At 70.9% G+C, this 56,273-nt stretch carries 51 protein-coding genes and 1 pseudogene (1 of these 52 running past the window's edge); 30 read left to right on the top strand and 22 right to left on the bottom strand.

All coding sequences use genetic code 11. The features are described from left to right. The 6 genes from RISW2_RS11195 to RISW2_RS11170 form a co-directional block, all read left to right on the top strand. Positions 1-132: the end of a tyrosine-protein phosphatase gene (locus RISW2_RS11195; RefSeq protein ID WP_244437547.1), read on the top strand. 672 nt of this gene lie to the left of the window's left edge; only the last 132 of its 804 coding nucleotides appear in the window; the start codon falls outside the window, past its left edge; the stop codon is at positions 130-132. Then, positions 129-1,904: an ABC transporter ATP-binding protein gene (locus tag RISW2_RS11190; protein ID WP_051491955.1), complete on the top strand. Its 1,776-nt coding sequence runs from the start codon at positions 129-131 to the stop codon at positions 1,902-1,904. Before RISW2_RS11195 ends, RISW2_RS11190 begins: the two co-directional genes overlap by 4 nt. A gap of 93 nt (positions 1,905-1,997) precedes the next feature. Then, positions 1,998-2,753, top strand: a complete 756-nt coding sequence (ygfZ, locus tag RISW2_RS11185; protein ID WP_043770926.1) for a CAF17-like 4Fe-4S cluster assembly/insertion protein YgfZ — start codon at positions 1,998-2,000, stop codon at positions 2,751-2,753. Further along, positions 2,750-3,562 carry a fructosamine kinase family protein gene (locus RISW2_RS11180; protein WP_043770750.1) on the top strand — a complete coding sequence of 271 codons (813 nt, stop codon included), beginning with the start codon at positions 2,750-2,752 and terminating at the stop codon, positions 3,560-3,562. Before ygfZ ends, RISW2_RS11180 begins: the two co-directional genes overlap by 4 nt. A 121-nt stretch (positions 3,563-3,683) precedes the next feature. Further along, positions 3,684-5,168, top strand: a complete 1,485-nt coding sequence (locus RISW2_RS11175) for a toll/interleukin-1 receptor domain-containing protein (RefSeq protein WP_043770746.1) — start codon at positions 3,684-3,686, stop codon at positions 5,166-5,168. Further along, positions 5,165-9,214, top strand: a complete 4,050-nt coding sequence (locus RISW2_RS11170) for an AAA family ATPase (protein WP_043770743.1) — start codon at positions 5,165-5,167, stop codon at positions 9,212-9,214. Before RISW2_RS11175 ends, RISW2_RS11170 begins: the two co-directional genes overlap by 4 nt. Positions 9,215-9,223: 9 nt before the next feature. On the opposite strand, the gene efp is transcribed toward RISW2_RS11170, so the two are convergent. Then, positions 9,224-9,787 (bottom strand): elongation factor P, encoded by a 564-nt coding sequence (gene efp, locus RISW2_RS11165; protein ID WP_043770740.1) that lies wholly within the window; start codon positions 9,785-9,787, stop codon positions 9,224-9,226. Between the two features lie 217 nt (positions 9,788-10,004). On the opposite strand from efp, the gene RISW2_RS11160 reads away from it, so the two are divergent. Next, positions 10,005-10,334: a DUF6280 family protein gene (locus tag RISW2_RS11160; RefSeq protein ID WP_043770735.1), complete on the top strand. Its 330-nt coding sequence runs from the start codon at positions 10,005-10,007 to the stop codon at positions 10,332-10,334. A 130-nt stretch (positions 10,335-10,464) separates the two neighbouring features. Here the strand turns inward: RISW2_RS11160 and RISW2_RS23505 are convergent, their stop codons facing one another. The 6 genes from RISW2_RS23505 to RISW2_RS11130 all read right to left on the bottom strand — a co-directional run bounded on the left by RISW2_RS23505 (position 10,465) and on the right by RISW2_RS11130 (position 15,512). Beyond that, on the bottom strand, positions 10,465-11,349 hold the full coding sequence (locus tag RISW2_RS23505; protein WP_051491954.1) for a hypothetical protein: 885 nt from the start codon (positions 11,347-11,349) through the stop codon (positions 10,465-10,467). A gap of 84 nt (positions 11,350-11,433) precedes the next feature. Beyond that, positions 11,434-12,843: a TolC family outer membrane protein gene (locus RISW2_RS11150; RefSeq protein ID WP_043770733.1), complete on the bottom strand. Its 1,410-nt coding sequence runs from the start codon at positions 12,841-12,843 to the stop codon at positions 11,434-11,436. A 70-nt stretch (positions 12,844-12,913) separates the two neighbouring features. Then, complete coding sequence (locus RISW2_RS11145) at positions 12,914-13,567, bottom strand: protein-L-isoaspartate O-methyltransferase family protein (protein ID WP_043770729.1); 654 nt, start codon at positions 13,565-13,567, stop codon at positions 12,914-12,916. A 138-nt stretch (positions 13,568-13,705) separates the two neighbouring features. Beyond that, positions 13,706-14,776 (bottom strand): AI-2E family transporter, encoded by a 1,071-nt coding sequence (locus RISW2_RS11140; protein ID WP_084615347.1) that lies wholly within the window; start codon positions 14,774-14,776, stop codon positions 13,706-13,708. A gap of 66 nt (positions 14,777-14,842) precedes the next feature. Beyond that, complete coding sequence (locus RISW2_RS23500; protein WP_051491953.1) at positions 14,843-15,211, bottom strand: hypothetical protein; 369 nt, start codon at positions 15,209-15,211, stop codon at positions 14,843-14,845. A gap of 1 nt (position 15,212) precedes the next feature. After that, complete coding sequence (locus RISW2_RS11130) at positions 15,213-15,512, bottom strand: ElaB/YgaM/YqjD family protein (protein ID WP_043770725.1); 300 nt, start codon at positions 15,510-15,512, stop codon at positions 15,213-15,215. Between the two features lie 249 nt (positions 15,513-15,761). Between RISW2_RS11130 and glgC the strand changes: the two genes are divergently transcribed. From glgC to gghA, 6 genes are all read left to right on the top strand, one after another. Continuing rightward, entirely contained in the window at positions 15,762-17,027 is a 1,266-nt protein-coding gene (glgC, locus tag RISW2_RS11125) for a glucose-1-phosphate adenylyltransferase (protein ID WP_084615345.1), read from the top strand. After that, a complete protein-coding gene (glgA, locus tag RISW2_RS11120; protein ID WP_043770720.1) occupies positions 17,024-18,433 on the top strand; it encodes a glycogen synthase GlgA in 1,410 nt (469 codons plus the stop codon). Before glgC ends, glgA begins: the two co-directional genes overlap by 4 nt. Continuing rightward, positions 18,430-20,529 (top strand): glycogen debranching protein GlgX, encoded by a 2,100-nt coding sequence (glgX, locus tag RISW2_RS11115; protein WP_043770716.1) that lies wholly within the window; start codon positions 18,430-18,432, stop codon positions 20,527-20,529. Before glgA ends, glgX begins: the two co-directional genes overlap by 4 nt. Then, positions 20,522-22,411 (top strand): 4-alpha-glucanotransferase, encoded by a 1,890-nt coding sequence (malQ, locus tag RISW2_RS11110; protein ID WP_043770713.1) that lies wholly within the window; start codon positions 20,522-20,524, stop codon positions 22,409-22,411. Before glgX ends, malQ begins: the two co-directional genes overlap by 8 nt. 8 nt (positions 22,412-22,419) lie before the next feature. Continuing rightward, positions 22,420-24,051 (top strand): alpha-D-glucose phosphate-specific phosphoglucomutase, encoded by a 1,632-nt coding sequence (locus RISW2_RS11105; RefSeq protein ID WP_043770709.1) that lies wholly within the window; start codon positions 22,420-22,422, stop codon positions 24,049-24,051. Positions 24,052-24,167: 116 nt separating this feature from the next. After that, positions 24,168-26,543 carry a glucosylglycerol hydrolase gene (gghA, locus tag RISW2_RS11100; RefSeq protein ID WP_043770705.1) on the top strand — a complete coding sequence of 792 codons (2,376 nt, stop codon included), beginning with the start codon at positions 24,168-24,170 and terminating at the stop codon, positions 26,541-26,543. Between the two features lie 16 nt (positions 26,544-26,559). Here the strand turns inward: gghA and RISW2_RS11095 are convergent, their stop codons facing one another. The 6 genes from RISW2_RS11095 to RISW2_RS11070 all read right to left on the bottom strand — a co-directional run bounded on the left by RISW2_RS11095 (position 26,560) and on the right by RISW2_RS11070 (position 32,306). Then, a complete protein-coding gene (locus tag RISW2_RS11095; protein ID WP_043770702.1) occupies positions 26,560-27,867 on the bottom strand; it encodes a TRAP transporter large permease in 1,308 nt (435 codons plus the stop codon). Further along, positions 27,867-28,373, bottom strand: a complete 507-nt coding sequence (locus RISW2_RS11090; protein WP_043770698.1) for a TRAP transporter small permease — start codon at positions 28,371-28,373, stop codon at positions 27,867-27,869. Before RISW2_RS11090 ends, RISW2_RS11095 begins: the two co-directional genes overlap by 1 nt. Before the next feature lie 70 nt (positions 28,374-28,443). Continuing rightward, positions 28,444-29,469 (bottom strand): TRAP transporter substrate-binding protein DctP, encoded by a 1,026-nt coding sequence (gene dctP, locus RISW2_RS11085; protein ID WP_043770695.1) that lies wholly within the window; start codon positions 29,467-29,469, stop codon positions 28,444-28,446. Positions 29,470-29,527: 58 nt separating this feature from the next. Continuing rightward, a complete protein-coding gene (leuD, locus tag RISW2_RS11080) occupies positions 29,528-30,115 on the bottom strand; it encodes a 3-isopropylmalate dehydratase small subunit (RefSeq protein ID WP_043770692.1) in 588 nt (195 codons plus the stop codon). Continuing rightward, the gene (leuC, locus tag RISW2_RS11075) at positions 30,115-31,512 is read right to left on the bottom strand and encodes a 3-isopropylmalate dehydratase large subunit (protein WP_043770688.1); all 1,398 of its coding nucleotides are present in this window, start codon (positions 31,510-31,512) and stop codon (positions 30,115-30,117) included. The genes leuD and leuC overlap by 1 nt, the downstream gene beginning before the upstream one ends. Further along, the gene (locus RISW2_RS11070; RefSeq protein ID WP_043770686.1) at positions 31,509-32,306 is read right to left on the bottom strand and encodes a GntR family transcriptional regulator; all 798 of its coding nucleotides are present in this window, start codon (positions 32,304-32,306) and stop codon (positions 31,509-31,511) included. Before RISW2_RS11070 ends, leuC begins: the two co-directional genes overlap by 4 nt. 123 nt (positions 32,307-32,429) lie before the next feature. Here RISW2_RS11070 and RISW2_RS11065 point away from each other — a divergent pair, with 123 nt between their 5' ends. The 6 genes from RISW2_RS11065 to RISW2_RS11040 are packed head-to-tail and all read left to right on the top strand — an operon-like array spanning position 32,430 to position 39,604. Further along, positions 32,430-33,017 (top strand): tautomerase family protein, encoded by a 588-nt coding sequence (locus RISW2_RS11065; protein WP_341872012.1) that lies wholly within the window; start codon positions 32,430-32,432, stop codon positions 33,015-33,017. Beyond that, positions 33,014-34,708 (top strand): hydantoinase B/oxoprolinase family protein, encoded by a 1,695-nt coding sequence (locus RISW2_RS11060; protein WP_043770683.1) that lies wholly within the window; start codon positions 33,014-33,016, stop codon positions 34,706-34,708. The genes RISW2_RS11065 and RISW2_RS11060 overlap by 4 nt, the downstream gene beginning before the upstream one ends. Further along, positions 34,705-36,777, top strand: coding sequence for a hydantoinase/oxoprolinase family protein (locus tag RISW2_RS11055; RefSeq protein ID WP_043770904.1), 2,073 nt, complete (start codon positions 34,705-34,707; stop codon positions 36,775-36,777). The genes RISW2_RS11060 and RISW2_RS11055 overlap by 4 nt, the downstream gene beginning before the upstream one ends. Continuing rightward, positions 36,767-37,384: a cysteine hydrolase family protein gene (locus RISW2_RS11050; RefSeq protein WP_043770660.1), complete on the top strand. Its 618-nt coding sequence runs from the start codon at positions 36,767-36,769 to the stop codon at positions 37,382-37,384. Before RISW2_RS11055 ends, RISW2_RS11050 begins: the two co-directional genes overlap by 11 nt. Then, the gene (locus tag RISW2_RS11045) at positions 37,381-38,247 is read left to right on the top strand and encodes an isocitrate lyase/PEP mutase family protein (protein ID WP_043770658.1); all 867 of its coding nucleotides are present in this window, start codon (positions 37,381-37,383) and stop codon (positions 38,245-38,247) included. The genes RISW2_RS11050 and RISW2_RS11045 overlap by 4 nt, the downstream gene beginning before the upstream one ends. Beyond that, entirely contained in the window at positions 38,240-39,604 is a 1,365-nt protein-coding gene (locus RISW2_RS11040; protein WP_043770655.1) for an FAD-dependent oxidoreductase, read from the top strand. The genes RISW2_RS11045 and RISW2_RS11040 overlap by 8 nt, the downstream gene beginning before the upstream one ends. Before the next feature lie 4 nt (positions 39,605-39,608). On the opposite strand, the gene RISW2_RS11035 is transcribed toward RISW2_RS11040, so the two are convergent. Genes RISW2_RS11035 through yajC form a run of 5 tightly spaced genes read right to left on the bottom strand, consistent with a single transcriptional unit; the run spans position 39,609 to position 43,708 of the window. Then, positions 39,609-39,962: an Mth938-like domain-containing protein gene (locus RISW2_RS11035; protein ID WP_043770901.1), complete on the bottom strand. Its 354-nt coding sequence runs from the start codon at positions 39,960-39,962 to the stop codon at positions 39,609-39,611. 11 nt (positions 39,963-39,973) lie between these two features. Then, complete coding sequence (locus RISW2_RS11030) at positions 39,974-40,726, bottom strand: sulfite exporter TauE/SafE family protein (protein ID WP_043770652.1); 753 nt, start codon at positions 40,724-40,726, stop codon at positions 39,974-39,976. Next, positions 40,719-41,687: a protein translocase subunit SecF gene (secF, locus tag RISW2_RS11025; protein WP_043770649.1), complete on the bottom strand. Its 969-nt coding sequence runs from the start codon at positions 41,685-41,687 to the stop codon at positions 40,719-40,721. The genes RISW2_RS11030 and secF overlap by 8 nt, the downstream gene beginning before the upstream one ends. An 18-nt stretch (positions 41,688-41,705) precedes the next feature. Continuing rightward, a complete protein-coding gene (gene secD / locus RISW2_RS11020) occupies positions 41,706-43,376 on the bottom strand; it encodes a protein translocase subunit SecD (protein WP_043770646.1) in 1,671 nt (556 codons plus the stop codon). A 38-nt stretch (positions 43,377-43,414) separates the two neighbouring features. Beyond that, positions 43,415-43,708 carry a preprotein translocase subunit YajC gene (gene yajC, locus RISW2_RS11015; RefSeq protein ID WP_043770643.1) on the bottom strand — a complete coding sequence of 98 codons (294 nt, stop codon included), beginning with the start codon at positions 43,706-43,708 and terminating at the stop codon, positions 43,415-43,417. Between the two features lie 219 nt (positions 43,709-43,927). Between yajC and RISW2_RS11010 the strand changes: the two genes are divergently transcribed. The 3 genes from RISW2_RS11010 to RISW2_RS11000 all read left to right on the top strand — a co-directional run bounded on the left by RISW2_RS11010 (position 43,928) and on the right by RISW2_RS11000 (position 46,730). After that, entirely contained in the window at positions 43,928-44,593 is a 666-nt protein-coding gene (locus tag RISW2_RS11010) for a trypsin-like serine peptidase (protein ID WP_162164321.1), read from the top strand. An 84-nt stretch (positions 44,594-44,677) separates the two neighbouring features. Next, complete coding sequence (gene serS / locus RISW2_RS11005; protein WP_043770640.1) at positions 44,678-45,970, top strand: serine--tRNA ligase; 1,293 nt, start codon at positions 44,678-44,680, stop codon at positions 45,968-45,970. A 58-nt stretch (positions 45,971-46,028) separates the two neighbouring features. Further along, positions 46,029-46,730, top strand: a complete 702-nt coding sequence (locus RISW2_RS11000) for a hypothetical protein (protein ID WP_043770894.1) — start codon at positions 46,029-46,031, stop codon at positions 46,728-46,730. A gap of 10 nt (positions 46,731-46,740) precedes the next feature. On the opposite strand, the gene RISW2_RS10995 is transcribed toward RISW2_RS11000, so the two are convergent. Continuing rightward, the gene (locus tag RISW2_RS10995) at positions 46,741-47,868 is read right to left on the bottom strand and encodes an anhydro-N-acetylmuramic acid kinase (RefSeq protein WP_043770637.1); all 1,128 of its coding nucleotides are present in this window, start codon (positions 47,866-47,868) and stop codon (positions 46,741-46,743) included. 105 nt (positions 47,869-47,973) lie between these two features. On the opposite strand from RISW2_RS10995, the gene tyrS reads away from it, so the two are divergent. Beyond that, on the top strand, positions 47,974-49,227 hold the full coding sequence (tyrS, locus tag RISW2_RS10990; protein WP_043770634.1) for a tyrosine--tRNA ligase: 1,254 nt from the start codon (positions 47,974-47,976) through the stop codon (positions 49,225-49,227). A gap of 18 nt (positions 49,228-49,245) precedes the next feature. Here the strand turns inward: tyrS and RISW2_RS25380 are convergent, their stop codons facing one another. Further along, positions 49,246-49,386 (bottom strand): hypothetical protein, encoded by a 141-nt coding sequence (locus tag RISW2_RS25380; RefSeq protein ID WP_164490721.1) that lies wholly within the window; start codon positions 49,384-49,386, stop codon positions 49,246-49,248. A gap of 48 nt (positions 49,387-49,434) precedes the next feature. Here RISW2_RS25380 and RISW2_RS10985 point away from each other — a divergent pair, with 48 nt between their 5' ends. Next, positions 49,435-50,283, top strand: coding sequence for a GNAT family N-acetyltransferase (locus tag RISW2_RS10985; RefSeq protein WP_244437546.1), 849 nt, complete (start codon positions 49,435-49,437; stop codon positions 50,281-50,283). A gap of 102 nt (positions 50,284-50,385) precedes the next feature. On the opposite strand, the gene RISW2_RS10980 is transcribed toward RISW2_RS10985, so the two are convergent. Both RISW2_RS10980 and RISW2_RS10975 read right to left on the bottom strand, forming a co-directional pair. Beyond that, positions 50,386-50,931 carry a peptidylprolyl isomerase gene (locus tag RISW2_RS10980; RefSeq protein ID WP_043770628.1) on the bottom strand — a complete coding sequence of 182 codons (546 nt, stop codon included), beginning with the start codon at positions 50,929-50,931 and terminating at the stop codon, positions 50,386-50,388. Continuing rightward, positions 50,924-51,430 carry a peptidylprolyl isomerase gene (locus tag RISW2_RS10975; RefSeq protein ID WP_043770625.1) on the bottom strand — a complete coding sequence of 169 codons (507 nt, stop codon included), beginning with the start codon at positions 51,428-51,430 and terminating at the stop codon, positions 50,924-50,926. Before RISW2_RS10975 ends, RISW2_RS10980 begins: the two co-directional genes overlap by 8 nt. Positions 51,431-51,558: 128 nt before the next feature. Here RISW2_RS10975 and RISW2_RS10970 point away from each other — a divergent pair, with 128 nt between their 5' ends. From RISW2_RS10970 to RISW2_RS10945, 6 genes and pseudogenes are all read left to right on the top strand, one after another. Then, positions 51,559-52,746, top strand: coding sequence for a phosphoglycerate kinase (locus RISW2_RS10970; protein ID WP_043770621.1), 1,188 nt, complete (start codon positions 51,559-51,561; stop codon positions 52,744-52,746). Between the two features lie 140 nt (positions 52,747-52,886). Further along, positions 52,887-53,180 (top strand): septum formation initiator family protein, encoded by a 294-nt coding sequence (locus RISW2_RS10965; RefSeq protein WP_425277789.1) that lies wholly within the window; start codon positions 52,887-52,889, stop codon positions 53,178-53,180. A 79-nt stretch (positions 53,181-53,259) separates the two neighbouring features. Continuing rightward, a complete protein-coding gene (locus RISW2_RS10960; protein WP_043770614.1) occupies positions 53,260-54,141 on the top strand; it encodes a hypothetical protein in 882 nt (293 codons plus the stop codon). A gap of 23 nt (positions 54,142-54,164) precedes the next feature. Next, the gene (locus RISW2_RS10955; protein ID WP_043770611.1) at positions 54,165-54,875 is read left to right on the top strand and encodes a YkgJ family cysteine cluster protein; all 711 of its coding nucleotides are present in this window, start codon (positions 54,165-54,167) and stop codon (positions 54,873-54,875) included. 67 nt (positions 54,876-54,942) lie between these two features. Continuing rightward, positions 54,943-55,488, top strand: coding sequence for a pyridoxamine 5'-phosphate oxidase family protein (locus RISW2_RS10950; RefSeq protein ID WP_084615343.1), 546 nt, complete (start codon positions 54,943-54,945; stop codon positions 55,486-55,488). 58 nt (positions 55,489-55,546) lie between these two features. Next, a pseudogene (locus tag RISW2_RS10945) lies at positions 55,547-56,273 on the top strand (acyl-CoA dehydrogenase); the annotation flags it as partial.

Here is a 56,273-nt window from a genome sequence, read left to right as displayed (position 1 = left end):
GCGGCCAAGCGCCTGCAGGCGGCCTTCGACGCCCGCACGCCCGTCGCCGAGGCCGCGCGGTCCCTGGCCGAGGGCGCCGACCCGGTGCGCGTCCCCGTCCCTGCCGCACAGTCGGCCCAGAGCCCGGAATGACGCACGACGTCGACCGAATCGACCGTCCCGACAGCACCGCGGGCGAGCGCACCGCGCTCATCCTCTGGGTCTGGCGGAACTACCTCCGGCGGCACTGGCCGCTCATCCTCGTGGCCGTCCTGTTCATGTCGCTTGAGGGCGCCATGTTCGGCGCGCTCTCCTACATGATGAAGCCGATGTTCGACCGGGTCTTCGTCGGCGGTTCGGCCGAGCTCCTGCCGATCGTCGGGCTGGCCTTCTTCGGAATCTTCGCGATCCGGGCGGTCGCGAGCGTGGTGCAGAAGGTGGTCTTGTCCAAGGTCAGCCAGGAAAGCGTGTCCCATATCCGGCAGGACCTCGTGGCGCACCTGATGTCGCTCGACGGTGGGTTCCACCAGCTGAACCCGCCGGGCTACCTGATGCAGCGCATCGAGGGCGACGTCGAAAGCGTGAACAAGGTCTGGCGCGCGCTGATCACGGGCGCCGGGCGCGACGTGATCGCGCTCGTCTCGCTCTTCGGCGTGGCCTTCGCAATCGACTGGCGCTGGACGCTGATCGCGCTCATCGGCGCCCCCCTCCTGGTCGCGCCGGCGCTCATCGTGCAACGCTACGTGCGCGGCAACGCACGCCATGCCCGCGACCTCGCGGCGCGGCTCTCGGTGCGGCTGAACGAGATCTTTCACGGCATCGTGCCGGTCAAGCTCAACACGCTCGAGGCCTACCAGGCCAAGCGTTACCGCCGCCTGACGCGCGAGCGCATCCGGACCGAGATACGCTCCTCTGCCGGACAGGCGTCGATCCCCGGCCTCATCGACCTCATGTCCGGTCTCGGCTTCGCCGGCGTGCTGCTCTACGGCGGCGGCGAGATCCTGTCGGGCGGCAAGACGGTCGGCGACTTCATGGCCTTCTTCACCGCGATCGGGCTCGCCTTCGAGCCGCTGCGCCGTCTCGGCGCGACCTCGGGCGTCCTGCAGGTCGCGGCGGCGGGCCTCGAGCGGATCAAGGAACTGATGGACACGACCCCCGCGATCGGCGACCCGGAGAACCCGCGCCCCGCGCCCGAGGGCGTGCCCCAGGTGGTGCTCGACGACGTGTACGTGACCTACGGCGACACCGCGGTGCTGAACGGCACGAGCTTCACCGCCGAAGCCGGCCAGGTGACCGCCCTGGTCGGACCGTCGGGCGCCGGAAAGTCCACGGTGTTCAACCTCCTGACGCGCCTCGTCGAAGTCGAAAGCGGCCGGGTCGAGATCGGCGGCACCGGGGTCGCGGAGATGCGGCTGGCCGATCTGCGACGCCTCTTCTCGGTGGTGAGCCAGGATGCGCTCCTCTTCGACGAATCCCTGCGCGAGAACATCGTGCTGGGGCAGGACGTGCCCGAGGACCGGCTGCAGGCGGCGCTCGACGCGGCGCACGTGACCGATTTCCTGCCGCGCCTGCCCGACGGCCTCGACAGTCCCGTGGGGCCGCGCGGGTCGAACCTGTCGGGCGGCCAGCGGCAGCGCGTGGCGATCGCGCGCGCGGTCCTGCGCGACACACCGATCCTGCTGCTCGACGAGGCGACCTCGGCCCTCGACGCGGCGAGCGAGGCGGTTGTGCAGGCCGCGCTCAACGAGCTGTCCGAGGGGCGCACCACGCTCGTGATCGCGCACCGGCTCTCGACGGTGCGCAACGCGCACAAGATCGTCGTGATGGACGGGGGCCGCGTGGTCGACCAGGGCACCCACGACGAATTGCTGGCTCGGGGCGGCGCCTATGCGGACCTTCACCGCCTGCAATTCGCCGACGACTGAAACGCGGGCCGGCGCCCCCTGTCGTCCGGCGGACGAGATGTTATAGTCGGGGCCCGGCAGCGACGGCCGAGGACAGGGATGACCGGAGACAGCATGAGCACCGACGGTACTGCCAGCGACGCGCGCACCGTGATCCGCGTCTCGGGCGAGGACACGAGCCACTTCCTGCAGGGACTGGTCACGAACGATGTCGAGCGCGTGGCCCAAGGCCTCGTCTACGCCGCGCTCCTGACGCCCCAGGGCAAGTACCGGGCGGATTTCTTCATGGCGCCCGACGGGCACGACATCCTTCTCGACGTTGCGACACCGCTCGCCGAGGGGCTGATGAAGGCGCTGTCCCTGTACAAGCTGCGCGCCCGCGTCACGCTCGAGCCGACGGACATCCGCGTGGCCCGCGGGCTCGGACCCGCACCCGAGGGCGCGTTCGCCGATCCGCGCGACCCGGCGATGGGCTGGCGGGCCTATGACGGCCGCCCCTCCGAGCAGGGCGTCGACTGGGACGCGCTGAGGGTCGCGCAGCTCGTGCCCGAAAGCGGCATCGAGCTGACCCCGGACACCTTCATCCTCGAGGCGGGCTTCGAGCGTCTGAACGGCGTCGATTTCCGCAAGGGATGCTACGTGGGACAGGAGGTCACCGCCCGCATGAAGCACAAGACCGAACTCAAGAAGGGCCTCGCGCGGGTCGCCGTCACCGGCTCGGTGCCAGTCGGCACCCCGATCGAGGCGGACGGCAAGGCCGCGGGCACGCTCTACACGCAGGCGGGCGGCGCCGGCATCGCCTACCTGCGCTTTGACCGCGCCGCCGGCGACATGGTCGCTGGCGACGCGCGGCTGAGGCTTTCGGCATGACCGACGGCGACGCCCTGCCCCGCCCGCTGCTCGACACATTCGGCTCCGAGATCGCCGAGACCCGCGCGCTGTCGGGGGGCGATCTGTCGGAGGTCAGGTTCGTCCGCCTCGAGGACGGGCGCGAGATGGTGGTCAAGACCGGGCCGCTCGTGCACGTCGAGGCGCGCATGCTGTCGGCCATGGCGCTCCTGCACGCGCCGGTGCCGCAGGTCGTGCATGTCGAGCATCGCCTCCTCTGCCTCGAACACCTGCCGGAGGTCGCGCCCACGTCCGGCACGTGGCGGGACTTCGGCACCGCGCTGGCGCAGATGCACGGCTGGGACGGCGGCACCTATGGCTGGAACGAGGACTACGCCTTCGGGTCCGTGCCGATCCCGAACGCGGCCACCGACGACTGGCCGTCCTTCTGGGCCGAGCGGCGGCTCCTCTCCGACCCCGCCGCGCTGCCGGCGGACCTCCGCCCGCGCGTCGAGCGGCTCGCAGCGCGCGCCGCAGACCTCTTGCCCGGCGCCCCCAAGGCCTCGCTCCTGCACGGTGACCTCTGGGGCGGCAACATCCACTTCACCGACGGCCGCGCGGTGATGATCGACCCGGCAAGCTATTATGGCCATTCCGAGGTCGACCTCGCCATGCTGACGCTCTTCGGCAATCCCGACACCGCGTTCTGGCGCGGCTACGGCAAGCCCGAGCCCGGCTGGGAGGAACGCCGCCCGGTCTACCAGCTGTGGCCGGCCATGGTGCACCTGCGCCTCTTCGGCGGCGGCTACCACGCGATGATCGCGGGGCTGCTCGACGAGATCGGAATCTGACGCGGGGACGGGTTAGCCTTACCCTGCGTAACGCTGTCGTTGATCCGCGGACCTTTGTTCAGTAGCCTGCAACTCTCGGGCGAAAGTTTTTATTTCAAAGTTCTCGAAGCGGATCTGCATTATGACGGCCGGCGCGGCGCGACGTCTTTCCCTTTTCGTGAGCTATTCCCACAGGGACACCGCGCCCATCCGCGCGCTCGACACCTCGCGGCTCGCCGAACTGATGGAAAAGCTCGCCTACAAGCTCGGCGCGGACAACGATTACGGTCGCTTCCGCTTCCTCCTCGACAAGCAGGGCATGCTGCGGGTGGGCGACGTCATCGACGACCGCATCGGAGAGCACCTACGCGAGGCGGATATCGGGCTGATCTTCCTGTCGCGCGCCTATTGCGAATCCGAGAGCTGCGAGAAGGAGCTGCGCGAGCTCCTGGCGCTCGGCAAGCGGCTCTGCATCGTCGAGCTGGACCCGTTCTGGGACCGCGAGAAGACCTCGCGTTTCGAGGACCTGCGCGAGCGGGTGAAGAAGATCCTAACCTGCCGCTTCTGGGCCGAGGACAGCGGCACCGTCCGGCTGTTCGGCACGCCCGTTCCGAGCGCCGCCAAGGGAGACTCCAAGGCCGACTTCACGGACGCGCTGGAGCGACTCGCGGCGCAGATCATCGACGCGGCGGACGAGCTGCCCGCACCCGAGGCCGCCGCCCCGCCGGTCGTGGCCGGGGAGCGCGCGCCCGAGACCGAGGTCGACGTGATCCTCGCCGCCCCCACCCGCGACGCGGTGCTGCGCACCGACAGGCTCGAGAACGGCTATGTCGCGCACGGCTTCGTCGTCCGCCGGCTCGACCGGCTGCCGGGCGAGATGACGCCCGGGACGCTCGACGCGGCGCTGACCCGCGGCGCGGTCTTCGTGCAGGTCCTCGGCACCGTGGCGGGAAAGCGGCTGCCGGCCTTCGGCGACCGGCCGAGCGCCATCGCCCAGCATGACGCCGCGGTCGCCGCGGGCCTCGATACCCTGGTCTGGACGCCGCTCGAGCTCGACCCCGAGGAGGTCGACGCGGATTACGCCGCCTTCCTGTCGGGCATCGCCGCGCAGAGCGCCAGCGCCGAGGATTTCGAGCAGTACAGCATCCCCATGATCGAGACGCGGCGCGCGCCGCCGCCCCTGGCCTCCGTCGACGCCGACACGGGCTATTTCGCGCCGGTCGTGTCGATCGACGCAGACCCGGGCGACGCGGTGCTCCGCGACCGCATCGTGACGGCGCTGGCCGAACACGTGAACGTCACCTGCATCGACGACGACGTGGACCATGCCATGCTGACCGACACCATGCGCAACAAGAACGCGATCGTGCTGGTCTACGGCGACAAGCCCGCTGGCCAGAAACGCGCCAAGGCGCATTTCGAGATCTTCCAGCAATCGCGCGCGGCGATCTGGAACAGCGCCCGGCAGCGGTTCGAGATCGCGGTGGGCGACGCGTCGCCGGTGACCGCGCAGCCCTGCCCCAAGGGGCCGAACGTGCACATCATCCGCATCGGGGACGACATCGACCGCGCGTCGATGGAGGCGTTCCTCGCCAAGCTGCGGGGCGAGGCCGCGCGGGTCGCATGACCGTCGGGGATCCGTCGCGCGACGCGCCCTATCCCGGCCTGCGCTCGTTCCGGCGCTCGGAATTCGCGATCTTCTTCGGACGCACGGGCCACGTCGCCGACATGCTGGCCAAGCTCGCGCGCCACGGCTTTCTCTGCGTGACCGGCCCATCGGGCTGCGGCAAGTCCTCGCTGGCGCGCACGGGGCTCTTCAACTCGCTCGAGGCCGGGTTCCTGCCGGGACGCGGGTCGGACTGGATCTTCTGCGACATGCATCCCGAGACCGATCCGCTCGACCGGCTCTGCGATGCGCTCGCGACCGCCATCGTGCTGGGCGAAAGCGGCGCTGGCGCGCCCGATCCCGATCACGAGCAGACCGAGGATATCGGCCACCTCGCCACGCTCTTCCAGAACCACATCGCCGAGCGGTCGAGCGATCTGACCGGGGCGCTCGACAAGGTGCGGCTGATCGGCGGGCGGCCGATCATGATCCTCATCGACCAGTTCGAGGAGATCTTCCGCTACGCGCAGGACGACCCCGAGGCCGCGTCGCGTTTCGTCGACGTGCTGCTGCGCACCTCGGCGGCGCGGGGCGACGTCTACGTGGTCATCACCATCCGCACCGACGAGCTGGCCAAGTGCGCCCGCTACGCGGGGCTCGCCCGGGCGATCAACGAGAGCCAGTTCCTGACGCCCACGCTCGACCGCTTCCAGATGCAGGAGGCCATCGAGGGGCCTGCGGTGCTGCACGACGCGACGATCGACCCCAGGCTTTCGGCATGGATGCTGAACGGGCTCGAGGAGCAGCTCGACAAGCTGCCGCTGATGCAGCACGCGCTGCGCATCCTCTACCGCAAGGCACGCGACCGGCAGCCCACGGGACACGTCACCATCGCGCTCGAGGACTTCTTCGAGGCCTTCGACATCCCTCAGGGGACGTCCATTGCCGGCGCCGGCAGCCACGATGCTCTGCGCATGTCGCTGTCGCACCGGCTCGACACGCTCTACCGGCGCATGCCCTCGGCGGACCGGCGCATCGCGCGCGGGCTCTTCTGCGCGCTGACAACGACCGAGAGCCGCGACCGCGACATCCGCCGCCCCGTCCGGCTGGGCGAGGCGCAGGCGGTGCTCGACTGCGGTTTCGAGGACCTCGTCCGGGTGATCGAGGTGTTCCGCGAAGGGTCCGAAGGCTACCTGCGCATCGTCGGCGAACATGATGGCATCGACGCGGGCGACACGGTGGACGTGAGCCACGAATGCGTGCTGCGGCTCTGGCGCAGCCTGCAGGAGAAATGGCTGCCCGAGGAGGAGCGCGCTGCCGAGGACATCCGCTTTCTCGCAAAGCGGGCGCTCGAGCGCGAGGAGAACCTGCGCGGCGGCCCGCTGGAAAAACTTCTCGGCAGCGGGCTCCTGAGCGGGCCGACCCTCGACCGTTATTCGCGGTGGTGGAAGACGCGGCGCCCGAACGCGGCCTGGGCCGCGCGCTACCTCGACCGCGGCGCCGCGGGCGCGGCGGCGACCGGCGGCACCTTTGCCCGGATCGAACGCTTCGTCGCGGATTCGCGCCGCTTCCTGACCTACAAGCGCGTCGGCCTCGCGACTGTCGCGCTGGTCATGGTGGGGCTCGTCGCACTGACGGTGACCCTGCAGACGAACAAGCGCATCGCCAGCGCCGAGGCCGAGCGCGACCGCGCCAAGGCGCAGGCGCGGCAGGAGATCGCCGAGCGGCTGGCGTCGCTCAACCCCTCCCCGCGCGCGGCCGCCCCGGTGGCCGTGGCGCGGGACGCGACCGAGGTCCTGGCGCAGGTCCTCGCCGAGGCCGTGCCGCGGGAACCGCTCGCCCGCGCGACCACCGTGCGCGCGCTGAACTTCACCCACGAGCTGCGCCGCCTCGACCTCGGCCCCGGCGCGGCGCGGCAGGTCTACGCCGCGGACTTCCTGCCCGGCGGCACCGAGGTCGCGGTGCTGGCGCGCGACCTCACGCTCACGATCTGGGACACGCGCGCGCAGGCGGGCGCGCCCCGCACCGTGCAGTTGGCCGAGGTCCAGACCGACAGCGCGGCGCGGAACGCCCGCGCGATGGCGGTCGGACCGGACGGCACCGTCGCCGTGGGCACCGAGCGCGGCGCGCTCCTCCTCGCCGAGGGGCTGTCCGGCGGGGCCGCGCCGCGTCTCGGCGAACTCTATCCCGGCCGCGCGCGTTTCGGTGCGCGGGACACGATCGGCAAGATCGCGTTCTCGCGCGACGGCGCGACGCTGGCCGCCTCCTCGCTCACCGGGCACGTGCATCTCTGGCAGCGCGGGCCGGACGGTGCGTGGGGCGCGCACCGCATCCTGACGACCCGCGCGCTCCTGTCGAACGACCCCGCCGACCGCGCGCGGCCCAGCGACGGGCAGGAGGTGCTGTCGGACAACGGGCTCGCGGCATGGTCCGTGGCGCTCGACGCGGACGGCGCGCGCGGGGCGGTGGGCCTCGGTGACGGTCGGGTCTGCGTCTTCGCCACGCGCACCGACGCCGCCGCCTGCCGCAGCGGCGCGCACGACGCGCCGGTCAAGGCCCTGGCCTTTTCGCCTGACGCCACCACGCTGGTCTCTGGCGGCAACGACGACACGCTGCGCATCTGGTCCCTCGCGCCGTGGCGGCCGGGGCTCGAGATGCCGCAGCCGGACTTGTCGCCCGCCGTGCTCTGGCACGAATCCGATCTCTGGGACGTGGCCTACGACGACACCGGCAAGCTTGTGGCGACCGCCACGTGGGACGGTACGGTGCAGGTCTATCGCACCGACCGCTGGCGCCCGCTCCGGACTCTGCGGGGGCACGAGCAGACCCTGCGCACCGTGGCCTTCGCGCCGGGCGGCAGCGAGATCCTGACGGGCTCGCTCGACCACACCGCGCGGCTCTGGTCGCCGTTCACATCGCGGCTGTCCGATTACGGGCTCGCCGCGCAGACCTGGCTCGGACGCGAGACGCCGGGGATCCTGTCCTCGGTCGCGCTTGGCCGGGACGCGGGCTGGGTCGCGGCGACCGACCGGCGGACCATCTGGCTGAAATCGCGCGGCGGGCCGCTCGCCGTGCTGGCGCCCGCGCCAGGGGTCAGCAAGGGAGCCCCGCCCGACGAGGGTGGCCGTCTCGTCCTGACCGGCGCGCCGGCGGAGGCCACCGCGCAGGCCGGGCCGCCGAGCGCGCTTGCCGCCCCCGAAGGCCGCGACATCCTGCTCGCGGCGATGCGCGGCCCCGAGGTCCACGCCTGGGAGCGCGGCGAGGACGGCGCCTGGCACGGGCGCGTCATCACGCTCGACGGGGCTGCGGGGAACCTCAGCCGCCGCCTGATCGCGGTGGCCGCGGACGGCGCGCGCTACGCGGTCGAGGTGCTGGCCCCCGACGTGCGCGGCTTTCTCGTCTGCGCGGTAGACGCGGCGCTCTGCGGAACGGCGCCCGGCGCCCATATCGCCTATATCGGCTTCGCCGCCGACGCGCCGGCCCCCGATGCCTGCCGCGCGCGGGCGAGCCCTACGGCGCTCGCCCTTTCCGACGACGGCAGGCTCTTGGCGGCAGGCGGCGACGACTGCACCGTCCGGCTGCACGACGTGGCGGCGCCCGACGACGCGCCGCGCCTCATGGACCGCCACGTGGGCAACATCACCGCGCTCGACATCTCGGCGGATGGCAGCATGGTCGCCGCGGCCTCCGCCGACTGGACCGGCAGCCTCTGGACGCCGGCGACCGGCGCGGTCGTGCGCCTGACAGGCTCCGCCGTGCAGCAAGGGCACCGGTCGGCGGTCGACGCGATCCATTTCGCGCCCTCGGGCCGACACGCGGTCACCGTATCGGCCGACGAGCGCATGATCGTCTGGGATGCCGCGACAGGCGAGCCCTTCCTCGAATACGCGGGGTTCGAGCAGAGCCTGAACGCGCTCGACGTGAAGCCGTCCGCCGCGGGCGTGCGGATCGCCACCGGCAACAATACCGGCGACATCATCGTGCAGCCGTTCTTCGACGACTCGCGCGCGCTGCTCGATCACGCGCGGGGGACGCTCGACGCGGTGCTGGGGGCTGCGCCCCCCTGACGCCCGCGATCAGGCGCGTTCGGAATATTCCATCGTCTCGGTGTTGACGATGATGCGCTCGTCCTGGCCGACGAAGGGCGGCACGAGGATGCGCACGCCGTTGTCCAGCACCGCGGGCTTGAACGAGTTCGCCGCGGTCTGGCCCTTCACCACCGGCTCGGTCTCGGTGATGGTGCAGGTCACCTTCTGCGGCAGCGTCGCGTTCAGCGCCTCGCTGTCGTGGAATTCCACGACGATGGTCATGCCGTCCTGCAGGAACGGGCGCCGTTCGCCGAGGATGTCCGCCGGAAGCTCGACCTGGTCGAAGGTCTCGGCGTCCATGAAGGTCAGCATCCCGTCGGTCTCGAAGAGGAACTGCATGTCGCGCTGCTCGAGCCGGACGCGCTCGACCTTGTCGGCCGACCGGAAGCGTTCGTTCAGCTTGGTGCCGGTGCGCAGGTTGCGCATCTCGACCTGGGCGAACGCGCCGCCCTTGCCGGGCTTGACGTGATCGACCTTCACCGCGGCCCAGAGGCCGCCGTCATGTTCAAGGACGTTTCCGGGACGGATCTCGTTACCGTTGATCTTGGGCATGTGGCTTCACTCTGGCGATAGGTTGACCGGAATTCGCCCGCTCCTATATCTTGGCTCTGACGACCCTGCAAGATCACCATATCTCGTGGTTACCGGAACCCGAGCCATGCACCTGGTGCAACGGAGACATGCAAGTTCGGGGTGTTCGAATCGAACCGAATACTTCATAACGCCCCTCACGCCCGGAATTACAAGACCAATAAAACAAGGACGAAAGATGCGAGATTTCGTGGATGGAACGGCGTTCAACGCCGAACAGGGCAATCGTGCCCGCAAACTGTTCGCTGCCGTTGTTCTCGCCGCTCTGGACGATGCCATTGCCGACGACAAGAAGTACGGCAACGGCCCCGAGCAGATCGCCCGCTGGGCCCGTTCGCGGGACGGCCGGGAAGTGCTGTCCTGCGCCGGGATCGACCCCAACGAGCGGGTCGTGTCCGGCCTGATGGAATTCGTGGCCAAGGGTGTCCGCACCTCCGTCGCGCTGTCGCGCGAGGAGAGCGAGCGCCGCAATGCCGCGCTGCTGGCCGAGGCCGCCGAGGCCGCCTGACGACAAGCGATCATGTCCGGCACTGCCGGAGGGAAAAGAGCGCGCCCCGAGGGGCGCGCTCTTTTCTTATGGGAGATCGCGCACTTGCGCGCCCTGCCTGCCGCGATGCACGAAGCACGAAGCGGCCCCGTCAGTCGAAGCTCTGGCCGTTCAGCGCGCGGTGGATTTCCCGCCGGACCAGTTTCCTGACATTGCGGGTGATGCGTTCGCCAAGCGCGCCCTGCAGCTCGCTCCGCACGATCTCGGCGACCATCTCGCGCAGCATGTCCTCGTCGAACATGGGGGCGTCGTCGTTCGCGGCCCGTGCCTGCGGCTGTGGCTTCGGCTCCTCGCGCGGGGCGGCGGCTGCGGGGCGCGGCGGCTCCGCGGGGCGCAGGGGTTCGGCCACCGGCGAGAGCGGTTCGGGTTCCCAGTCGCCGTCGGTCTCGGCGATCATCGCCTCGAGCTCCGCGATCTTCTGCTCGAGCCGGCGGGCGCTTCGGGGCGCCTCGGCTTCGGGCACGTCGTCTGGCGCGGATTCGTCCCTGACGCGCAGCGCCGGCCGCAGAAGGCGCAGGGGTTCGGGATCGGCCTCCTCCTCATCCTCCGGCGCGGCGGTGTCGGGCAGGTCCACGAGCGTCGGGCGGGGCAGATCGCGGGCTGGCGGCGTCGGCGCCTCGGCGCCCGCGACTCCGGGCGCTCCGCGTGTCGTGGCGGCCTCGTCGGCCTCGAGCCGCTTCAGCAGGAACTCGAACTCCTCGCGCACCATGCCGCCGAGCCCGGACACGATGGCCTCGCGCGACCCGTCGGCATCGGACCCCTCATTCGTGTCGCGGCGCGTCGCCGGCGCGTCCTCGGTCGCGTCCGGCTCGTCCTCGGGCACGCGCTGCTGCGGTGTCAGGATCAGCGCCTCTGGCGCTTCGGGCCGCGCGTCTGCGCGTGGCTCCGCGCGCGGACGGTCGAGCCCGAGACCGCCGTCTTCCGCCACAAGACGGCGGATCGACGACAGCACATCCTCGATGTCCACGTTTTTCACGTGATTTGTCATTGCCGCACCACTCTCACCTCTGGCGTCGAGTGTAGACCGCGGCGGAATTCCGCACAACAGATGGTGAGGATTCTACTGTTTTCCCAAGGCCCGCAGGACACGATCGAGATCCTCGCCCTGCGAGGACAGGGTCGGCGCGTCCTTCACGAGGTTGTAGTAGACCGAAGGGTCATAGCGCTGCACCGGCAGATCCAGCTGTTCGACCGTCAGCAGCCCCATGGACGCGATGACGGTGTAGGCGGCGATGTACTCGTCGACCTGCGCCGAGATCAGCAGGGTCCGGGCGTCGAGCAGGTCCTGCTCCGCGTCGAGCACGTCGAGCGTGGTGCGCGCGCCGAGCGTCGCCTCCTCGCGCACGCCATCGAAGGCGACCTGCGCGGCGCTGACCTGGTTGTTGCCGGACGAGATCGACGAGCGCGCGACCTGCAGCTGCACATAGGCGTTGGCGACGTTCTGGCGCACCTGGCGCGTCGTCGTCAGCAGGACCGCGCGTTCCTGGTCGCGGCGTGCCATCGACTGGCGCACGAGCGAGGACAGGGCGCCGCCCTGGTAGATCGGGCCCGAGGCCTCGATGCCGACCGAGCCCGAGCGGCTGAACACGTCGGAATCGTCGAGGTTCCGGGTGTAGCCCAGCGTGCCGCCGAGGCTCACGGTGGGTTTCATCGCCGCCTCGGCGATCTTGATGGACAGTTCTGCCACCGTCACGGCGTGCTGCTGGGCGATGATGTCGGGGTGCAGGCGCAGCGCGGTCTGCGTCGCCTGGTCGACCGTGGCGGGCACCGACGGGACGGTTCGCGGCACCACGAGGTCGCCTGGCCGGCGGCCGACCGCGCCCAGGTATTCCTCGATCGCGATGACGAGGTTGCCCTGCGCGATGGCGAGCTGGCTTCGCGTTTCGGCAAGCCGCGCCTCGGCGAGCGCCACGTCGGTGCGGGTCACCTCGCCGACCTCGAAGCGGTCGCGCGCGGCCTGCAGCTCCTGCTCGATCAGGCGCAGGTTGTTCTGGCGCAGATCGACGGTCTGCTGGGCGCGGCGCACCTCCCAGAAGGCCTGGACCGCGCGCAGCAGGACCTGCTGCTCGACCGAGACCAGCCCGTGCCGGGCCGCCAGGACGGATTCCTTGGCCACGTCGATCCCGAGCCGGGTGCGGCCGAAATCGAACAGCAGCCACTGGGCGGACAGCCCGATGGAGCCGGAATTCGTGACGCTGCCCTGCACCGTGTTCAGGGTCTGGGAGCTGCGCGAGGTCTGGAACTGGCGGGTGATGTCCGCGGTCCAGTTCAGCACCGGCCGCAGTTCGGCGATCGCCTGGGCCACGTCCTCGTCCGCAGCGCGCAGAACGGCGCGGTTCTGCTCCAGAAGACCGCTCGTGCGGTAGGCCCCCACCATCGCGTCGGCCAGCGTGTCCGCCATTGCCGGCGCGCCCAGCGCCAATGCCGCGGCGCCTGCCGCGAGCCAAGTCCTGATCCGCCGTGCTGCCATCTCGCTCACTGCCCCGTGTTGCGCCGCCCTGCCCGTCCCCGGTCCGGACCCGGACCGGCTCCGCGACCGGTCAGAGCGCGAATGATGTCTCTTTTTCGAATCCCGGGATCACTGGCGCCCCGGCGTTGAAGACGAACCGCCACGACACGTGCCCGTCGAGCTTGTACCCGATGCGCACGACGCCCAGGCGTCCTTCCTGAAAGAGGACCGCGATGCGCCCCTCGTCCTTGAGCTGGTCGATCAGCGCCGGCGGCACCGTCTCGACCGCGCCCTCGATGATGATGGCGTCGTAGGGACCGTGCTCGGCCGCGCCCTCGGCAAGAGGCCCCCGGTGCAGGATGGCGTTGTCGGCATGGTGCTCCACGAGCAGCGACTCGGCCTCCTTGGCCAGGTCCTCGTCCTCCTCGAGCGCCACGACGGCCTCGGCCAGTTCCGCAATGACCGCCGAGGAATATCCCATGCCCGCGCCCACGTCGAGGACGAGCATGTCCTGCGTGATCGCCAGGGCGTCGAGCATCTTGGCGAAGGTACGCGGCTCGAGCAGCACGCGACCCTCGGCAAGCGGCACGTTCTCGCTGATATAGGCAGCCTCGCTGCGATCCGCGGGCAGGAACGCCTCGCGCGGGATCTTCAACAGGGCGGCGATGATCGGAAACTTGGTGACGTCCGCGGGGCGAACCTGCGTGTCCACCATCATCCGGCGGCGCGTTGCTTGATCAGCCATGTGCCGTTGCTCTTCCGTTCCGGGCTCCCTCGATGGCTTGTGCCACAGTCGGGGGGGATCGACAATCCGCGGAAGGTCACATTTGCAAGGGGTCCGCCGGTGTCATGCAAAGTTGCCGCACATGACGGACCCCGCTGGTCAGGCGCGCGCCGAGCGCGGCGAGGGCGTGGGCGGCGGGACATCCGCCGCGCGGCTCGCCGGATCGTCCAGCAGCGCCATCACGATCACCATGATCGGGATCGACACGATGCCGCCGATCGGTCCCCAGAACCAGAGCCCGAAGACCAGCGCGATGAACACCGCGAGCGGGTTGATCGACACGTGCTTGCCCACGAGCGAAGGGGTCACGAACTGCGCCTCGATCATGTTGATGCAGAGATAGCCCGCCATGGGTGCGACCACCATCAGCCCCTCGAAGTTGATGATGCCGGCCAAGAGCAGTCCGGCGGCGACGCAGGCCGGGCCGACGTAGAGCACGTAGTTCATCAGCGCGGCGCCGACGCCCCAGACCACCGGCAGCGGCAGGCCGATGAGGCCCAGATAGCCCGCGAGCGCGGTGCCGAGCGCGAAGTTGATGATCGAGATGGTCGCGAAGTAGCGCGAGACGAGGTATTCCGCACGGCGGAACCGTGCCTGCAGCACCGCGCCCTCGCCCTTCTGGGCGAGCCGGCCGGCCAGCGCCGTGTAGACGCGGCTGCGGTTGACGAGGAAGAAGTAGAAGGTGCCCGCGAAGATCAGCATTTGCCCGATGATGATCGGCGCCACGAAGAGCGCGTCGGTCACGGTCGGAAGTTGCGCCCCGCCCTCGGCCTCCTCCTCGGAGGCCTCCTTGGCGGCGCCCAGCGCCTCCTTCATCTGCTCGTTCATGTCGTCGAGGCCACGGATCACGCCCTGGAACTCGTAGACGAGCGACCGCAGCTCGAGCCGGATGCTGGGCATCTGGTCGACGATGCGCCAGACCAGCGGTTCGAGTGCGAGGATCAGAGCCGCGAAGCCCAATAGCGTCGCAAGCAGGATCACCAGCGCCCCGTACGATTCCGGGATGCGGATCCGCTTGAAAAGGTCGAGCAGTGGCGCCGCGATCACCCCGATCACGATCGCAAGGGTGATGGGCGCCGCGACGTCGCGTGCGATCCAGAGCACCGCGCCGCACAGGACGGTCGCGATGATGATAAGCGGGGTGCGTAACCCCGCAGACGATGTCGCCATCGTGGAATGCCCCCGTTTCTAGAGACCCGGCCCCCGCCGGGTTGTGAAGCCCGGCAGTGCCGGATTTCAATCGCGGTCCCGGTCGGACCCGCGTCCGCGGCGCGTGCGCCGCCCGGCGTTCATCCCGAGGACGAAGCCCTCCACGATCTGCGCGATGGGCAGCGCCACGGCCGCCCCCGTCGTCACCGGCGCCACCACGACCCGTCGCCGGCCGATGATCCGGCCGATGCCGAGGAACAGGAAGCCCAGCGCGACGAAGCCCGCGCCGATCACCTGTGCCGCGAATTTCGGGTCGCGGAGTTCCGCGAGGACCATCCAGAGCGCGGCCGTCAGAAACACGGTGCCGAGCCCCAGGAACACGATCCCGGTCAGCGAAAACGCCGCGGCCTGCGCCTTGCGGCGCAGGATCGCCTCGTACTGCGCGAGAAGCGCCATGTCAGCGACGGCTTGTCAGCAGTCCCGCGAGGAAGCCGACCGCGACGGCGATGCCCATCGCCGTGCCGGGCTGGCGGCGGATCGATTCCAGCACCTGGTCCTGCGCGTCGGTGGCACGGCGCTGCGCATCGTGCAGCCGCTCGCTGCCTTCGCGGCGCAGGGCGTCCACGCGCTCCTTCGCGGCGGCGACGGTCTCGTCGCGGCGGCGCAGGCCCATCTCCGTGAGCAGGCTCGTGACCTCGGACAGGTCATTGCGGAGCGTGTCGATCTGGGCGGCCAGCGCCTCGGTATCCCGTTTCATGCGTGTCTCCGCACCCTGGACATCAGCGTCCTTCACTCGTGCCTCGGCCATGTCTTCCCCCTTGGCATCACCTTTATGGTCGATTGTAACGAACGGAGGCATCGAAAGTTCCGCGCCTTTCGCGCGCGATCCGTCGTTGCGCCGGCGCGCTGGCTGAGCGGCGCGCGCCCCCTAGTCTCAGTGACGGCGGCCTGCCACACTCGGCCGCGGAACGGGGTCTCGAGGCCCCGCGCAACGGGAGGACAAGCGATGAACCCGAACAAGAAGCGCCTCGCGCGCCGGTCCATGGCCTTCGTGCTGGCCGGCGGTCGCGGCTCGCGCCTGCGCGAACTGACCGACCGACGGGTGAAGCCGGCCGTGTATTTCGGCGGCAAGACCCGGATCATCGACTTCGCGCTGTCGAATGCCCTGAATTCGGGCATCCGCAAGATGGCGATCGCCACCCAGTACAAGGCGCACAGCCTGATCCGCCACTGCCAGCGCGGCTGGAACTTCTTCCGCGCCGAGCGCAACGAGTTCCTCGACATCCTGCCCGCGTCGCAGCGCACCGACGAGGCGATGTGGTACCGCGGGACGGCGGATGCCGTGGCGCAGAACATCGACATCATCGACAGCTACGGCGTCGACTACGTGCTCATCCTCGCCGGCGACCACATCTACAAGATGGACTACGAGAAGATGATCGAGCACCACGTCGACTCGGGTGCAGACGTGACGATCGGGTGCCTGACCGTGCCGCGCGCCGAGGCGTCGGCCTTCGGCGTCATGGCCATCGACGAGAAGGACGTGATCACCTCGTTCCTCGAAAAGCCCAAGGACCCCCCGGGCACGCCCGACAACCCGGACGTGACGCTCGCCTCGATGGGTATCTACGTGTTCCGCTGGGATTTCCTGCGCGACCTGCTGCAGCGCGATGCGGACGACCCGTCGTCGAGCCACGATTTCGGCAACGACCTGATCCCCGACATCGTCAAGAACGGAAAGGCGCAGGCGCACCGGTTCGAGAAGTCCTGCGTGCGCAGCTCCACCGAGGCGACGGCTTACTGGCGCGACGTCGGCACGGTGGACGCGTTCTGGAAGGCGAACATCGACCTCACCAACTTTGCGCCCGAGCTCGACCTCTGGGACCGCGACTGGCCGATCTGGACCTATTCGGAAAGCGTGCCGCCCGCAAAGTTCATCCACGACGAGGAAAACCGCCGCGGATCGGCCGTGTCCTCGCTGGTGTCGGGCGGCTGCATCGTCTCGGGCACAGAGATCCGGGAATCGCTGCTCTTCACGCAGGTGCACACCAACTCGTTCTCCTCGCTCGAGCGTGCGGTGGTGCTGCCCTATGTCTACGTGTCGCGGCACGCGCGGCTCAAGGACGTGGTCATCGACCGCGGCGTGCACATCCCCGAGGGGCTCGTCGTGGGCGAGGACCCGGAGGAGGACGCGAAGTGGTTCCGCGTCTCGGACGGCGGCGTGACGCTCATCACGCAGGCGATGCTCGACAAGCGGGCGGAGGCGCTTTGATGAAGGTCCTCTCGGTCGCGTCGGAATGCGTGCCCCTGGTCAAGACCGGGGGCCTCGCCGATGTCGCGGGCGCGCTGCCCGGCGCGCTGGCACGGCACGGCGTTGAGATGCGCACGCTCTTGCCCGGCTATCCCGCGGTCATGGCGGAGGCGGACGGCGGCCGCGCGCGCGACCTCGGATCGCTCTTCGGCGGGCCCGCGCGGCTCGTCGAGGGGCGGCTCGGCGACACCGTGCTCTACGCGCTCGACGCGCCGCATCTCTACGACCGCGACGGCACGATCTACGCGGGTCCCGACGGCCGCGACTGGCCGGACAACCCGCAGCGCTTCGCCGCGCTGTCGATGACCGCGGCACGCCTCGCGGCCGAAGGCACCGACGACTGGCGGCCCGACGTGCTGCACCTGCACGACTGGCAGGCGGGGCTCGCGCCGGTCTACCTGTCCGAGATGGACGCGACCGCCCGCGTCGCCACGCTCGTCACCATCCACAACGTCGCCTTCCAGGGCCTCGCGCCCGCCTCGCTCATGGATGTCCTGCGCCTGCCGCGCACGGGGTTCACTCCCGAAGGTTTCGAGTACTGGGGCCAGATCAGCGCGCTGAAGGCCGGGCTCGTCTACGCCGACGCCATCAACACCGTCAGCCCGACCTATGCCAGCGAGCTTCTGACCCAGGATTTCGGCATGGGCCTCGACGGGCTGCTGCGCAGCCGGCAGTCGAAGCTCTGCGGCATCCTGAACGGCATCGACGAGGAGGCGTGGACGCCGCCCTACCGCAACGCCCGCGGCAAGGCCAAGCACACCCGCGCGCTCCGCGACGAGTTCGGCCTGCCCGAGCGCGAGGGGCCGCTCTGCGTCGTCATCTCGCGCCTGACCGAGCAGAAGGGGCTCGACATGCTGCTCGACGCGCTGCCGGCACTGCTCGACGGCGGCGGCCAGCTGGCACTGCTGGGCTCGGGCGACACGCGGCTCGAGTCGGCCTACCGCGACCTTGCGGCCGCGCACCCGCACGTCTCCGTGCGCATCGGCTACAACGAGGCGCTGTCGCGGCGCATGCTCGCCGGCGGCGACGCGATCCTCGTGCCCTCGCGGTTCGAGCCCTGCGGCCTGACGCAGCTCTACGGGCTGCGCTACGGCACGCTGCCGCTCGTGGCGCTGACCGGAGGCCTCGCCGACACCGTCATCAACGCGAGCCCCGCGGGTCTCGCGGCCGGCGCGGCCACCGGCCTGCAGTTCTACCCGGTCAACGCCGACACGCTGACGCAGGCGCTGGTCAAGCTGACCACCCTCTGGGCGGACCGCGCGCTCTGGCAAAAGATGATGCGCAACGCTATGGCACATCCGGTGGGCTGGGACGTGTCGGCCCGCGCCTATGCCGACCTCTACGCGAGCCTCAGTAAGACCGCATGACAGACATTGCCGCTCCGGGTCCCGGGCTTGCACACCCCCTGGGGGCGACCTTCGACGGCGAGGGCACGAACTTCGCCGTCTTCAGCCAGCACGCCCAGCGGATGACGCTCTGCCTGTTCTCGGACGACGGCCTGACGGAGACCCACCGCATCGACCTGCCCGAACGGGACGGCGACGTGTGGCACGGCTACCTGCCGGGCATAAGGCCGGGCCAGCTCTACGGCTACCGCGCGGACGGCCCCTATGCGCCCGAGGAGGGGCACCGCTTCAACGCCAACAAGCTGCTGATCGACCCCTACGCGAAGCGTCTGACCGGGCATCCGGTCTGGCACGACGCGCTCTACGGCTACCGCGCCGACCACCGCGACGGCGACCTGTCCTTCGACACCCGGAACTCGGCCCCTTACATGCCGAAATCGGTGGTCGAGGATCCGTGCTTCACCTGGGGCTCCGCGCGGCGGCCGAACCGGCCGATGGAGGAGACGATCCTCTACGAGGCGCACGTCAAGGGGCTCGCCCAGCGCCACCCGGCGGCCGGCCCCAAGGGCGGCTTTCTCGCTCTCGCCTCCGAGCCGATGCTCGACTACCTGACCGGGCTCGGGATCACCGCGCTCGAACTGCTGCCGGTCCACGCCTTCCTCGACGACCGTTTCCTGGTCGACAAGGGGCTGTCGAACTACTGGGGCTACCAGACGCTCGGCTTCTTCGCGCCCGATCCGCGCTACCTGTCGCAGGGGCGGCTCTGGGAGTTCCAGCACATGGTCGCGCGGCTGCACGCGGCCGGCATCGAGGTGATCCTCGACGTGGTCTACAACCACACCGGCGAGGGCGACGAGACAGGGCCGACGCTGGCGTTCCGCGGGCTCGACAACCGCTCCTACTACCGGCTGGCGGACAATCCGCGCTACTGCATCAACGACACCGGCACCGGCAACACCATGAACTTGGACCATCCGATGGTCCTGCGCATGGTGATGGATTCGCTGCGCTACTGGGTCGAGGTGATGGGCGTCGACGGCTTCCGCTTCGACCTCGGGGTGACGCTCGGGCGGACCGCCGCGGGCTTCGATCCCGGCGCGGCCTTCTTCGACGCGGTGCGCCAGGACCCGGTTCTGGCCGGGGTCAAGCTCATCGCCGAGCCATGGGACATCGGTCCGGGCGGCTACCAGGTGGGCGCGTTTCCCCCGCCCTTCGCCGAGTGGAACGACAAGTTCCGCGACGACGTGCGCCGGTTCTGGCGGGGCGACGCGGGCACCGCCGCCGAGCTTGCCACCCGCATCTGCGGCTCGGCGGGTCAGTTCGACCATTCCGGCCGCCCCGCCACCTCGTCGGTCAACTTCATCACCGCCCATGACGGATACACGCTGACCGACGTCACCTCGTATGTGGAGCGCCACAACGAGGCCAACGGCGAGGGCAACCGCGACGGCCACGGGAACAACCATTCCGACAACTTCGGCATCGAGGGGCCGACCGACGATCCGGACATCCGCGGCGCGCGGCTCCAGCGGCGGCGCAACATGCTGGCGACGCTCCTTCTGAGCCAGGGCACGCCCATGCTGCTTGCGGGCGACGAGTTCGGCAATTCGCAGCTCGGCAACAACAACGCCTATTGCCAGGACAACGAGATCGGGTGGCTCGACTGGGACAGCGCCGACGCGGACCTGACAGCCTTCGTGCGGCGGCTCATCGCGTTCCGCAAGGCGCATCCGATCCTGCGGCAGAAACGCTTCCTGCATGCCCGCGAGCGGCTCGTGGACGGGCTCGAGGACCTGTTCTGGTGGCGCGAGGACGGCGAGGAGATGACGCCGGACGACTGGACCGACCCGGACCGGCGCGTCTGCTGCGCCGAGATGCGCATGGCCTCGGGCACGCCCCCCTATGCCCAGCGCGAGGACGCGATCTTTCTGGCGTTCAATTCCGGCCCCGCGCTGACCCTGACCCTGCCCGCCCCGCCCGCCGGGTTCGCGTGGACGCGCGACATCGACACCGCCGCCCCCGAGGCCCCGCCCGAGCGGGCCGGCGGAACAACGACGCTTTCGGCGCATTCCGTGCTCGTGTTCGTGCTGGAACCGCTGGAGGACCAAGATGGCTGATGCGCTGGCCCGCCTCGCCGACCGCGCCGGGATCCTGCCCGCCTATACCGACGTGACCGGGACCCACCGCGAGACGTCGCACGAGACCCGCGCGGCGCTCCTCGCCGCGATGGGCCTGCCGCACACCGAAGTGGCCGCCGCGGAGTACGTGGCGGCCCTGCCGGAGCGCGCGCTGCCCGAATGGATCGTGGCCGAGGCAGGCACCGCGCCGGATCTCGCGCCCGCGGGGCCCTGGCGGCTCACGGCCGAGGACGGCACCGAGACCGAGGGCACGGGCCCCCTGCCCGCGCTGCCGCTCGGGCGGCACCGGCTGCAGGCGGGGGACGAGACGTGCTGGATCCTCGCCGCCCCGGCCCGTCTGCCCCTGCCCGACCGCGGCTGGGGCCTGATCGTGCCGCTCTACGGTCTCAGGACCGCGGCCGAGGGCGGGATCGGCACCTATGACGACCTCGCGCGGCTGGCCGAGGGGCTCGGCCGGCAGGGCGCGGATTTCGTCGGGCTGAACCCGGTGCACGCGGGCTTTCCGACCGATGCCGGCGCGGTCTCGCCCTACACGCCATCGCACCGCCGCCGGCTGTCGACGCTGCACATCACGACGGGGCTCGAGACGGGCTCGGCCGGCCCTCTCATCGACTACGCGTCCGAGATCCCCGCGCACAACGCGCGTCTCGAGGCGATGCACGCGGCCTTCGAGGACGCGGGCGGCGATCCGGACCTCGATGCGTGGATCGCCCGCGAGGGCACCCCGCTCCGGCGGTTCGCGCTCTACCAGGCGCTGTCCGAACGCCACGGCACGCACTGGGATGCCTGGCCCGCGGACCTGCAGGACCCGGACAGCCCTGCGGCCCTCGCGGCCGAGGCGGATCTCGGGCCGCGCCTGCGCTTTCACATGTGGGCGCAGTGGGAGGCGGAGCGGCAGCTGCGCCGCGCACAGGACCGCGCCCGCGCCGCGGGGATGGCGCAGGGCCTCTACCTCGACCTCGCCGTCGGCACCCATCCGCACGGCGCCGAGACCTGGGAGGACCGCGCGAGCTTTGCCTTCGGGGCAAGCCTCGGCGCGCCGCCCGACGCGTTCTCGGCCGACGGGCAGAACTGGAACCTCGCGCCCTTCAACCCCGCGCGGCTGGCCGAGACCGGCTTTGCCGCGCTGGCCGAGACGCTCGCGCGCCAGCTGCAGCTCTCCGGCCTCTTGCGGATCGACCACATCCTCGGCTTCGAACGCGCGTTCTGGGTGCCGCAGGACGGCGCACCGGGTGCCTATGTCGCCATGCCGCGCGAGGCGATGCTCGCCGTCGCGCGGATCGAGGCGTCGCGCGTCGGTGCCGCGATCATCGGCGAGGATCTCGGCAACATACCCGACGGGCTGCACCACGCGCTCGACGCCGCGGGCATCCTCGGCTGCCGCGTCATGATGTTCGAGCGCCACTGGTCCGAGGGGGGCGCGTTCCGCGCCCCCGAAGCGTACAGCGAGGCGGCGATCGCGAGCTTCTCGACCCACGACCTGCCCACCTGGGCGGGCTGGCGGGCCGGGAGCGAGATCCGCGCCCGCGCCCGGCTCGACCACCTGACGCCCGAGGACGAGGCGCAGGCCCTGCAGGAGCGCGCGGCCGAGGTGGCGGCGCTTGACCGCGCGACGGCCGCCTGCTCCGATGACGAGGCCGGCAGCGCCCGGCGCATGCACGCGATGCTGGCGCGCGCAGGATCGCGGCTGGTTGCGGTGCAGGTCGAGAACGTGCTCGACATGGCCGAGCAGCCGAACCTGCCCGGCACCGTCTACGAATACCCGAACTGGCGCCGCCGGCTGACCGAGGGCGTCGATGCCCTGCCCGACGACCCCCGCCTCGCGCGGACCGCCGAGATCATGAGAGCGAACGGACGATAGGAAGCCCCATGGACATCATCACCGTCGACACCGCGCCGATCGCCGGCCAGAAACCCGGGACCTCGGGCCTGCGCAAGAAGACGCGCACGTTCATGGAACCGCATTTCCTCGAGAACTTCGTGCAGGCCATCTGGCAGGGGATCGGCGGCGTGCAGGGCAAGACGCTGGTCCTGGGCGGCGACGGGCGGTATTTCAGCGACCGCGCGGCGCAGGTCATCCTGCGCATGGCCGCGGCCTCGGGCGCATCCAGGATGATCGTCGGGCAGAACGCGCTCCTGTCGACGCCGGCCGCGTCGCACCTGATCCGCTCGCGCGGCACAGATGGCGGCATCATCCTGTCGGCCTCGCACAATCCCGGCGGACCCGACGGCGATTTCGGCGTGAAGTTCAACACCGCGAACGGCGGCCCGGCTCCCGAGAGCGTCACCTCGAAGATCTTCGAGGCGACAAAGTCGCTGACGCAGTACCGCATCATGGAAACCCAGGACGTCGACCTGTCGGCGCTCGGCACCACGTCGCTCGGCCGGATGGAGATCGAGGTGGTCGACCCGGTCGCGGACTATGCCGAGCTGATGGCGCAGATCTTCGACTTCGACAAGCTGCGCGCGCTCTTCGCCGGCGGGTTCCGCATGCGGTTCGACGCGATGCATGCGGTGACCGGCCCCTACGCGAAGGCGATCCTCGAGGACACGCTCGGCGCCGCGCCCGGCACGGTGGTGAACGGCACCCCCTCGCCCGATTTCGGCGAGGGCCATCCCGACCCGAACCCGATCTGGGCCAAGGACCTGATGGATGCGATGCATTCCGCCGACGGCCCGGATTTCGGCGCGGCCTCGGACGGCGACGGCGACCGCAACATGATCGTGGGGCGCAACTGCTACGTGACGCCGTCCGACAGCGTCGCCGTGCTGGCCGCGAACGCCACGCTGGTGCCGGGTTATGCCGACGGGCTAGCGGGCGTGGCGCGGTCGATGCCCACGTCGCGCGCGCTCGACCGCGTGGCCGAGAAGCTCGACATCGACTGCTACGAGACGCCCACGGGGTGGAAGTTCTTCGGCAACCTGCTCGACGCGGGCCGCGCGACGCTCTGCGGCGAGGAGAGCGCGGGCACCGGCTCCGACCACGTGCGCGAGAAGGACGGGCTCTGGGCGGTGCTGTTTTGGCTCAACATCCTGGCAGAACGGAAGATCCCGGTGGCCGAACTCATGGCCGATCATTGGAAGACCTACGGCCGCAACTATTATAGCCGGCATGACTACGAGGCCGTGGACACCGACGTGGCGAACGCGCTCATGGACGACCTGCGCGCGCGGCTGGCCGACCTGCCGGGCCAGGAGGTCGCCGGCCAGACCGTCGAGACCGCGGACGAATTCGCCTACGACGACCCGGTCGACGGCAGCCGCGCCGAGGCGCAGGGCCTGCGCGTCACCACCCGCGAGGGGGGGCGCATCGTGTTCCGCCTGTCCGGCACGGGCACCGAGGGCGCGACGATCCGGGTCTACCTGGAACGGGTCGAGACCGATCCCACCGCCGTCGACGACGACCCGCAGGAAGCGCTGGCCCCGGTGATCCGGGCCGCCGACGCGCTGACGGGGCTGGCCGAACGCACCGGCCGCAGCCGCCCCGACGTCATCACCTGACGCCGCACCCGCGCGCAGCGCGGCGACCCCGGAAGACCGCGCCCCGGCAGGCAGCGGCCCCGGGGACCCCATCATCCCCGGCCGTCCGGCCCGCCCCATCCCCGGAAGGAGACACGATGCCCCTTGCCGACCTGATCGCCATCGAGGAAACCGCCGCCGAAGCACGCGCCCGCGCCTGCGAGGAGGCGCTCATGACCGCGCAGACGCGGTTCGAGGCGGAGCAGTCCATCGCCCGCACGCTCGGGGGGCAGGTCGACGCGGACGGACTGGCGAGCTTCGGCTTCTGGGTGCCGGAACTGCAGGACCTGCGGGTGCCGTCGGGCGACATCTTTCTCGAGATCCTGCGGCCCTCGGAACCGCTCGACCTGACGCGCGCACATCAGGACGTGCGCTTCGACCGCGCCTTCGTCCCGGTGATCCGGACCGAGAACCACTGTTTCGCCTGCGTGCGCGGCATGCGCGCGGGCACCCGCGAGACGATCGGCGACTTCTACGCGCTCGTGTACCGCGACGCCGAGGACACCTGGCACCGAATCCTCGACCCGCTCGCCATGTCGCTCCCATTCGGCGCGATGGCGCCGGCCGAGCTTTACGACGTGGCCGCCATGCAGGCCCAGCGCGGCGACCGGTCATACTGGGAAAGCCTCAGAGGCGAGACGCCGCACAAGTTCGGCCCGGTCACCAACATCCTGCAGATCCACATCCCGACCGCGACCTCGGGCGGCACCATCGCCGCGCTGACCCGCCAGTTCGAGCGCCTGGCCGAGCGGGTCAGCCGCAACCTGCCGATGGAACCGGCCGACCAGCTCTTTCTCGGGTACGACGCGGTGCAGCCCCTGCCGGTCGAGCCGACCACCGTCTACGAGGCCGGCCCGGATTTCTGGCAGGAAACCGATGCGTCCGATACCGGCGTGACGGTGTCGCTGCTGCGCCCCGACACGACGAACTGGGGTTACGACAACGTCATCGCGGGAATGGCGACGGTGAACCCCGTCCTGCTCGAGAGCGGGCGGCCCGACGAACTCGTCGACCTCGCGAGCGTCCTGCACTCTTTTCCCGGCAAGCCGAAGAAGCTGATCTTCGACGTGGTCTACGGCCATTCCGACAACCAGGGCCTGCGGGCGCTGAACGGCCATTTCTTCGCTGGGCCGAACATGTACGGGCAGAACCTCGACTACCAGAACCCCGCCGTGCGGGCGATCCTGCTCGAGATGCAGCGGCGCAAGGTGGATTTCGGCGCGGACGGCGTGCGCGTCGATGGCGCGCAGGATTTCAAGTACTGGGATTCCGGCGCGCAGATGCTGCGCCATGACGACGATTACCTGCAATCCATGGCCGATGTCGAACAGGAGGTCGCCGGCACGCGCTACCGGCCCTGGTTCATCTTCGAGGACGGCCGCCCCTGGCCGGACGAGGACTGGGAGCTCAGCTCGACCTATCGCTGGGTGACCGAGCACCAGCGCGACGACGACGTGTTCCAGTGGGGGCCGCTGACCTTCGCGCACAACACGCCGTTCCTCTACACCTACTGGCTGTCGAAGTACTGGCGGATCCGCGAATGCCTCTCGGTCGGCGCGCACTGGATCATGGGCACCTCCAACCACGACACGCTGCGGCGCGGCACGCAGGTCAGCCCCGAGCTCAACATCAACACCCGCCTCGGCCAGACGCGGATGGAGATCCTCGACAAGGCCTACGACAATCCCGCCGCGCACACGCTGACCTACGCGGCGCTGCCGGGCGTGCCGATGGATTTCCTCAACGCCATGGCGCGCGCGTCCTGGGGCTTCATCCGCAACCAGGACGACCGCTACGGCGTCAAGGTCGTGGCCGAGGAGGCGATCTCGCTGCGCTGGCAGGTGGACGAGTATTCCTATTCGATCCCGGCGAACTTTACCCGGCTGAAATCGCTCGGGTTCGAGACGCGCGCGGACCTTGCGCGGTTCTGCACGTTCCTTCCGGCCCTTGTGGACGTGACCGAATACGATCTCGAGGACATCGCGCGGCTGCTGAACGCCACCGATCCGAAGCTGGCCGGGCCCGAGCGCTACACCGTCGCGAACCTCAAGGAGGTGGCGCGGGCGTGGATGGACGACATGCACGACTACTGCAACATCGGCCATTCGCTGGGCTCGCTCGACCCGGTACAGTCGGCCTACACCCTCGCGCTGCGCGAGTTCCGCGCGGCGCGGCCGTGGCTGCGGAACAACTACGGACCGAAAGACCATTTCGGCTACATCGAGCCACTGAACGGCCGCACGGTGTTCACCGCACTGCGGCACGGCCCGGACGGCGAACAGGTCTATTGCGTCATCCACATGGAGGGCAAGGAGACCGGCGACCTCGACCCGCTCAGGCTCAAGGTGCCGGGCATCGACGGCTTCGGCTGGGAATGCGTGCTGCGCTCTCCCGGGATCGGCGAGGACTACCTCTCGGGCCCGATCGTCCTGCGCGATTCCATGGCGCTCGTCTTTACCCGCAAGACCCGCTGACCGGGCGCGCCCGCGCTCACCGGCCCGGAAGCCAGAGCGCGAGCGCGGGAAACACGATCAGCAGAGCCACGAGCACGAGCGAGCAGAGGATGAAGGGAAAGGCCGCGGTGTAGATGTCACGCATGGTCGTCTCGGGCGGCGCCACCCCCTTCATCACGAAGAGCAGGAGCCCGAAGGGCGGCGTGGTGAAGCTGATCTCGAGGGCGAGCAGCATGATGAGCCCGAACCAGACCGGATCGAAGCCGAGATTTGTGGCGAGCGGAAAGAAGATCGGCACGGTCAGCAGCATCATCGAGATCTGCTCCATGAACATGCCGAGCACGAGCAGCACCGCGAACATCACGAGCAGCATCGCCACCGGCGCGAGTTCGAACCCCGTGGCCCAGTCGATGAGCCCGCGCGAGGCGCCCGAGAAGGCGAGAAGCTGGGAGAACGTGGCCGAGCCGAAGACGATCAGGTAGGCCATCAGCGTGACCTTGAGCGCGCCGGTGATCGACTTCCGCAACGCATCCATGGTCAACCCGCCATAGAGCACGGCGAGGATCAGCACGCCCAGCGCCCCGAAGGCCGCTGCCTCGGACGGGGTGAAGATGCCGCCGATCATGCCCGCCACCGTCAGCACCATGACCGACAGCATCGGCACCACGTCGCGCAGGATCAGCATGACCTTCTCTCCGGCGCCGAGGGGCGTCACCTCGTAGGCCGGCGCGGCCGCGGGATCGAGCCGCGTCTGCAGCCAGATGAGCCCGATGTAGAGGCCCGCAAGGATCAGCCCCGGCACGATCCCCGCGATGAGCAGCGCCCCCACGTCGATCTGCGCGAGCGTCGCCAGGAGCACTGCCAGCGCCGAGGGGGGGATGATGATGGCAAGGCCCCCGGTCCCGAGGATCGGGCCGATCGACATGTGCTTCTTGTAGCCGCGCTGGATCATCTCGGGCACCATCAGCGAGCCGAGGAGCGCGGTCGATCCCATGGACGAGCCCGACAGCGTGGAAAAGCCCGTGCCGCCGATCACCGTCACGTAGCTGAGCCGCCCGGGCAACCGGCCCAGCAGCTTGTCGATCGCGTTGAACATCCGCGCGCCGAGCCCGGTGAAGAAGAAGATCTCGCCCATCAGGAGGAAGAGCGGGATCGGCACCAGCGCGAAGCTCGTCAGCGATCCGAAGCCGTTGTTGAGAAGCTGCGTGACCCCTGCGCCGCCGCCCATGAACATCCAAGCGCCGAGGATGTTGGCGGCGAGGAAGGCCAGCGCCACCGGCATGCCGACGGCCATGAGCACCATGATCGATCCCAGAAGGACCGCGAGCGCACCGTACCATTCCATCACTCGTGCACCCCGGCCTCGCCCGAATGCAACAGCTCGGGTCCGATGACGAAGCGCGCGAATTCCACGGCCATGAGCGAGAAGCTGACCGGGAAGGCGATCGTCAGGATCCATTTCGGCGTGTAGTAGGCGCGCACGTCGTAATCCGATCTCTCGACATTGGTGAGGAAGAGCTCCGCCCCCTTCCAGGCGAGGACGAGCGAGACCGCGACGCAGAGCGCGGCCACCGTGCGGCTCACAACGCGCTGCGCGGGTTCCGGCAGCGCGGCGGTGACGAGCTCGATATGCACGTGCCCCTTTTCGCGCACGAGCCAGGGCGCGCCCAGCATCGTCATGTAGAGCAGCGCGTATTCCGACGAGGTGAAGAGCCAGGCGGGCGGCTGCATGCCGAAATTGCGCATGGTGACCGACCACACGATCGACACCATGAGCCAGACCAGCATGCTGCCGGCGACGACGGCCATGGATGTCAGCACGGCCTCGTAGGCACGGACAAGGGGGCGCATGGGCGGGCCTTCCGGTTCGACGGGCCGTGGCGGGGTGTCCGCCACGGCCGTTGCGGTCAACGGGACGCGGTCACTGCGCGTCGGCGGCGGGATCGTAGAAGCGTTCGATCAGCGCCTCGTAGTTGCCTGCGCCCATCGGGTGCTCCTCCATGAGGCCCTTCATGCGCGCCCAGGTCTTCTCGCGCGCGGCGGCGAGGTAATCGGCCCGGGCCTGCCCCTCGAGCTCGACCACCTGCATCCCCTGCTCCTCGAGCTGGGCGAAGTCCGCGTCGCGCTTTTCCTTGAGCGCCTCGACCGATGCGGCCTCGTGCTCGATCGCGACCTCCTGCAGGACGGTCCGCGCCTCTTCCGAGAGGCCGTTCCAGGCGTCGAGGTTCACGATCACCCCGAGATCGGTCGAGAAGAAGCAGGGCTCGACGCGGTAGTTCAGGAACTCGTTCCACTTGAGGTCGATGAGGCCGATCTGCGTCCAGCCGGTGGCGTCGACGACACCCCGCTCGAGCGCGGAATAGACGTCGGTGGTGGGCAGGTCGATCACCTGCGCGCCGAGATAGTCGGTGAAGAAGGCGTTGTAGACCGCGTTGCCCCGCAGCTTGAGGCCGGTCACGTCGAGATTGCCGTCGGCGTCGAGCTCGGGCGCGTTGCGGGTCCAGAGGTTGTAGCAGACCCCCGAATCGAACCAGCCGAGATACTTCACCCCCATCTTTTCCTGGTGGATGCTGTCGATCAGCTCGATCCCGCCGTTCTCGCGCGTCTCCACGGCCGTCAGGTTCGAGGCGACGAGCGCGTCCTTCTCGGGCAGAGCGCCACCGTAGAACGACCCCGGCGTGTAGACCATGTCGACCACGCCGTTGCGGACCGCGTCGGCCTGCTGGAACATGCCGATCGCCTCGGGGCCGCCGCGCACGTCGATCTGGACGACGCCCTCGCCGCGTTCGTTCACCTTGTCGACGAATTCGAGGAAGCTCTGGGTGTAGATCAGCGTCTCGGGAAAGGCGTGCACCGCCGTCAGCGTGTCCTGCGCCTGGGCGGCGGAGGCGAGCGAGAGAAATCCCGCGCAGGCGGAGCCGGCGAGAGCCCTGAACGTCATCTTCATGTGGTCACTCCTTGTCGGTCTTTTCGGTGTCGTTCTTGTTATGGTTTCGGTCCGCCGCTCAGGCGCCGCGGGGCATGGCCCAGGGCGCCCGGGCCGCGCGCGTCTCGCGGAAGGCCGCGATGTCGTCTGCATGGGCGCGGGTGAGATCGATGTCGTCCCAGCCGTTGATGAGCTTGCGCCGCCAGATGTCGGGCAGCTCGACGGGATGGTCCCGCCCGCCCACGGTGAGCGTCCCGCGCTCGAGGTCGACGCGTGCCGGCGCGGTGCCGGTGCCCAGCGCGTCGAGGATCGCCCCCGTCTCGGCCACCCGCGCGGGCAGGAGCCCGTTGTTCACGGCATTGCCCGCGAAGATGTCGGCGAAGCTTTCGGCCACGACGACACGGATGCCCGCATCGACAAGCGCGTAGACCGCCGCCTCGCGCGAGGAGCCGCAGCCGAAGTTTGGGCCCGTCACCAGCACGGAGGCGCCGGGGTGCCGGTCGAGCGGAAAGGCCGCGTCACCCTCGCGGAGGTCGGCGAACAGGAAGCCGCCATAGCCCTCGGACCTGCTCGCGGACATGAACCGCGCGGGGATGATCTGGTCGGTGTCGATGTCGCTCCGGGGCAGCGCCACCGCCCGGCCCTCGTGTTCGACCCACCCCGCCATCACGCGCGCCCCTCTAGGAGCGGACGCACGTCGGTCAGCGTGCCGGTGACGGCGGCCGCGGCGACCATGACGGGAGACATGAGATGGGTGCGCGCGCCCCGCCCCTGCCGGCCCCGGAAATTGCGGTTGGTGGAGGAGGCGCAGCGCTTTCCGGGTGCCACGGTGTCGCCGTTCATGCCGACGCACATGGAACAGCCCGAGGCCACCCAGTCGAGCCCTGCCGCGCGGAAGACGCGGTCGAGTCCCTCGGCCTCGGCCTGCGCGCGCACCAGCATCGATCCGGGACTGACCGTGCCCGGCACCTTGGCGCGGCGGCCTTCCAGCACGCGGGCCGCCGCGCGCAGGTCCTCGATCCGCGCATTGGTGCAGGACCCGAGGAACACCTGGTCGACCGGCGTGCCGTCGAGCGGGCGCCCCGGCACGAGCCCCATGTAGTCGAGCGCGGCCCGCGCCGCCTCTGCCCGTGCCCCGTCGAGGCGGGCGGGATCGGGTACGGTGCCGGTGATGGGCAGCGCCTGTTCGGGTGTCGTGCCCCACGTCACGGTCGGCGCGATGTCGGCCGCGTCGAACCGCGCGTCCCGGTCGAAGCGCGCATCGGGGTCGGACCGCAGCGCGGCCCAATCCTCGGCTGCACGGTCGAGGGCGGCGCCCTCGGGCGCGAACGGCCTGCCCGCGACATAGGCGAGCGTGGTCTCGTCGGGGGCGATCATCCCGAAACGTGCGCCGCCCTCGATCGAAAGGTTGCAGAGCGTCATCCGCCCCTCCATCGACAGCGCGCGCACGGCGCTGCCGGCATATTCGACCGCGTGGCCCGTGGCGCCGCCGGTGCCGAGCGCCGCGATCCAGTGCAGCGCCACGTCCTTGGCCGTGACCGCGGGGCCGAGCGTGCCCTCGATCGTGATGCGCATGGCACGCGGCTTCGTCTGCCAGACGGTCTGCGTCGCCAGCACATGCGCCACCTGCGTCGCGCCGACACCAAACGCGAGCGCCCCGAAGGCGCCGTGGGTCGAGGTATGGCTGTCGCCGCAGGTCACGAGGAGCCCCGGCAGCGTCAGCCCCTGCTCCGGCCCCAGGACGTGCACGATGCCCTGCCGCGGATCGTCGAGCCCGAAAAGACGCACGCCATGCGCGCGCGTGTTCTCGGTCAGACGGTCGAGCATCTTTGCGATGGCCGGGTCGCCGATGCGGTCGCGGCCGCGCGTCGGCGCGTAATGGTCCGCGACGCCGAAGGTCAGCGCGGGTTCGGCCACCGGCAGTCCGCGCTCGGCAAGCTTGGCGAAGGCGTGGTGCGATCCCTCGTGCACCAGGTGCCGGTCGACCCAGAGAAGCGATGCGCCTTCGGGGGACCGCACGATCTCGTGCGCGTCCCACAGCCGGTCGAGAAGCGTCCGGCTCATGGTGCCGTCTCCGGCCGCGGGCCGATCGCGGGTTCCCAGTGGCGCGCGTCGCCCGTGCCGACGCGCGCCAGCGCCATGTTCAGCTCGAACCGGTCGGGCCGGTAGAGCGCCTGCAGGTGCTCGACCCCGCGCCCCGAATCGTCGCGCACCACCCGCCGCAGCGACAGGAGCGCGGTGCCGGTGGCCACGCCCAGCGCCTCGGCCACCTGCGGCGAGGCGAGCGTCGCGCTCACCGACTGGTGCGCGTCCTGGACCGTCACGCCCGATCGTTCGAGCAGCTGGTAGAGGGGCGTTCCGGCAAGGTCGGCTTCGGAATAGCTGCTGGCGATGTCCTCGGGCACGTGCGTCGTCAGGTGCGAGAACGGCTCGCCGTCGGCGAGGCGCACGCGCACCGCGATCTGCACGCGGTCGCCGTCGGAAAGCCCCATGGCCTGCGCGACCTGCGCCGGGGCCGGACCGTAGGAGAACGACAGGAGCCGCGCCGAATGGCGCCCCATCTCGACCAGTTGCGGGATCAGCGTGGTCAGGTCGGCCGACATGGTCCGCCCCCCCTCGCCCGCCCGCACGCGCGTGCCGCTGCCGGCCCGCCGCTCGATCAGGCCATCCTCCGCCAGGGCGTCGAGCGCCCGGCGGACCGTGACCCGGCTCACGCCCAGCGTCTCGGCCAGCTTCTGTTCGCCCGGAATCACCGAACCCTGCGGGTGCACGCCCGACAGGATGTCGTCGCGCAGGAGCAGATAGACCCTGCGGGCCTTGCCGCCTTCCGGCAGGTTGGATCGCACGTGATCGCGCATGGCATCCCTCGATTCCCGCCACGAGCTTAGGCGGTCCAACCCGAAATGCAAGAAACTTGGCTAATGGTCGCGCGATTATTTGACCTTTCGACAGAGCATATGCTGTATTACAAAAGATACAGTTTGAACGAGGGTGAGCAGGAGGTCCGGGCCATGCCGGTCGTGCGGGTGCATCTTCTGGACGGATACGACGAGGCCGCGAAGCGGCGGCTCGGCGAGGCGCTGACGGACGCGGTGCGCACGGTGATCCCTGCCGATCCCGACGCCGTCACCGTGATGATCGAGGACGTGCCGGCAGCGAACTACATGCGCGGCCGCATCTCCCGGCAGGGTGCGGCCCCGCTGCCCGATCCCTGCGCCACCGTGCGCCGCTATCTCGACGCGATGGAGGCGCGCGACCTCGACGCGGCGCGCGCGATGCTTGGGCCGCGCTTTTCCATGAACTTTCCGGGCACGGGCCCCATGACCGACCTCGCGGAACTCGTCGCCTGGTCGCGCCCCCGCTACCGCCACGTGACCAAGACCTACGAAGGCATGGATGTCTGCCCGTCGCCGGGCCCGGTCACCGTCTACGCGCGCGGCACGCTCTCGGGGGCCTGGCCCGATGGCGACAGCTTCGAGGGGGTCCGCTTCATCGACCGGTTCGAGCTGCAGGACGGCCTCATCACCCGGCAGGACGTCTGGAACGACATCGCGGAGGTCCGCCCATGAGCGACATCGACCCGATCACGCTGGCCGTGCTGGCCGGCCGCATGGAACAGATCGCCGACGAGATGGACGCGACGCTGTTCCGCTCCGCCTTCAACCCCATCATCGCCGAGGCGCATGACGCGAGCCACGGGCTCTACCATGCGACGACCGGCGACACGCTGGTGCAGGGAAAGTCCGGGCTGCCGATCTTCGTGGGCGTCATGTCCTTTGCCGTGCGGGCGGTCATCGACAAGGTCGCCGAGACCGGCGAACCGCAGAATGGCGACATCTGGATCTTCAACGACGCGCATCTCGGGGGCACGCATCTCAACGACATGCGGCTCGTGCGGCCGTATTTTCACGAGGGCAAGCTGTTCTGCTGGCTGGCCTCGGTGGGCCACTGGCACGACCTCGGCGGCGGCGCGCCAGGGAACTACAACCCCGCGGCCCGCGACGCCTTCCAGGAGGCGTTCGTGCTGCCGCCAGTACGGCTCTCGCGGGCCGGCGAGATCGACCGCGGCATCATCGACATCCTGATGCGCAACACCCGCCTGCCGCAATCGGCGGAGGGCGACCTCAACGGCCAGCTGGGCGCGCTCGACCTCGGCGTGCGGCGGATGGACGAGCTTCTGTCGGAATACGGTGGCGACACGGTCGCGGCGGCGCTCGAGGCCCTGTCGGACCGCGCCGACACCCTGATGCGGGCGGAACTGACCGCGCTGCCAGACGGGCGCTGGGAGGCCGAGGATTTCCTCGACAATGACGGGATCACCGACACGCCCCTCCCCATCCGCGTCGCCCTGGAGATCTCGGGCGACCGGATGGTGCTCGACTTCGCGGGCAGCGCGCCGCGCTGCGAGGGGCCGGTGAACATCGCGCTGCCGACCGCGGTCGCGACCGCCTATGTCGCGATCAAGCACATCTTTCCCGCCCTGCCCGCCAATGCCGGCGTGATGCGCGCCATCGACGTGCGCATCCCCGAGGGCTCCCTGCTCGCGGCGGAGTTCCCGGCTCCGGTGGGCGGCTACACCGAGACCATCCTGCGCATGATCGACGTGATCTTCTGCGCCGCCTCGCAGGCCGCGCCCGACCGCGTGGTGGCCAACGCCTACGGCACCATCAACGCGCTGTCCCTCGCCGGGCGGCGGTCGGACGGGCGGCCCTGGGTCATGTTCTCGTTCTACGGCGGCGGGCACGGCGCCTCGGTCGAGAGCGACGGGCTGAACCACGGCAACGCGCCGATCTCGACCGCCACGATCCCGCCGATGGAAATCCTCGAGGCCGCCTACCCGGTGATGTTCCGGCAATGGGCGCTGCGCCCCGACAGCGCCGGCGCCGGGCGGCACCGCGGCGGGCTGGGCGCCATCTACGAGATCGAGGTGCTGGAGGAGAACGGCGCCGAGGTGTTTCTCTTCGGCGAACGCGGGCGCTTCGCGCCGAAGGGCGTCGCGGGCGGCGGCGAGGCCGCGGTCAACGCCTTCTTCTACGAGACGCCCGAGGGCTGGCAGACCCCGGCCATGGTGTCGAAGATGCGCGGGCTGACATTGCGACAGGGACAGGCCGTGCGGCTCGAGACGCCGGGGGGCGGCGGCTACGGCTCGGCGAGCGCACGGGCGGCGGCGGACGTCGCGCGCGACGTGGCACGGGGCGTGCTCGGCGCCGAGGCGGCGGACCGGGCCTACGGCACGGCATGGCGGGAGGCGCGGACATGAGCGGCAAGGTGACCATCGGCGTCGACGTGGGCGGGACCTTCACCGACGTCTTCGTGCTGGACGAGGGCGCCGGCACAGCGCGCGTGGCCAAGGTCCCGACCACGCGGCCGGACCAATCGGGCGGCTTCCTCGACGGGATCGGGCGCGAGGTCGCAGACCTGAGCCAGGTGTCCGCGGTCATCCACGGCACGACGGCGGGCACCAACGCGCTGCTCGAACGCAAGGGCGCGCGGATCGGCATCATCACCACGCAAGGCCTGCGCGACGTGCTCGAGATGCGCCGCCGCGACCGGCCCCGGACATGGGGCCTGCGCGGCGACTTCGACCCCGTGGTTCCGCGCGAGCGGCGGATCGAGGTGCCCGAGCGGACGCTTGCCTGCGGGACCATCCGCGTGCCCGTCGACGTCGAGGCGGTGCGCAGGGCGGGACGGCAGCTGCTGGAGGACGGCTGCGCCGCGGTGGCGGTCCTCTTCGCCAATGCCTACGCGAACCCCGAGAACGAGGTTCGGGCTGTCGAGGCGCTCCGCGCGCTCTGGCCCAACCCGCACGTCTCGGCCTCGTCCGAGATCCTGCCCGAGATCCGGGAATTCGAGCGGTTCTCGACCACCGCGCTCAACGCCTACCTGCAGCCCGAGGTCTCGGGCTACCTCAAGCGCCTCGAGGATGCGCTGCGCTCGGGCGGCTTCGGGTCGGAATTCATGATCGTGCAGTCGAACGGCGGCGTGATGGACGTGGCGACCGCCTGCGCGCGGCCCGTGCGCACCGCGCTGTCCGGCCCCGCCGCCGGCGTGATCGCCGCGGGGTTCATCGCGGCCGAGGCAGGCTTTCCCGACATCATCACCGGCGACATGGGCGGCACCAGCTTCGACGTGTCGCTGATCGCGGGCGGGCGGTCGATGCTCGCGCCCGAGACCTCCATCGATTTCGGCATGGTCGTCCGGACGCCCATGATCGAGATCACGACCATCGGTGCGGGCGGCGGATCGATCGCCTGGGTCGACGGCGGCGGGCTCCTGAACATCGGGCCGGAAAGCGCGGGCTCGACCCCCGGACCGGTGGCCTACGGGCAGGGCAACACGCGCCCGACGGTGACCGACGCGAACGTGGTGCTGGGGCGGATCGACCCCGACAACCCGATCGGCGGAAAGCTTGACCGCCTCGACGTGGAGGCGGCGGGCGCCGCCATCGACGCCCATGTGGGCGCGCCCCTCGGTCTTTCGACCACGCAGGCGGCCGAGGCGATCCTGCGCGTCGCCAACTCGCGCATGGCGGGCGCCATCCGGCTCGTGTCGATCGAGCGCGGCTTCGATCCCAAGCGGTTCGCCTTCATGCCCTTCGGCGGCGGCGGCGCGCTGCACACGGGCGCCATGCTGGCCGACGTGGGGATCGGGCGCGCCATCGTGCCGCGCTATCCCGGCGTGACCTCGGCCATGGGCTGCGTGATCGCGGACATGCGGCAGGATTTCGTGCAGACGCTGAACGTGCTGGCCGGGGACCTCGATGCCGGGCGGCTGACCGACTTCCTGCATGATCACCTCGACCGCGGCATGGCGATGCTCGACGCCGCCGCCACCCGGTTCGAGGCGCGCGACACGGTGTTCGAGCTCGACATGGCCTATGTGGGGCAGACCCATACCGTCGCCGTGCCGATCCCCGTGCGCGTCACCGACGGCCGGGCCGAGGCGCCGGACGCGGCGACCATCGCGCGCGCCTTCGACGACACCTACCGCGCCGCCTATGGCCGGCTCCTGCCCAAGGGCACGCGGCGGGTCATGAACCTGCGGAGCGCGGTGATCGGCCGCCGGCCGAAATTCGACCTCGGCACGCTCGCTCCGGCCGCCGGCACCCTCGCGGCCGCGCTGCGGCGGCACCGGCAGGTGCATTTCGGCGATGCGTGGCACGAGACGGCGATCTACGACCGGCTCGCCCTGCCCGTCGGCGCGGAGATCGCGGGCCCCGCGATCCTCGAGCAGCCCGACACCACCGTGCTGGTCGATCCCGGGCTCGTGGCCCGCGTCGACCGCTTCGGCAACACGATCATCGAACGGAGGAACGGCGATGGCGCCTGACAGCTTCGACCCCGCGCGCACGGCGCTCCTGACCATCGACCTGCAGAACGACTTCCTGCATCCTGACGGCGCCTATGGCCGGGCCGGACAACGCGCGGAGGCCATCGCGGCGCTGCCCGCGCGCATCGCGCCGCTGCGGGATGCCATGCGCCGGGCGGGTTGCCCCTACATCTCGGCCCAGTTCACGCTGGTGCCGGGACCGGGCGGTGCGCCCCTGATCGCGCCGCACCTCAAGGCGCTGCGTCCCTTCCTCGGCGCCGGCGACTTCGCGCCCGGCGCCTTCGGCCACGCGCTGGTCGATGACCTGTCCCCGGCCGACTACACGATCGAGAAGGTCGCCTATTCCGCCTTCTTCCAGACGCGGCTCGAGTTCATCCTGCGCAAGCTCAGGATCGACGTGCTGGTGATCGGCGGCATCGTCACGAATGGCGGCGTGGCCTCGACGGTCAGGGACGCGCATCTGCGCGACATCGACACGATCCTCCTCGGCGACGGCTGCGCCGCCTTCCGGCAAGAGGTGCACGACGCAACGCTGGTCTCGCTCGGCTCGCTCGGCACGCAGATGACCTGCGCCGACATGCAGGTCCTGGCGGAGGGCACGTCATGACCCTGCGCGCGCGGCTCGCCCGACGCGACATCCTCGTGGCCCCGGGCGTCTACGACGCGCTGACCGCCGCGCTCGCCGCCGATGCGGGGTTCGAGGCGCTCTACCTCTCGGGCGCCGCCGTCGCCTATACGCGGCTCGGCCGGCCCGATATCGGGCTCACGAGCGCGACCGAGATGGCCGACACCATGGCGCTGATCGCGGACCGGGTCGCCCTGCCGGTGATCGTCGATGCCGATACCGGGTTCGGCAACGCGTTGAACGCGCAGCGCACCATGCGCATGTACGAACGCGCCGGCGCCGCCGCGCTGCAGGTCGAGGACCAGACCTACCCCAAGCGCTGCGGCCACCTCGCCGACAAGTCGCTGATCCCGGCCACCGAGATGGCGGGCAAGATCGCCGCCATGGCGGATGCGCGCGCCTCGGACGACACGCTGATCGTGGCGCGCACCGACGCCGTGGCGGTCGAGGGGATCGACGCCGCCTTCGCCCGGGCCGAGGCCTATATCGACGCCGGGGCCGACGCGCTGTTCATCGAGGCGCCGCGCTCGGGGGACGAGTTGCGCCGCGTGGCCGACAGCTTCGGCGCGCGCATCCCGCTGCTGGCCAACATGGTCGAGGGCGGTGCGACGCCGATCTCGGCCGCGGGCGACCTCGAGGCGATGGGATTCTCGATCGTGATCTTCCCGGGCGGCATCGTGCGGGCGCTGGCCCGGACCGCGCAGGACTATTACGCGAGCCTCAGGGCGCACGGGTCGAACCGCCCGTTCGCGGAGCGCATGTTCGATTTCGACGGGTTGAACGAGGTCGTGGGCACGCCCGCGATGCTTGAGGCGGGGCGGCGCTGGGAACGCGGCGATGGCTGAGACGGCGGAGGGTCCCGTCGCGTTCGACCTCGAGGTCGAGACGCTGGTCGTCGGCGGCGGCGCCTGCGGGCTCGTCGCGGCGCTGGCCGCGCAGGAGGCGGGCCAGGAGGTGCTGGTGGCCGAGGCCGACGCGGTGCCGCAGGGATCGACGGCACTGTCCGCCGGGCTGATCCCTGCCGCCGGCACGAGGTTCCAGCGCGAGGCGGGAATCGACGACGCCCCTGCCCGCTTCGCCGAGGACATCCAGCACAAGGCCGGGGGCGAGAACGACGCGGCGCTGGTGCAGGCGCTGGCCGAAGGCGCCGCGCCCGCCGTCGAATGGCTGGCGGAACGTCACGGCCTCGACTTCTCCCTTGTCGGCGACTTCGACTATCCCGGCCATTCGCGGCGGCGCATGCACGGCCTGCCGTCGCGGTCCGGGCGCGAGCTGATCGACACGCTGCGCGCCACGGCCGAGGCGGAGGACATCCCCGTGATCTGCGGGCGCCGCGCGATGGTGCTGCACCACGACGGGCCGCGCGTCACCGGCGTGACCCTGCGCCTGCCGGACGGCGGCACCGAGCGCGTGGGCTGCCGGCGGCTGATCCTTGCCTGCAACGGCTTCGGCGGCAACCGCGCCATGGTGGCCGAGCACATGCCCGCCATCGCAGACGCGCTGTGGTTCGGCCACGACGGCAACCGCGGCGAGGCCATGCGCTGGGGGGCGGCCCTCGGCGCCGCAACGCGGCACATGGGCGCCTACCAGGGTCATGGCAACGTGGCGCACCCGCACGGGATCCTGATCACCTGGGCGGTGATCACCGCGGGCGGCGTGCAGGTGAACCGCGCCGGGGCGCGGTTCTGGAACGAGAGCCAGGGCTATTCCGAGGCCGCGCGGGCGGTCCTGGCGCAGGAGGGCGGCGAGGCCTTCGCCGTCTTCGACGCCCGGATCGCGCGGATCGCGCGCCAGTTCGAGGATTTCCGCAACGCGGAGGCGCAGGGCGCCGTGCGCGAGGCGCCGACGGTCGAGGCGCTGGCCCGCGCGCTCGGTCTGCCGGGACCGGCGCTGCGCGACACGCTCGACGCGGTGCCCGAGGCAGGCGCGGACGCGTTCGGGCGGGTGTGGAGGGGCGAACGGCTGTCGCCGTCCTTCTGCGGGGTGCGGGTGACCGGCGCGCTGTTCCACACGCAAGGCGGGCTCGTGACCGACGGTACGGGCCGCGTGCAGGATTCCTCCGGCCGGCCGATGCCCAATCTCTATGCCGCGGGCGGCGCGGCCTGCGGGGTCTCGGGATCGCGCGACAGCGGATACCTGTCGGGCAACGGGCTCCTTGCCGCGGTGGTGCTGGGACGGGCCGCCGGCATGGCGCGGCCCTGAGGCCTCAGACCGGCAGCACCGCCAAGGCCACGCGCCGGCCCTCGGACAGGAGCACGTTGTAGGTCCGGCAGGCGGAGGGCGAACTCATGACCTCGACCCCGATGCCGGCCGCCTCGAGTTCCTCGCGCAGCGCGCGCGGAAGGTGGGCGATCTCGGCGCCGGTGCCCACGAACAGCACGTCGATCTCGCTTGCCATTTCCATGAGCGGTGCGGGATCCTCGAACCCGCCCCAGGCGCGGGTGCCGCGCGCGGACAGGAACAGCGGGCCGTCGATGGCCTGTCCGCCGATGCGGAAGAAGCCGGGTCCGTAGCCGTCGACCGGCTGCGCATCGGTATAGGTTATCTCGTTCAGACGCATGGTCATCCCCTTCAGTCCCGGATGGGCAAACCGACAGCGATCGCACACGCGATGACCACGTAGGCCACGCCGCGGTAAAGTCCCTCACGTTGAGGTTGAAAAAGCATGGCGCCGATGCGCGAGCCGATGGCGTAGGGCAGCATCAGCACGGCACCGGTCAGCAGCGCCGGCACCGTCAGCATGCCGCGAAGCGCCATGAGCGGCAGGATCAGCGTGCTCGTCGCCGACAGGAACACGAGCGTCGTCGCGCGGGTCCGCGCCGCGCCGCCCCGCCCGGCCAACTGGAACAGCACCATGACAGGCCCCAGAAGCCCCACGGCACCGCCGAGGAACCCGGTACCGAGGCCGATGCCCGCGTGCGCCGCACGCGTGGGTTCGGTCCGCATGCGCCAGCCCGAGACGAGCGCGAGAAGCGTCAGGGCGGTGACGCCCACCACGGCCCAGCGCAGCCAGAGGAGATCCGCGGTCTGCAGCACCCAGAGACCGATCCAGGCGCCGAGCGCGGCGGTGGGGATCAGCACCCAGAGCCCGCTGCGGTCGGCCTCGCGGAAGGCACCCGGCACGACGGTGACGAGGGAGGACAGCGCCGTGACAGCAAAGGCCGCGACCGCCACCTGCAGAGGGATCACCGCCGCCGCCGCCGGCATGAAGATCAGCGCCGAGCCGAAGCCCGCGAAGCCGTAGACGATCCCCGCCGCAACGGTGACGACAACGATCCAGCCCAGTCCCGGCAGCGCCAGCGTCTGGGCCAGCGCCTCAGGCATCCACGTTGGCGAACTGGTTGCCCGCGGCGTTATCGGGCTTCGACCAGTCGCGCTTGACGCCGAGCCAGAACAGGATGACCGAGGCCACGAAGATCGACGAGTAGGTGCCGACGATCACGCCCCAGGTCATGGCGAAGACGAAGCCGCGGATCACGTCGCCGCCGAGCGCGAGCAGCGCCAGCAGCGCCAGCAGCGTGGTGAACGAGGTCATGAGCGTGCGGCTCAGCGTCTCGTTGATGGAGATGTTCAGCACCTCCTTGAGCGGGCGCTGCTTGTACTTGATGAGGTTCTCGCGCACCCGGTCGAACACCACCACGGTGTCGTTCAGCGAGTAGCCGACGATGGTCAGCAGCGCCGCGATGATCGCGAGGTCGAAGCGGATCTGCAGCTCCGAGAAGATGCCGATGGTCAGCGCCACGTCGTGGACCAGCGCCACGACCGCGCCCACCGCGAACTGCCATTCGAAGCGCAGCCAGATGTAGACGAGTACCGCCCCGATGGCGAGCAGCACCGCGATGACCGCGGTCTGGATCAGCTCGCCCGACACCTTGGGGCCGACCGAGGAGACCGAGGTGAACTCGATGTCCGGCGCGACCTCGGCAAGCGCGGTGCGCACGGAGTCGATCGTCGCCTGGCTGACCGCCTCGGCGTCGTCCTGCGGCGCGATGCGGATCATCGCGACGTTCTCGTCCGGCCCGAAGGACGGGTCGAACACCTCGGAGATCACCACGTCGCCGAGGTCGAGTTCCTGCAGCGCGGTGCGGTAGGCACCGACATCGAGCGGTTCGGCGCTTTCCGTGCGGATCGTGGTGCCTCCGCGGAAATCGATCCCGAAATTGAGCCCCTGGATCGCGAAAGACGCGAGCGCCACCACGATCAGCGTGGCCGAGATACCGAGCCAGAGTTTCCAGCGGGTAAAGAAATCGAACGTCGTGTTGTCCGGGACCATTTTCAGGCGCATGGGGATCGGTCCTTCAGCTCAGACGGTGATGGTCTTGGGGCGGCGGCGCTCGTACCAGGTGACGATCAGCAGGCGGGTCACGAAGATCGCCGTGAAGACCGAGGTCAGGATGCCGAAGCCGAGCGTGATCGCGAAGCCCCGCACCGGACCCGAGCCCATGGCGAACAGGATGATGGCCGTGATGATCGTGGTGATGTTGGCGTCGACGATTGCCGACAGGGCCTTCTCGTAGCCGAGCTCAATGGCGCGGGCGGGGCCGCGGGCGGTCTTCAGTTCCTCTCGGATGCGTTCGAACACCAGCACGTTGGCGTCGACCGCCATGCCCACGGTAAGGACGATCCCGGCGATGCCCGGCAGCGTCAGCGTGGCGCCGATCAGGCTCAGCAGCCCGAACAGCAGCCCGATGTTGAGGATCAGCGCGATGTTGGCGAATATCCCGAAGAGCCCGTAAGCCGCTGCCATGTATATGAGAACGAGCGCAAAGGCGACGCCGGTGGCGAGTTTGCCCGCCTCGATCGAATCCGCGCCGAGCTCGGGTCCGATGGTGCGTTCCTCGAGGAACTCGAGCCCCGCGGGCAGTGCGCCCGCGCGCAGGAGGACGGCGAGGTTCGTCGATTCCTCGATGGTGAAATTGCCGGTGATGATGCCCGAGCCGCCCGGGATGTGGCTCTGGATCACGGGGGCCGAGATCACCTCGTCGTCGAGCACGATGGCGAAGGGCGAGCCGATGTTTTGCGCGGTGTAGTCGCCGAAGCGCCGCGCGCCGGTCGCGTCGAAGCGGAAGGTGACCGCCGGCCGGCCATTCTGGTCGAAGGAGGGCTGCGCGTCGACCAGTTCCTCGCCGGTCACCACGGGCGAACGGTCGAGCGTGTAGTAGACGCCCTCCTCGTCCATCGAGGGCAGCACCTCCTCGCCCACGCCGGGCTGCGCGTCGGCATCGCTGGCGCGGCCCACGACCGGCTGGAATGTCAGCTGCGCGGTGGTGCCGATGATGTCCTTGAGCTCCTGCGCGGAGCCGACGCCGGGCACCTGGATCAGGATGCGGTCGGCGCCCTGGCGCTGGATCGTCGGCTCGCGCGTGCCGACCTCGTCGATGCGGCGCCGAATGATTTCAAGTGCTTGCTGCAGCGTCCTCTCGTCCACCGCGGCGCGCTCGGCGTCGGACAGGGTGACCGTGATGACGCCGTCCGAACCCGACACCTCGATGTCGTTGGAGCCGCCCTGGGCCAGCGCCGTGGACGACGAGACGGGGCTCGCCAGGGCGCGGATCGCCTCGAGCGCCTGCGCCATGCCGGCGGGTTCCGAGATCGCGACCCGCAGTTCGTCGGCCGGGCCGTCCTGCAGGCGCACGGTTCCGACCGTGTCGCGCAGGTCGCGCAGGGCATCGCGGATCTCGGGCCAGAGCGCCTCGAGCCGGCTGGCATAGACGTCCTCGACCTGCACCTCGGCGAGAAGATGCGCGCCGCCCCGCAGGTCGAGCCCGAGGTTCACGAGCCCCGAGGGCGCCCAGGACGGCCAGGCGGCTGCATCCTCCCGGAGCGCCTCGGTCGCACCCTCCCGCTCGATGGCGGCGACTGCGTCATTGTGCCGCTCGACGCGGCCGTAGAACACGTTCGGCGTCGCGAGAAGCACGCCCGCCAGCACCACGCCCCAGATCAGGAGACGCTTCCAGAGATCGATCTGCAGCATGGAAAACCGCCTTGAAACGGGACGTTAGAGGGAGAAGCTCAGCTCTCGGCCTTGGCCGGCTCGGTCTTGGAGAGGACCTGCGCGACGGTGGACTGCACCACGCGCACCTTCACGCCCTCGGCGATCTCGACGTCGAGCTCGTTGTTCTCCTTCACCTTCACGACCTTGCCGATGAGGCCGCCCTGGGTGACCACCTGGTCGCCGCGGCGCAGGCTCTCCACCATCTTCTGGTGTTCCTTGATCTTCTTCTGCTGGGGTCGGATCAGCAGGAAATACATGATCGCGAAGATCAGGATGAGCGGGATGAACTGGGCGATCGCGCTGCCTTCCATGGCCGGGCTCCTTTGCGGGTCGTGGGCGAGTCGTCGGGTCGGCTGACCGGCGGGGAGGCCCCCGCGAGATTGGGCGGAACCTATGGTGCGGTTGGGGGCGATGCAAGCGGCTGGCATGCGCATGGCATGGGTATGGCTGTCGCATGGCCCGGCGCGGCGCCCCTGCAGCTCCCGTGCGGCGCCCTTGCGCGCCCGCGCGGGCGGCATACCTTCGGCTCCATGCCGCGCGCCCTGCCCCTTCTCGCTGCCCTTCTCCTCGCGGCGCCCGTCGCCGGGACGGCGCGCGCCGACGACGCGGTCGGGCGGGTGAACGCGGGCGGGTTCGACACGCGGTCCATGTGCACCGGCACGCTTGTCGCGCCCGGCCGCGTGCTGACCGCGGCGCACTGCGTGCTGTGGCCCGACGGGCGGGAGCGGCAGGTGTCGGACATCGTGTTCGTGGCGGGCTGGGACGGTGCGGGTCATGCGGGTGCGGCCCGGGCGGCATCGGTGGCGCTGCATCCCCGGGCGCTGGCCGACGGGCGGATCGACGTGCGCCACGACCTCGCGGTGATCGACCTCGTGCGCCCGATCGAGGGGCCGACGCTCGAGGTGGGCAGCGCGGGACCCGCGGGGCCGCTTGCGCTCGCCGGCTACACGCGGTCGCGCCCCCACCGGCTGAGCGTGACGGAGGATTGCGCGGGCACCGCCGACGGCACGCTCTGGCGGGTCGGCTGCACCATCGAGCACGGGCAGTCGGGCGGGCCGGTGATCTACGGGACCGGTGCGGCGCGACGTGTCGTCGCGGTCATCTCGGCCCGGACCGAGGGCGGCGCGCTGGTTGTCCCGGTCGACGGCTGGGCGCGCGCGCGGCTCGCCGAACCCTACACCTCGTCCGCCGATTGAGGCATAACGCCCCGGGAATCGCGCGGGCTCCGGCCCCGCGACCGGTTCGACCTGTCCAACGCGCACCATCCGGGAGCATGCAAGATGCACGACATCCGCGCCATCCGCGAGAACCCCGCCGCCTTCGACGCGGCGCTGTCGCGTCGCGGGATGGACCCGGTGTCGCCGCGCCTGCTCGACATGGACGAGCGGCGGCGCGCGGCGATCCATGCCGCGGAGACCGCGCAGGCCGATCAGAACCGTGCCGCCAAGGAGATCGGCGCCGCAAAGGCGTCGGGCGACGAGGCCGCGTTCGAGCGCCTGCGCGCCGAGGTCGCCGCCAAGAAGGCCGAGGTCGCCGAGATGCAGGCCGAGGCCAAGCGGCTCGACGCGGCGCTCGAGGCCGAACTCATGGGCCTGCCGAACCTGCCCGGCGCGGACGTGCCGGACGGCGCGGACGAGAGCGACAATGTCGAGATCCGTCGCTGGGGCACGCCGCGCAGCTTCGACTTCGCGCCGAAGGAGCATTTCGAGATCGCCTCGGTCGCGCCGCTGATGGATTTCGAGGTGGCGGCGAAGCTGTCGGGCGCGCGTTTCGTGGTCCTGTCGGGCGCGCTCGCGCGGATCCACCGGGCGCTCGCGCAGTTCATGCTCGACACCCACGTGGAGGAGAACGGCCTGACCGAGACGTGGACGCCTGTCCTCGTCCGCGACGAGATGATGGTGGGCACGGGCCAGTTGCCGAAATTCGGTGAGGACAGCTACCGCACGAGCGACGGCTGGTGGCTGGTGCCGACCGCCGAGGTCACGCTGACCAACATCGTGAACGGGCTGACCGTGGACGAGCACAGCCTGCCCCGCCGCTACGTGGCGCACACCCAGTGCTTCCGCTCGGAGGCGGGCAGCGCGGGCAAGGACGTGCGCGGCATGCTGCGCCAGCACCAGTTCGAGAAGGTCGAGATGGTGTCGGTCACGCATCCCGAGACGAGCCTCGAGGAGCACGCGCGCATGACCGCCTGCGCCGAGGGCATCCTCGAGAAGCTGGGCCTGCCCTTCCGCACGGTGGTGCTGTGCACCGGCGACATGGGCTTCGGCGCGCAGCGCACCCACGACATCGAGGTCTGGCTGCCCGGGCAGGACCGCTACCGCGAGATCAGCTCGGTCTCGGTCTGCGGCGATTTCCAGGCGCGGCGGATGAACGCGCGGATGAAGCCCGCGGACGGCGGCAAGCCCGTGCACGTGCACACGCTGAACGGCTCGGGGCTGGCCGTCGGCCGCTGCCTGATCGCGATCCTCGAGAACGGTCAGCAGGAAGACGGATCCGTCGAGCTTCCCGAGGCGTTGCATCCCTGGTTGCGGGGCAAGACGCGGCTCGGCGCCGACGGCGTGCTGGCCTGACCGGGCCGGCGTCGCGGCGCCCCGTCGCGGAAGGAGAATGAAGCTGGGACGCGAGACGATGCAGAGGATGCGGGCGCTTCTGGTGCTGGTTTCGGCGCTGGTCTTCGCGCTGTCGCCGCTGTTCAACCAGGGCTTCAACGGCTTCGACCCGGGCCAGTTCCCGGTGCCGCAGGACGACCCCGCGGTGCAGCCGGCGGGTTACGCCTTCGCCATCTGGGGGCTCATCTACGTCTGGCTGATCGCGGGCACCGCGTTCGGCCTCCTCATGCGCGCGACCGACGAGGACTGGGACCCGGCGCGGCCCTGGCTGTTCCTGTCGCTGGCGCTCGGGTCGATCTGGCTGCCGGTGGCGCAGACCTCGGTGCCGGCGGCGACGCTCCTGATCTGGGGGATGCTCATGACCGCGCTGGCCGCGCTCTGGCGGATCGGCGACACCGACCGCTGGTGGCAGCTTTCGCCCGTCGCGATCTACGCGGGCTGGCTGACCGCGGCGGCCTGCGTGTCGGTCGGCCTGATGCTGGGCGGCTACGGCGTGATGTCCGAGACCCCGGCGGCGCTGGCGGCGCTGGCGCTCGCGGTCGCCATCGCGCTGACCGTGCAGTACCGCCTGCACCGGGCGCCGGAATACGGGATCACGGTGATCTGGGCGCTGGTCGCGGTCATCGTGGCGAACGCCGCCCCCTTCAACGCCGCGGTGGCGGGACTCGCGGCGCTCGGCATCGTCGCGGTGCTGGCGCTGCGCGGCACCGACACCGAGTAGCGCGCCCGCGTCAGGTCGCCGTCCGGCGCGCACCGGCCGGGCGGCTGATCTCGCCGCCGCCGACCGCCGTGCGCACGCCCGTCGTGCCGGGACACGAGGTCGGCAGGCCCCGCATCACCCGCACCGCGAGGAAGGCGAAGGCCTGCGCCTCGAGCATGTCGCCGTCGAGGCCCGCCGCCTCGACCGGCTCGACCGGGCAGTCGAGCCCCGCCGAGAGCATCGCCATCATCACCGGGTTGTGCCGGCCACCGCCGGTCACGAGGATCCGTTCGGGCGGGACCGGGCAGTGCTCGATCCCGCGCATCACCGCCGCCGCCGACATCGCCGTCATGGTGGCCGCCGCGTCCTCGTCGTCGAGTTCGCGCACGAGGTCGAGCATCAGCGAGAAATCGTCGCGGTCGAGCGACTTGGGCGGCGTCTTGAGGAAGTAGCCCTCCTCGAGGAAGAGCTCGAGCGCGCCGTCGACCACCTGTCCCCGCGCCGCGAGCGCGCCGCCCCGGTCGTAGGGCAGCCCGCGGCGTTCGGTCATCAGGTCGTTGATCGGCGCGTTGGCGGGCCCGGTGTCGAAGGCCAGGAGCGCGCCCGCATCCTCGGGCCGCGCGCGGGCGGGATCGATCCAGGTGAGGTTGCCGACGCCGCCGAGATTCAGGAAGGCGACCGGCGCGGTCGCGCCGATGTGGCGCGCGCAGGCGAAGTGGTAGAACGGCGCCAGCGGCGCGCCCTCGCCGCCGAGCCGCACGTCGGCCGAGCGGAAGTCCCAGACCACGGGGATGCCCAGCGCCTCGGCCAGCGCCGCGCCGTCGCCCAGCTGGTGCGTGCCGCGGCCGCGCGGATCGTGGGCGAGCGTCTGGCCGTGGAAGCCCGCGACCTCGGCCCCCGCCAACCGCGACAGCGTCTCGAGATGGGCCTCCTGCACCACGCGGAGCGCGGGGCCGAGGCCCGCATCCTCCTGCCAGCGCCCGAGCGCCGCGCGCAGGATCGCCGTCTCATCCGCGGTGTAGGGACGGTAGGTGCTGTCGCCGAACGCGAGGATGCGTTCCCCGTCGGTCAGCAGCATCGCCGCGTCGACGCCGTCGAGCGAGGTGCCCGACATGGCGCCGAGCGCCCAGACCGGCGTGGATCCCTGTCCGCGTGTCATGTGCCGCACTCCGCCCGTTTGCCTGTCCCGGCGCGCGAGATCCGCATTGGATGTGGCGCCGCGCCGCAGTATAGCCTCGGGGCGTCATTCTACGAGGGAAGACCCATGACCTACCATCCCAAATCGGACTTCATGCACGTGATGATGTCGCGCGGCTATCTCGCGGACTGCACCGATTACCAGGGTCTGGACGAGGCGCTGAGCGCCGGCATGGTCACTGCCTATATCGGCTACGACGCGACCGCGCGGTCGCTGCACGTGGGACACCTCCTGAACGTGATGATGCTGCGCTGGCTGCAGAAATGCGGCCACCGCCCGATCACGCTCATGGGCGGCGGCACCACCAAGGTGGGCGATCCGTCCTTCCGCTCGGACGAGCGCCCGCTGCTCGGACCGGACCAGATCGCGGCCAACATCGACGGGATGAAGCAGGTCTTCGCCAAGTACCTCGACTACGATCGCGGGCCCAACGCGGCGATGATGCTCGACAACGCCGAATGGCTCGACGGGCTCAACTACCTCGACTTCCTGCGCGACATCGGGCGGCATTTCAGCGTCAACCGCATGCTGAGCTTCGAGAGCGTGAAGTCGCGGCTCGACCGCGAGCAGTCGCTGTCGTTCCTCGAGTTCAACTACATGATCCTGCAGGCCTACGACTTCCTCGAGCTGAACCGCCGCTACGGCTGCGTGCTGCAGATGGGCGGCTCGGACCAGTGGGGCAACATCGTCAACGGCATCGACCTCACGCGCCGGGTGCTGGACACCCAGATCTACGGGCTGACGACGCCGCTGCTGACCACGTCGGACGGCCGCAAGATGGGCAAGAGCCAGGGCGGCGCGATCTGGCTCAACGCCGACCTCCTCAGCCCCTACGCGTTCTGGCAGTTCTGGCGGAACACCACGGATGCCGACGTGGGCCGGTTCCTGCGGCTCTACACCGAGATGGACCTCGACGAATGCGCGCGGCTGGGCGCGCTCGGCGGGTCCGAGATCAACGCGGCCAAGGTGGTTCTGGCGAACGCCGTCACCACGCTCTGCCACGGCGCCGAGGCGGCCGCTGCGGCCGAGGCGACCGCGCGCGAGGTCTTCGAGAAGGGCGGCACGGGCGACGACCTGCCGACGCTCGAGCTCGGCGCCGACGAGGTCGCGGCCGGCATCTCCATCGTGCAGGTGCTGGTGCGCGCGGGCCTCGCGAAATCCGGCAAGGACGCGAAGCGGCTCATCGCCGAGAACGGCGCGCGCATGGACGACCGCATGCTGACCGACCCGGGCATGATGCTCGACGCGGGCGCGCTCTCCTCCCCGGTGCGGCTCTCCGCCGGCAAGAAGCGCCACGCGCTGGTGCGGCTCGCCGGGTGATCCCCCGCCGTCCGCGCCTCAGCCGAGCGCGCGGACGGCCCGCAGGACGGCCTCGATGAGGGCCGCGGCCGCGCAGGGCAGCGACAGCGCCCCGGCGAGGAGCAGCGCGGCGTGGCGGGTCGGGCGGATGCGGGGCGCGCGCCCCTCGATGCGGCTCATGGCGCGCGCTTTACCGCGTCTTCACCTGACATCCGGTTAATGGCGGGCATGACCCCGCCTGTCCCCCTGCAGCAGTCGCGCGCCTTCGTGCGCGCCGCGCGACGCCTCGCCTGGCCCGTGCACGAACGCGCCGCGGCGGGCCTGCGCTGGGTCGAGACGCGCCGCACCCTGCCCGGCATGGGCGCGGTGGCGCTCGTCTCGCGGGGCCCCCTCGGCGCGGCCGCGGACTGGCTCGCGGCGCCGGGCGGGCTCAAGGTGCTGAACGCCGACGGCCCCGATCCGGCCACGCTGCGCGCCGCCGGATGGTGGCCGCTCCTGACGCCCGGCACGGTGGCGCTCCTGCCCCTGGGCGACGCGGACAGCCTGCGCGCGGGGCTCTCGGGCAAGTGGCGCAACCGGCTCGCGCGCGCCGAGGAGGCCGGGATGCGCGTGACGCGCCGGCCGCTGCCGCCCGACCCGGACCACTGGGTCCTCGCGGCCGAGGCGCGGCAGGCGCGGGCGCGGGGCTATCGCGGCTGGCCGCCGCGCCTCGCCGCCGCCTATGCCGCCGCGACGCCGGGCGGCGCCCAGCTCTTCGTGGCGGAGCGGGCGGGCGTGCCCCTCGCGGGCCTCGTCCTCCTCGTGCACGAGGGCTCCGCCACCTGGCAGATCGGCGTCAGCGGTCCCGAGGGCCGGCAGGCCGGCGCCATGCCGCTCCTTCTGTGGCGGGCGATGCTCTGGGCGGCGGCGCGCGGGCTCGCGCAGCTCGATCTCGGCACGCTCAACACGGACGACGCGCCGGGCCTCGCGCGGTTCAAGCTCGGCACCGGGGCGCGGGCCCACAGGCTGGGCGGCACCTGGCTGCATGCCGGCGCCCTCGCGCCCCTCGCCCGCAGGCTGCCGCGTGCCTGGACCTGACGGCCGGGATGGCGGCCGCCCCGCCCCTTCTTCTTGGCGGAAATATCCCGGGGAGCGCGAGGGGCTGGCCCCTCGCATCCCCCGCCGGTCGCGCGCGGGGCGTCAGTCGACGACGCGCACGTCCTGCATCACGTCCGGCGCGCCGATCACGGCGCCGTTCGGGCCCGCCCCGCGCTTGATCGCGTCGACCACGTCCATGCCCGAAACCACCTCGCCCACGACGGTGTATTCGCCGTTCAGGAACGGTGCCGGGTCGAACATGATGAAGAACTGCGAATTCGCGCTGTCGGGCGACTGCGCGCGGGCCATGCCCACGACGCCGCGCTCGAAGGGCCGGTCCGAGAACTCGGCCGGCAGGTCCGGCAGGTCCGAGCCGCCGCGCCCGGCCATGCCCATGTCGCCGCCGGCGCGGCCGAACTCGACGTCGCCGGTCTGCGCCATGAAACCGTCGATGACCCGGTGGAACACCACGCCGTCATAGGCGCCCTCGGCGGCGAGGGTGGCGATGCGCTCGGCATGCTGGGGCGCCACGTCCTCGAAGAGGTCGATGGTCACGGTGCCGTTCGCCTCGCCCGCGACGTCGATCTCGATGGAGGTCGCGAGCGCCGGTGTCGCCGACAGCATCAGGACGAGAAGGGCCTCACGCATCTGCGGCCACCTTCACGCTGATCATGCGGTCGGGATTGGCGGGCGGCTCGCCGCGGGTGATGGCGTCCACGTGCTCCATGCCCGACACCACGCGGCCGTAGACCGTGTACTGCCCGTTCAGGAAATGGTTGTCCTTGAAGTTGATGAAGAACTGCGAGTTGGCCGAGTTCGGGTTCTGGCTGCGCGCCGCGCCGAGCGTGCCCCGGTCGTGCGGCAGCTTCGAGAACTCCGCCGGCAGGTCGGGCTTCTCCGAGCCGCCCGTGCCGGCGCGGCGGATGTTGAAGTCCTGCTCCATGTTGCCGTGGGCGACGTCGCCGGTCTGGGCCATGAAGCCCTCGATCACGCGGTGGAAGCAGACATTGTCGTAGGCGCCGGCGCGGGCCAGCTCCTTCATGCGCTCCACGTGCTTCGGCGCCACGTCGGGCAGAAGCTCGATGGTGACGGTGCCGTCCTTCAGCTCCATCAGGATGGTGTTCTCGGGGTCCTTGATCTCGGCCATGTGCGGCGCTCCCTTGCGGTGACTGGGCCTCTAGCTAGCCCTCCCGTGGCGCGGCCACAAGGCGGGGCGCATTGACGTCCGCGCGACAAGCCGCCAAACCTCGGGCCGAAAGCTCAGGAGGACGACGCATGGCCTGGAAGACGCTCGACGAGATGGACCTTGCCGGCAAGCGGGTGCTGGTCAGGGTCGACATCAACGTGCCGGTCGAGGACGGCCGCGTCACCGACGCGACCCGGATCGAGCGCGTGGCGCCGACGATCCGCCACATCCTCGAGAAGGGCGGCACGCCGCTCCTGCTCGCGCATTTCGGCCGCCCCAAGGGCCAGGTCGTGCCCGGCATGAGCCTCGAGCCGCTGGTGCCCGCGCTCGAGCAGGCCTTCGGCACGCAGGTGGTCTTCGTCGCCGATTGTCGCGGCCCCGCGGCCGAGGCGGCGGCGGGCGCGCTGCGGACCGGCGAGGTGCTGCTGCTCGAGAACACGCGCTTCCACCCGGGCGAGGAAAGCAACGACGCGGCGCTCGCGGCCGAGATGGCCGCGCTCGGCGACGTCTACTGCAACGACGCGTTCTCGGCCGCGCACCGCGCGCATGCCTCGACCGAGGCGCTGGCGCGGCTCCTGCCCGCCTGCGCGGGCCGGCTGATGGAGGCGGAGCTGAAGGCGCTCGAGGCGGCGCTCGGCGATCCCAGGCGTCCGGTGACCGCGGTCGTGGGCGGCGCCAAGGTCTCGACCAAGCTCGACCTCCTGTCGAACCTCGTCGACAAGGTCGACGTGCTGGTGATCGGCGGCGGCATGGCCAACACCTTTCTCGCGGCGCAGGGCCTCGACGTGGGCAAGTCGCTCTGCGAGCACGACATGGCGGAAACCGCGCGCGAGATCGCCGAGAAGGCCGCGCGCACGGGCTGCGAGATCCTCTTGCCCCGCGACGTGGTGGTCGCGCGCGAGTTCAAGGCGGGCGCCGCGCACGAGGTGGTCAAGGCCGAGGACTGCCCGGCCGATGCCATGATCCTCGACGCCGGCCCCGACAGCGTGGCGCATGTGGAGCAGGTCCTCGACCGCTCGGCGACGCTGATCTGGAACGGTCCGCTCGGCGCGTTCGAGATCGCGCCCTTCGACGCGGCCACCAATGCCGCCGCGGCGCATGCGGCGGAGCTGTCGGCGGCGGGCCGGCTCGTGTCGGTCGCGGGCGGCGGCGACACCGTCGCGGCGCTGAACAAGTCCGGCGCGGCGGAGCGGTTCACCTACATCTCGACGGCGGGCGGCGCCTTCCTCGAATGGATGGAGGGCAAGACCCTTCCGGGCGTCGCCGCGCTCGGCTGAGGCGAGCACGGGCCGGACATGCGTTCCGGCCCGCAACATCCTGTCAGATGGGGGATTCCCAGCGCCCGCGGTCTCTGGCATAGTGGCGGGCAGCGCCCGACGAGAGGCGTGCGAGGCAGAGCCGGAACCCGATGACCCAGATGCGACACCGCCCCGCCTTGGGGGCGCTTCTCTACTTTGCCGGCGCGGTGGTGATGGGCGCCTATTTCACCTTTGCCGCCGTGCAGGGCGATTACGGCCTCTTCCGGCGCGCCGAGATCGAGGTGGAGGCCGGGCGGCTCGAGGCCGAGCTGGCCGCGCTCGAGGCCGAGGTCGCCGAGATGGAGAACCTCACCACCCGGCTTTCGGACGATTTTCTCGACCTCGACCTCCTCGACGAGCAGGCCCGCGACGTGCTCGGGCTCATGCGCACGGACGAGGTCGTGGTCCGCTAGGACGCCGCCCGAAAATTGACGCCGGGGCGCCCGGGCGCTAGGCCGGTGCGGCAGTTGCAGCGCGGATGCTCGGAACCCCATGCAGGTCATCTTTCACCTCGGCGCGCACTTCACCGACGACGACCGGATCGTGCGCACCCTCGCCCGCAACGCCGCCGACTGGCGCGCCGAGCGCGTGGCGGTGCCGGGGCCCAGCCGCTACCGGCGGCTCCTGTCCGAGGCGGTGCACGCGCTCGACGAGGGCCGCCCGGCGCCCGAGGCGCGCGAGGTGCTGCTCGAGACGATCCTGACCGAGGATCCCCAGGACGTCGCGCGCATGGTCCTGAGCCACCCGAACCTCCTCTGCGTGCCGAAGCGCGCGCTGCAGGGCGGCATCCTCTATCCCAAGGCCGAGGCACGCATCGCGGCGATGAAGGATCTCTTCGCCGGCGACGGGATCGAGGTGTTCCTCGCGCTGCGCGATCCCGCGACCTTCCTGCCCGTGCTCTTCCGCGACGTGCCGCAGGCCACGCCGGAGGCGCTGATGGACGGGCTCGACCCGATGGCGTTCCTCTGGTCGGACCTCGTGGCACGGCTGCGCGCGGCGCATCCCGACGTGCCCCTGACGGTCTGGTGCAACGAGGACACGCCGCTCATCTGGGGGCAGGTCCTGCGCGAGATGGCGGGGCTCGCCCCGGGGCGGAAGATCCGCGGTGCCTTCGACATCCTGTCCGAGATCATGGCGCCCGAGGGCATGAAGCGGTTCCGCGCCTACCTGCACCAGCACCAGGATCTGTCCGAAGCGCACAAGCGCCGGGTGATGAGCGCCTTCCTCGACAAGTACGCGAGCGCCGAGGCGATCGAGGAGGAACTGGATCTGCCCGGCTGGGACGAGGACTACGTGTCCGACCTGACCGAGGGCTACGAGGAGGACGTGGCGGCGATCGCGCGCCTGCCCGGCGTCCGGTTCATCGCGCCGTGAGCGGGGGGCGGCCTCCACGCGACGTGTCGGGGCTGCGCCGGCGGGTCGCGTCGGTGCGGCTGCGCGGCGGCGACGGGCCGCAGGTGGCGCGGGCCCGGCGGCTTCTCGACCTCTACCTCGCCGAGGCCGAGCGGCACGGCGTCCCCTTCCCCGAGATCGCGCGACAGGTGCGCGCGGGTCTGCCGGCCCTGCGCATCGCCGGCGCGGAACTGCAGGGACAGGCGGACGCGCCGGCCTTCTCCGAGGCGGCCTGCGCGCCGGGCTGCGCCTTCTGCTGCATCCTCGCGGGCGAGGATGGCGGCGTGATCCTCGAGGCGGAGGCGCGGCAGCTGCACGCGGCGCTCGCGCCGCTGGCCGGGGCGCCGGACGGCCGCGCCTGGTCCGACCGCGCCTGCCCCGCGCTCGACCCCGCGACCCGCACCTGCCGCGTCTACGAGGCGCGGCCGATGATCTGCCGCACCTATGTCTCGCCCGACGCCGACGCCTGCGCCGACGTGGCGCGCGGCCTGCCGGCCCGGGGGCCCGGCGTCGTCGGCGCGCAAGGCACGCTGCTGGCGGTGCAGTCGCTCGGCCGCGCGGCGCTCGAGGGCGCGGCGCAGGTGCCGACCTACGCGCTCGCCCGCATCGCCGCGGCGGCGGTCGAGGGCGTGGCGCTCGACGCGGCGCTCGGGTCCGCGCGCCACAGGCCCCGCGTGCTCGAGGACGAGCGGACGCGTCTCGCACCCGCGGACTGACGGGGGGGGGACGATCGCCGCCGCGCCGGCGATTGACCGGCCGGGTACGGGCGTGCAGCCTGCGGGCATGAAATCCGCGTTCGATCCCGAGGACGTCCTGCGCCTGCCGCTCATGGCGAACCTCGCCACGCTGGCCGAGGACGGCGCCCCGCGCAACGCGCCGGTCTGGTTCGCATGGGAGGCGGGCGCGCTCTGGATGCTCGGCAGCGCGGAGAGCGCATCGGTCCGCCGCGTGGCGCGCGACCCGCGCGTTGCGGTCGAGATCGTCGACTACGACAACGCGGCCGGGATCCTGCGGCACCTGGGCCTGCGCGGCCGCGCGACGGTCGAGCCCATGGACGCGGCGCTGTTCCGTCGCCTCCTGACGCGTTACCTCGGCCCCCCGCAGGCATGGAACCCGTGGTTCGTGGACGAGATCGCGCGGGTCGACGATCCCTCGGGCCGCCTGATCCGCCTCGTGCCGGACACGGTCTTTGCCAACGACGCGAGCTTCTTCCGCACCGGTCCCGACCTTGCGACCGGGCAGGCACCGCCCCGGGGCCCCGCGGGCGGCATCGGCGGCCCTCCGCCCGCCGGGCCCCGTCCCCGGTCGCGGGGGCGGGAACCTTCGTGACCTCCGGCGGTTGGGAGGTCCGCGCATCCGCGCGGCACCTACTGGCGGGACACCTCACGTGGATTCAGGGCTCGACTCGTTTTCCGACCTCACCGACGGCATGGCGCTGCGGCTCTCCGGCCTGCGCGACGCGGGGCGGCTCGATCCCGCGGACGGCTTTCCGGCAGCGTCGCTGCGGGACGTCGCGGCCGAGAACCTCTCGCTGGGACGGCTTTACGAGGGACATGTCAACGCGCTGCGGCTGATCGCGGTGCACGGGCGCCCCGCGCAGCGTGCGCGGGCCGAGGCGGAGGCCGCGCGGGGCATGCTCTTCGGCGTCTGGGGCGCGGATGACCGCACGCCGGTGAGCGCCTCGCGCGGCCGGCTCCGGGGGGCCAAGCGCTTCGCCTCGGGGCTCGGGCACGTGGCGCGCGCGCTCGTCACGGCGGAGACGGCGGAAGGCCAGCAGCTCTTCCTCGTGGCGGCGGACGAGCGCACGCGCCACGATGCGTCCGCCTGGGACATGGCCGGGATGCAGGACAGCCGGTCGGGGCGGTTCTCGTGCGACGGTCTCGCGGGCGAGCCGCTCGGGCCGCCGGGCGCCTATGCCGAGGAGCCGCATTTCGTCGGCGGCACCTGGCGCATCGCTGCGGTGACGCTCGGCGGCATCACGGGTCTCGTGGACCGCGCGGCGGCGGCGCTGCGCGGGGCCGGACGGATGGAGGCCGAGGCGCAGCTCCTGCGCCTCGCGCCGATCGCGACGCGCGCGGTGGCGGCCTGGCCCGCCATCGTGCGGGCGGGCGCGG

It is taken from the genome of Roseivivax isoporae LMG 25204, from assembly GCF_000521865.1.
Taxonomy (GTDB): Bacteria; Pseudomonadota; Alphaproteobacteria; order Rhodobacterales; family Rhodobacteraceae; genus Roseivivax; species Roseivivax isoporae.
Note: the sequence above shows the minus strand (reverse complement) of the source record. Positions and strands in the feature narration are given on the sequence as shown.

Coding starts and splice junctions, on each gene's coding strand:
- RISW2_RS11140 (WP_084615347.1), bottom strand. CDS start 14,776: ATGGCGACATCGTCTGCGGGGTTACGCACCCCGCTTATCATCATCGCG.
- RISW2_RS23500 (WP_051491953.1), bottom strand. CDS start 15,211: ATGGCGCTTCTCGCGCAGTACGAGGCGATCCTGCGCCGCAAGGCGCAG.
- leuC (WP_043770688.1), bottom strand. CDS start 31,512: ATGAGCCGGACGCTTCTCGACCGGCTGTGGGACGCGCACGAGATCGTG.
- leuD (WP_043770692.1), bottom strand. CDS start 30,115: ATGGCGGGGTGGGTCGAACACGAGGGCCGGGCGGTGGCGCTGCCCCGG.
- RISW2_RS11095 (WP_043770702.1), bottom strand. CDS start 27,867: ATGGAATGGTACGGTGCGCTCGCGGTCCTTCTGGGATCGATCATGGTG.
- RISW2_RS11105 (WP_043770709.1), top strand. CDS start 22,420: ATGGACATCATCACCGTCGACACCGCGCCGATCGCCGGCCAGAAACCC.
- RISW2_RS11070 (WP_043770686.1), bottom strand. CDS start 32,306: ATGCGCGATCACGTGCGATCCAACCTGCCGGAAGGCGGCAAGGCCCGC.
- RISW2_RS25380 (WP_164490721.1), bottom strand. CDS start 49,386: ATGAGCCGCATCGAGGGGCGCGCGCCCCGCATCCGCCCGACCCGCCAC.
- yajC (WP_043770643.1), bottom strand. CDS start 43,708: ATGGAAGGCAGCGCGATCGCCCAGTTCATCCCGCTCATCCTGATCTTC.
- tyrS (WP_043770634.1), top strand. CDS start 47,974: ATGACCTACCATCCCAAATCGGACTTCATGCACGTGATGATGTCGCGC.
- RISW2_RS10975 (WP_043770625.1), bottom strand. CDS start 51,430: ATGGCCGAGATCAAGGACCCCGAGAACACCATCCTGATGGAGCTGAAG.
- secD (WP_043770646.1), bottom strand. CDS start 43,376: ATGCTGCAGATCGATCTCTGGAAGCGTCTCCTGATCTGGGGCGTGGTG.
- RISW2_RS11035 (WP_043770901.1), bottom strand. CDS start 39,962: ATGCGTCTGAACGAGATAACCTATACCGATGCGCAGCCGGTCGACGGC.
- RISW2_RS10970 (WP_043770621.1), top strand. CDS start 51,559: ATGGCCTGGAAGACGCTCGACGAGATGGACCTTGCCGGCAAGCGGGTG.
- RISW2_RS10950 (WP_084615343.1), top strand. CDS start 54,943: ATGAAATCCGCGTTCGATCCCGAGGACGTCCTGCGCCTGCCGCTCATG.
- glgC (WP_084615345.1), top strand. CDS start 15,762: ATGAACCCGAACAAGAAGCGCCTCGCGCGCCGGTCCATGGCCTTCGTG.
- RISW2_RS11160 (WP_043770735.1), top strand. CDS start 10,005: ATGCGAGATTTCGTGGATGGAACGGCGTTCAACGCCGAACAGGGCAAT.
- RISW2_RS11150 (WP_043770733.1), bottom strand. CDS start 12,843: ATGGCAGCACGGCGGATCAGGACTTGGCTCGCGGCAGGCGCCGCGGCA.
- RISW2_RS11190 (WP_051491955.1), top strand. CDS start 129: ATGACGCACGACGTCGACCGAATCGACCGTCCCGACAGCACCGCGGGC.
- malQ (WP_043770713.1), top strand. CDS start 20,522: ATGGCTGATGCGCTGGCCCGCCTCGCCGACCGCGCCGGGATCCTGCCC.
- serS (WP_043770640.1), top strand. CDS start 44,678: ATGCACGACATCCGCGCCATCCGCGAGAACCCCGCCGCCTTCGACGCG.
- RISW2_RS11010 (WP_162164321.1), top strand. CDS start 43,928: ATGCCGCGCGCCCTGCCCCTTCTCGCTGCCCTTCTCCTCGCGGCGCCC.
- RISW2_RS11050 (WP_043770660.1), top strand. CDS start 36,767: ATGGCGCCTGACAGCTTCGACCCCGCGCGCACGGCGCTCCTGACCATC.
- RISW2_RS11180 (WP_043770750.1), top strand. CDS start 2,750: ATGACCGACGGCGACGCCCTGCCCCGCCCGCTGCTCGACACATTCGGC.
- RISW2_RS11040 (WP_043770655.1), top strand. CDS start 38,240: ATGGCTGAGACGGCGGAGGGTCCCGTCGCGTTCGACCTCGAGGTCGAG.
- RISW2_RS11045 (WP_043770658.1), top strand. CDS start 37,381: ATGACCCTGCGCGCGCGGCTCGCCCGACGCGACATCCTCGTGGCCCCG.
- glgX (WP_043770716.1), top strand. CDS start 18,430: ATGACAGACATTGCCGCTCCGGGTCCCGGGCTTGCACACCCCCTGGGG.
- RISW2_RS11000 (WP_043770894.1), top strand. CDS start 46,029: ATGCAGAGGATGCGGGCGCTTCTGGTGCTGGTTTCGGCGCTGGTCTTC.
- secF (WP_043770649.1), bottom strand. CDS start 41,687: ATGCGCCTGAAAATGGTCCCGGACAACACGACGTTCGATTTCTTTACC.
- RISW2_RS10960 (WP_043770614.1), top strand. CDS start 53,260: ATGCAGGTCATCTTTCACCTCGGCGCGCACTTCACCGACGACGACCGG.
- RISW2_RS11170 (WP_043770743.1), top strand. CDS start 5,165: ATGACCGTCGGGGATCCGTCGCGCGACGCGCCCTATCCCGGCCTGCGC.
- ygfZ (WP_043770926.1), top strand. CDS start 1,998: ATGAGCACCGACGGTACTGCCAGCGACGCGCGCACCGTGATCCGCGTC.
- dctP (WP_043770695.1), bottom strand. CDS start 29,469: ATGAAGATGACGTTCAGGGCTCTCGCCGGCTCCGCCTGCGCGGGATTT.
- gghA (WP_043770705.1), top strand. CDS start 24,168: ATGCCCCTTGCCGACCTGATCGCCATCGAGGAAACCGCCGCCGAAGCA.
- RISW2_RS11175 (WP_043770746.1), top strand. CDS start 3,684: ATGACGGCCGGCGCGGCGCGACGTCTTTCCCTTTTCGTGAGCTATTCC.
- efp (WP_043770740.1), bottom strand. CDS start 9,787: ATGCCCAAGATCAACGGTAACGAGATCCGTCCCGGAAACGTCCTTGAA.
- RISW2_RS11145 (WP_043770729.1), bottom strand. CDS start 13,567: ATGGCTGATCAAGCAACGCGCCGCCGGATGATGGTGGACACGCAGGTT.
- RISW2_RS10980 (WP_043770628.1), bottom strand. CDS start 50,931: ATGCGTGAGGCCCTTCTCGTCCTGATGCTGTCGGCGACACCGGCGCTC.
- RISW2_RS10985 (WP_244437546.1), top strand. CDS start 49,435: ATGACCCCGCCTGTCCCCCTGCAGCAGTCGCGCGCCTTCGTGCGCGCC.
- RISW2_RS11030 (WP_043770652.1), bottom strand. CDS start 40,726: ATGCCTGAGGCGCTGGCCCAGACGCTGGCGCTGCCGGGACTGGGCTGG.
- RISW2_RS10995 (WP_043770637.1), bottom strand. CDS start 47,868: ATGACACGCGGACAGGGATCCACGCCGGTCTGGGCGCTCGGCGCCATG.
- RISW2_RS11055 (WP_043770904.1), top strand. CDS start 34,705: ATGAGCGGCAAGGTGACCATCGGCGTCGACGTGGGCGGGACCTTCACC.
- RISW2_RS10965 (WP_425277789.1), top strand. CDS start 52,887: ATGCGACACCGCCCCGCCTTGGGGGCGCTTCTCTACTTTGCCGGCGCG.
- RISW2_RS11130 (WP_043770725.1), bottom strand. CDS start 15,512: ATGAAACGGGATACCGAGGCGCTGGCCGCCCAGATCGACACGCTCCGC.
- RISW2_RS11090 (WP_043770698.1), bottom strand. CDS start 28,373: ATGCGCCCCCTTGTCCGTGCCTACGAGGCCGTGCTGACATCCATGGCC.
- RISW2_RS11060 (WP_043770683.1), top strand. CDS start 33,014: ATGAGCGACATCGACCCGATCACGCTGGCCGTGCTGGCCGGCCGCATG.